Raw genomic sequence first — 52,708 nt, 5'->3', positions numbered from 1 at the left:
GAGTAGCTGGGGGCACCACTTGTTTCGGAGACGAGGGAGGCAGGCTGCTGCCTGGCACCACCGCTGGACTCCGTTGCGGCATCGCCTGAGGCGTAGAACCGATGGGTTGATGAGCCACAACGGCCTTTTGGCTGGCGATCGCGGACGGCAACAGTCCAATCAGCGTTACTTCTAACCACAGGCGCGGCTGAGTGGTGTTTTTCACTTGTGCTTCGCTTTCCCGCAGGTGTTGCTGACCCACTAAAATTGCGGCTAGATCAAAGGCTTGGGCAAAGTCGCATAGCTCTGTCCAGGTCGGTGGTGTCAGTGCCACCAGATCGTTGCGATCGGGACTGGCTTTGGCAATGAGCAAGTCGCGGTAGAAACTGGCCAAATTTTGCAGCACAATCAGCGGTTCTCGTCCCCGGTTCATCAAATGACGCGCCTGATCGAGTACGGCGGCGGCGTTGTCCTGAGCGATCGCCCGCAGCAGCAGCAGCAAATCGCGTTCGGGCACCGCACCCACCAGATCCCACACCCGTTCCACGGTAATTTCTCCATCCAGCAGGCTAAGCTGGTCGAGCAAGCTTTCCGCATCGCGCAGTCCCCCCTGGGAGATTTGCGCCACTAGCTGAATTGCGTCGCCCGTAATACTGATGGCTTCTTTGGCGGCGATCGTCCCCAGATGATCCACCATATCGTCCAGCGGAATCCGGCGAAAATCGAACCGTTGACAGCGCGAAATAATTGTGGGCAATACTTTTTGCGGATCGGTTGTAGCTAACACAAACACAACGCGATCGGGCGGTTCTTCCAGCGTTTTAAGCAGCGCATTAAACGCCGCCACGCTCAGCATATGCACTTCATCGATCACATAGACCTTGAAGCGGCACTGCACGGGCGCAAACTGTGCCCGTTCAATTAGCTCTCGAATGTTATCGACCCCTGTATTGCTGGCCGCGTCGATTTCGATCACGTCGAGAGCCGAACCGTTAGTAATAGCGCGACAGGTGGCACAGACACCGCAGGGGCTAGAGGTGGGCACCTCTGAGGCAACGCAATTGAGCGACTTCGATAAAATTCGAGCGCTAGAGGTTTTGCCCGTGCCGCGTGGTCCTGTGAACAGATACGCCGGGGCAATGCGCTGCTGGTGAAGCGCATTGCTTAATGTGGCAGCGATCGCGTGCTGTCCCACCAGTTCAGCAAAGCGCTGGGGACGATATTTGTGATGAAGCGGTTCGTAGGGCATAGGTGCAGGCTCGTTCCCTACAATTTTAAGCCGAAGTATCTCTAGGTCTGGCAATCCCAGTAAAATGAAGGTCTCAGACCCATGAAGCACTTCCGCAAGGGCAGGAAGCTCAATCGTGACATGAGAGCGATTTTAGACCAAATAATCTTATTGTTTCACCACTGAATTTACTACCGAATAGGGGTACGACATGACTCTCCCCGATGATGCTATTACGCTACAAGCTTTCTCACTGGCACGGTTACAGCTAAACGGCACCTTGCCCGCCGAGCTTCAGCAGGCGATCCATCAGCTTGGAGACGCGATCGCCAACCACGAACCCGGAGTAGCCGAACGGGTGCGAACCCTGGTGGAGCAAAACCCCTGTTTTCGCGGACGCTATGAAGAAGCCTACAAGCGGTTGCAACAGCATTATCAAAACCAAAGCCAGGGACGGGTCAATACCCTGTCGCTGGTTACGCGCTCGGAGTCCATTCGAGTCAGTTGGGAAGGCTTGGTGGTGAAGCTGTTAACGGCAGACGATCCCCAGACGATCGCCCAGCAGGTGTTTAAAGTCAGGCGATCGCGTCCAGATCTGCGTCAACTATCGGATATTCCACCTGCTTTTTTAACCTCGCTCCAGCAAGAACTAGCCGACCTCGATTGCAAAGAGTTGACGGTGTTAAAGGCGCTAGAACGGCAACTGTTAACGGTCGAAGATTTAGCCTATGGTGTTGATATGCCGATTGATGATGCGCGAATTGTCTTACAATCACTCTGGAATAAAGGCTACATTGACGTGAAGCGCAATGGCTTGCTCGACCGCATTGCCTCGTTGTTCAAATCCAACACCGACCATCAGCCCGTGACGGACTCAACTTCATTTAATCTCACTGCAAAAGGGCACTACCGCCTTCATCCCCTGGTGACGGCAAGGCGGAGAGAGGGCAATTTTGAGTGAATTGGTTTGGAGAGTGGTTACCCTGGTTCGCTGTCACTATCATTCCAGGCGGCTTGAATACCTTTATTGCCTATGGCGAACTGGCGGAACGGTGCAAAATTTTTCCCTTCTTTCAGCCCTATAAGATTCCGGGCGTTTGGCTATGGGGGGTGATTCAAGTCTTTTTTCCGGCGGGGTTGTTTTGGCTGGTTGCCTCGTTGGCTGCTCGACCGCAGATCAGCTCGTCTTTAATCATCGAGGCGATCGCCTTTGGCATTGGCTTCACCGCATTGCTCAACGCCAGCATCACCATTCGGGCGCATACCTACAGCGTTAAACCGATTTACGATCGCTTTATTCAAATTGCTTATATTGCTATTCGGAACAGTCGGCAGGGCGATCGCGCCCTCGAGTTTTGGGGCGAGGTTGAGGTGGCTCTGCATCAAAGTCCAGATTTGACGGAAGGCTTACGATATCTCGAAGACTACTTTGCTGTGGAAGCATCGTTTGCGCTGCGCCCAGACGACTACGAAGCCAGGTTGACCGAGGTGAGAGCAGAAACCGATCGCAGCAAGCAAGCCAAGCTCATTAAAAGCCTGCTGCAAAAAGTGCGGCGAGAGCGGCTGTGCAGCATGTTGTGGCGTTTTCAGATTGGCGATGGGCTGCTGCTAAAATACTTCCCCAACCGAGTTTCTAAAACAAGAATTAGGCGCAGGCCGTAACGCCAATTTTGTGTGATAGGCTAAAGTGCCTCAATCGTTCAACTGCCGATGAATTCCTCAAAAACGATTCGGAGTATTTATACTGACGGTGCCTGTTCCGGTAATCCTGGGCCTGGCGGATGGGCAACGGTGGTTTATTTTACCGATGATTCTGTCCATGAAATTGGTGGAGCCGATGTGCGAACGACCAATAACCGCATGGAATTGCAGGGGGCGATCGGGGCACTAAAGTATGTGTTGGACGCTAAACAAACCGCACCCGTTTCTGTGTACACCGACAGCGAGTACGTCAAAAATGGTATTACTAAATGGCTCAATGGCTGGAAAAAGAAAGGGTGGAAAACCTCCGCCGGCAAGCCAGTCCTCAATCAGGAACTGTGGGAAACGTTAGACCGTCTGCGCTCTCAGGTCGAGGCTCAGTTAAACGCGCCGATTCAGTGGAAATATGTGAAAGGGCATTCGGGCGATCGCGGTAACGATCGCTGTGACGAAATTGCTCGCGCTTTCTCCCTGGGAAAAATCCCGGTTTTGACGACGATTGCTGCCAATAGCACTGAAGCAACCGACGCAGAGGAGATACAATCCAGTGAATCAATTGGCGTCCCCGCTTCTGAGCCAGCTATGGTAGATTCTACAAACCCCCTCACGGCTGATGGTTCAGAGTTGCCCCGCGAAGTCAGGGTGACTCAGCTTCGTTACATGGTTGAGACGCTACATATGGCGGATGAGGTGGCTAGCCGTGGCTATTTGATCACCAGTTCAGAACTTGCCGACTTGATGGATGTCAACGCCAGTGCGGTGACGAGTCGTGGCGACAACTGGGTGTGGCGCAATTGGGTCGTGTCGCGGGTGCGTCGGGAAGGAAACCAGATTCTTTGGCAGCTTGAACGAATCGATTGAGTTAAACTGCGGTTTTGAGCCAACCATTCCTTTGCTTTCGTTCGCTCCAAGGTTTGCTCTAAGGTTTATCTAATCAGTTAGCCTGCTCAGTTCATGATCTCTAATCACTATATCTAGAATTTTTATAGCATTCTTTACGCCATATCTAGTAGCCTAGTAACTCCAGAGCGATCGAGTTTTGCACCCGGAACAGCCCTTAAAACACCTGTATTTTTAGAAATGTGAACAATTGATTTTTTTCTGTCTAACGATTGATACCGTTCCTAGACGTATCAGCAACTCTTTGGTGATTAGGTTTCATTTCTCGGCAGTTAGCGGTAGGGGTAGACAGTGGAGATCGTCCTAGACCAATTCTGGAATCAAGTCCTAGAACGCTTACAGCTACAGCTAAGCCGTCCTACCTTTGAAACCTGGATCAAATCTGCTACGGCAGAACAGCTTGATGACACGTGCCTGGTGATTTGTACCCCCAACCCGTTTGCGCGGAATTGGCTGCAAAAGTATTACGTCAAGACGATCGCCGAAGTGGTGCAAGACCTGTTGGGGCATCCGGTCGAGATTCAAATTGTGGTGCGGCAGGGTGCTGAAACCGAAGGTGTAGTAGATGCGGCTGAAGTGTTATGGCCGTTGCCTACCGAAGTGATTCCATCGGAGAACGGGCACGCCAGCCATCGCCCCAAACAGACGGATCTCAACCCGAAGTATGTCTTCTCCCGATTCGTGGTCGGCTCTAATAACCGGATGGCTCATGCCGCCTCTTTAGCCGTAGCAGAGTCGCCCGGACGCGAATTCAATCCGCTGTTTCTCTGTGGTGGCGTTGGATTGGGTAAAACTCACCTGATGCAGGCGATCGGGCATTACCGCCTTGAAATCGATGCCAATTCCAGAATTTTCTACGTCTCCACAGAGCAGTTTACCAACGACCTGATTGCTGCTATCCGCAAAGACAGTATGCAAAGCTTTCGGGAACATTACCGTGCGGTAGACGTGCTGCTGGTGGACGATATCCAGTTCATTGAGGGTAAAGAATACACCCAGGAAGAGTTCTTTCACACCTTCAACACGTTGCACGAAGCGGGTAAGCAGGTGGTACTGGCCTCCGATCGCCCACCCAACCAGATCCCACGACTGCAAGAGCGGCTGTGTTCGCGCTTCTCTATGGGCTTAATTGCAGACATTCAGCCCCCCGACCTGGAAACCAGGATGGCTATTCTGCAAAAGAAAGCCGAATACGAAAACATGCGGTTGCCCCGCGGTGTCATTGAATACATTGCCGCCAGCTACACCTCCAACATTCGAGAACTGGAAGGCGCACTGATTCGAGCCGTCGCCTATGTTTCAATTTCGGGTCTGCCGATGACGGTCGAAAATATTGCCCCCGTTTTGAATCCACCCAGTGAGCAGGTCGCTGCGTCTCCAGATGCTGTAATCACAGCCGTTTCAGAGACGTTTAACGTTGCCGTAGAAGACCTGAAGGGCAATTCTCGCCGTCGGGAAATTAGCGTTGCCCGTCAAATTGGCATGTATTTGATGCGACAACACACAGACTTGAGCTTGCCCAAAATTGGCGAAGTGTTTGGCGGAAAAGACCACACTACCGTTATGTATAGCTGCGAGAAAATCGCCCAACTGAAGGGCACCGACGCAGACATGGCTCGTAATCTACGCCAGTTGAGCGAACGGATTAACCTTGCCAGCCAGGCCAAAAACCAACAACCCCGACGGTATTAGCAGCGAATGTGTGGCGGATCTCTGCACTGCGTTTAACGGGTTCATATTAATTCTGCGGATGTCGTCTGGGGTTGCTCCACCAGTTGCAATTGTCGATTAGCGAACGAAATCGCGCTGCAACCGGATGCTGAGGTCGGTTTCGGGGTTGACCACTACGACTTCTACTTCGTCGCTACCGCGCAACAACACTTCAGCCAGGGCACCAACTCCAGCACCCGCCAGCACCTGGATGACATTAATGCGGCCAAAGATTTCGGACAGAACGGCAGCGGCGGCAGCTCCGATCGCGGCTCCTCTCAAAATATTGGGATTGCTGCGGCGAGAAATCGTTTCGGTTTGGGTAATCGCGTTGGATGTGGCATCGATCGGGTAGCGCTGATTATTGCTAGCCAGGATCACTTCTTGGGCAAAGAATTGAGTGCCACCGTTGGCGGGTCTTAATTCTCCTTCGATGACGCTGCCTTGAGGAATCAGAACGGTACCGGCTGACGATCGAATATCGGCGGACACCACAAACTTCACTTCAGCCGTTTCGTCGGGAGTGACAATAATTCGTTCGGCTTCTTCATAGCGAATTGGAATTACCGTACCTGCCGGAACGACCAACCGCGCGTTTTGCTGCGGGAAAAGCTGGCTAACCGAATAAGGCCGGGAATTGGCGCTGGCGGGTACTGCGGTCAACAGGGGAAGGGTAGCGGCGGAGGTAAGCCCCACTGCCAACATCAGGGCAGTGTTGGACTGCCAGCGTTTAGAAATAAGCATTTATCCATCCTCTCTACAATGATGAGTCCTAGACTTAGACTGACCTGAAAAGGTATAAAAATGTTCCAATTTGCAGCATTAATCCCGATGAGTCCTGGTATCAGTAGAAATACAGCAGCATCTTGCACGATCGCTCCGTTTCCTCCAGCGATCGCCCTATTCCGTCATCCTGCCACTCCAAACCACTGCTCTACCTGGCCGATCTCTATCTCAGCGATCGCCAGTTTACTGAGGCTGATTCCATGTCAGTCCATATGGTTATGGCAGGACTGTAGAAACGGTTGGCGGGTGCTGGCTGATGATCTTGCCGATTTGGTCTACCTGACGCGCATATTCGTCATCCGACCATACGGGAACGCTAGCCGCTGTTGATAACGGCTCCTGGAGGTCAATCCACGACTTGCACCCTCCATACTCTTCCCGGTAAGAAAGGGTATGAGTGGTGTGGAGCCGATGCACTCGCAGCAGCAAGGCGTAAAGCGGTTGCCGGGGTTTCCACTTCAGCCGTTCTGTGGCAAACTGCTCGTTCCAGATGTGAAAGGGCAGCAGCGCCGAGACTGTCGCCGCCTCACCGAATTGAAAAACGTGGGTAATCTCTGCCCATGCCGGAATAGCAACCGTGGACGGATGCCAACCGGAAGCGACGGGTTGAACGCGATCGGCATAGGCTGGCTTGAGCAGATGCGGCTTTTGATGTTCGTAGGTGGGGTATAGCCAAACGCGATGTTGGGCGACGCTAAATCGGCCTCCCTGCTCTCGAATGCCGCCTTTTCGCAGCAGGAGAATGGTATCACCCTGGGTCAGGGCGGACACGGCGATCGCCCATTCCTTCAAAGCCGGGGTCAATCGGTCATCCATTAAGCCGCCCTCTACGCGTGTGGGTCTATAACTCCAATTCTAAGAGTCCTAACGGCTCACTGATTGGCGATCGGAGGTTCAGGATTCACTCTCGGTCGAGACTGGCGTTTGAGTTTAATCAACAGGAAGGCGGCGATCGCCAGCAGCAACCAATAAGGGCTATACACCATTAGCCAAATTCCAAGCTGAAGCAAATCAACCGTGACTTTGCCAAGAGAGCGGGTGGCGCTTTTCCAGGTGCCTTGCAATTGGGTATCTGTCGCGCGTTGGGGCGGTGGTGCCGCGATCGCCTCTTGCAAAATTAAACTAATAGTGGAAAATGCAACGCGGTTTTGCAAATTGTTCAACTGAGCGTCAATTTGTTCAATGGAACTGCGGACGTTGCTCAGCTCTTGCGCCACGTTCAGCACATCGCCAACGCTGCCAGAGCGGTTCATAATTTCGAGCAGCATCTCCTCGGTTTTACGCAGGTTTCGTAATCGAGCTTGATAATCTACCAGTTGATTGGAAACGTCTTCGGTCGTTAAGGTTTGACGCTGCACCGTTCCCAGGCTGCTCAGGGCATCCAGACTGGCGTCTAATTTAGCCTGCGGGACTCGAAGCTGTACCTGAGCCGTATGGTGTGCGTTGTAGCGGGTGGGAATTTGGTCGTACAGGCTTAAAATGTCTCCCTGTTGCTGTTGGGCGATCGCCGTCACCCTGTCAAGGCTCGCTTTCACTGAATCGACTGTGACTCCCAGTTCTGCCGATTTAACCAACTGCGGCTGCCTTTTGGGCATATCAGCAACGGATGCAGTATCCTGTCGGGCACTTTCAGCCGTGGTATCGGCATAATTTCCAGCCGCCGGAGCAGATGGTACGGTTCCATCAACCTCAGACGAAGTTGGGGCATTTGGCGTGGCGCATCCCACCACCACTCCCGCCAGCAGGACACTCGCCAAAACAGCAGGTTTGAACTGAAAACAGGTAAAACGGCTCATAGCAGCAACCTTGCAGCAACGTTTGATGAAGATGCTGCTAGTATGACCAGCTTTGATGTTGCAATTGAGACAGTTACATTTTGCGTAACGAACCACATGTGGGTAAATGCAGCGCGATCGCCTACAGCAGGGGCTTAGCGTCGAGCAGAGCCGTCAAGTCTAGCGTCTGCAACTGTTCATAGGCGCGATCGATCCGGCGTTGCCCCCGCAAGAATCCTGTATTTGCGCCAGGGCAAATGGACTGAAGCTGCTCTGCATCGTACCGATCGAGCAATTGCTGGACGCTTTGAAGCTGTCTGCGCCAATGGAAGGTTTTAGCGATGCGTAACGGGGTTGGGTGCCCTTGCTGATTCGGTAACAAATGACGACCCGAAAACAGAATCCCGCCGTGGCGATCGTGATATAAGCAAGCGGAACCCGGCGTATGTCCTGAGGTCCAAACCGCTTCGGTGTGCGGGCTAACTTGCAACTCGCGGTGAAACGGTGTGACCTTCACCTCTGGCAACAGGTACGCTTCCTGTTCCTGAATCACGACCTCACAATCAAACGCTTGCTGAATCGCTTTGGCGTGGGCGATCGCCCCACGATGAGTCAAAAACAGCCAGCGAACACCACCCTGCTCATGCAAAAAGCGTTGAGTGGTATCATCCCAGGCAGGGCAATCCACCAGAATATGGCCTGAATTTTCTAAAATGAAATAGGCGGTTCCTCCCATCGTGTCTCGGTTGGGAGCGAAGGCAAACACCGTATCAAACACCGGGCGCGGTTGCTTCGTGGCCGAGGAGCGCGGACTTTCAGGGGAATCAGGCGAGAACGAGACAGATGGAAGCGTAGAATCAGGTTGCACAGGACTTTCAAAGAAGAAATTCAAACCTGCCTTGTGACAAGGCTATTACGACCCTAACGAAAGCCGTACAAAGACGCAAATGGTTGGATGACGTTTGGCGTTAAGCAGTCAAACCAATTCCCTATGTCAGTAGCCCATGATGCTGAGATGAAGAGGGGAAGCGAAGTTTGTTAGGATTGCTCAAGTTCAGGAACTAAGACGCGATGGGTTGCAACATAAAGCCATGGGTATACCAGGCTACAGTGTTAGTGCTGCACGATGCGCCCACCTGAAGCAAAAGCTTTAGATTCGGTAAATTCTGAGGACTTCTTGAAAGCGGTATCCTGGAGATCAGCCTATCATCAAATTCATTTGAGACCGGGTTCACTGATTGTTTGAGATCCAACGCATGATTTTCTGGTTACTCCTGTTAGGAATCTTTACATATCTGATTGTGCAGCGGAGCGTAGCTAGCATTACCCGAACTCCGGTCTGGATTTTGTGGCTTGTCATGATGATGCCTGCCTTTATCTGGACAGCCTGGATTTTGGTGAATGGTGAAAACGCGCCGCCGCCGTTGCCGCTGCTGATTGCGCCCTTTATCGTGTGTCCGGTCATTTATTGGTTCTTAATTCAGTGGGGTCGTCCCGAGAAGTCTGAACTGCCCGCCGAACAGCAGTCTAAGGAGCCAGGAATCGCTACACCTTCTCCGATGCAAGACAAGCGACCCACTCTACGACCCATTGATAAGGAAGAGGAAGCAGCGCTACAAAATTGCTTCCCCTGGTCAATTTATTACCTGCAAAATATTGAATATCGCCCTCAGGCACTCATTTGTCGGGGGCAGCTTAGAACGTCTCCGGAGGTTGCCTATAAAACCATCCAGGAAAATATTGAGTCTCGCTTTCGCGATCGCTTCCTGGTGGTGTTTCAGGAAGGGTTAAACGGGAAGCCGTTTTTTGCGCTAGTCCCTAATCCACAGGCGCAGACGGCAAAGCCCAATACCGAAAAGCTAGCTCGTCCTGGAATCGCTCTGGGACTGCTGGTGGCTACAATCTTGACGACGACCCTGGCTGGAATTGTCTTCACGGGCATTTCCGATGACGATTTACAGGCCGATCCCTCCCTGTTGCTGACGGGTTTGCCCTATGCACTGGCGCTAATGGCCATTCTGGGTGTGCATGAGTTGGCTCATTACCTGGCGGCTCAGCGGTATCATATTCGCACCACCTTTCCTTACTTCATTCCCGTGCCGCCAGCGGCTATCTTCCCGTTTGGCACGTTTGGGGCATTTATTCAAATGCGATCGCCCGTTCCCAGCCGCAAAGCCCTGTTTGACGTAGGCATTGCTGGGCCACTGGCCGGGTTTGTGATTACAGTACCGCTGCTGATTTGGGGGTTGGCTAACTCAACGACCACTGCCCTTACTGAAGAGTCAAGTATTTTAAACTTTGAATCGTTTCGGCCATCGTCATCGCTGCTGATTGCGGTGCTGAGCCGTCTGGCTTTGGGCAATCAGCTCACCGCAAACAGCGCCCTGCAACTGCACCCGGTGGCGATCGCAGGCTGTTTGGGGTTGGTGGTAACCGCACTCAACCTGATGCCCGTTGGCCAACTGGACGGTGGGCATATCGTTCATGCCATGTTCGGTCAGCGAATTGGAGCGGTGATTGGTCAGGTGGCTCGTTTGTTGGTGTTAGCTCTGTCGTTTGTGCAACGAGAACTGTTACTATGGGCAATTCTGTTGTTCTTTATTCCCGTCGTTGATGAACCTGCTTTAAATGATGTCAGCGAGTTGGATAACCAGCGCGACTTTTGGGGATTAGTGGCTCTCAGTTTACTGGTAATAATAATTTTGCCAGCACCCCAAGCCATTACTCAGGTTTTGTTCTAAACTCTGCAACATGGCTGCATAGGAACCTCGACCATGACTAATGATGTTAGGCAGTGGCTCACCGAAATTAAGACGCTGCAACAAAAGCTAGCAGAAGCCCGTCAAGAGCGAGACGAAGCATATGCGAGTGCTTCAAACTGGCGCAATTTGTATGAAACTGAAGCCAAGCAGCGGCGGGTTGAAGCCAACTTAGCCAGACAAACGATTGACGCGCTAAAAGCCACCGTTCAGCAGCTTCAAGCGCCGTTGTTAGATGACGACGACTCCATGAACCTGTCGGCAGCGGTTCAACAAGACCTGGCTCATGTGCAAACGGTTGAAGAGCTAAAAGAGCGGCTGATTAAAACGGTGATGGAATGCGATCGCCTCACCCAGGCACTCAAGATCGAACAAACCAACCATGCTCAAACGCGGCAAGGGTTGACCACTGCGCTAGGCGATACGATGGACATGCTAACCCACGAACGAAACCTGCGTCAGCAAACCAACACAGCCATCTCTAAAGCGGCCAGCGGCAGCACCGCGCCGCCTAAGAAGTCCTGACGGAGCCAGATCACCACACTTACCGCAGTTCTCAATCGAGTCAGCCACAGTTTCGCCAGGATGGTGTGGGGTGTAGGGTTTGGCGTGTGGTGAATGCAAATAAAAATGGCTGTATTTATTTAGTAGAGAAGGTAGCAGAGACGCGCTCAATTGCGTCTCTGCTGCTCTCGCACGTGATCGATCGCGCCATTGCAGTCGTTGCTTGGTCGTTGCCTAAAATCCCATCATTTGCGCCACCGATTTCAGGGTGGGTTCAATGCCCGATTTGAACTGGTTTTGGCAATGCTTGATTGCCGTGTCGGGATCTTTCAGTCCATTTCCGGTTAGCACACAAACCACCGTTGCCCCAGCCGGCACTTGATCTTTGACCTTCAGCAATCCGGCCACCGATGCGGCGCTGGCTGGTTCGCAAAACACGCCTTCTTCCGAGGCCAGCAGCCGATATGCCGCCAAAATCTCCTCATCGGTGACGGGGTTAAATTCTCCCTGGCTGGCATCTCTTACCGCAACGGCTTTATCCCAACTTGCCGGATTACCAATGCGAATTGCAGTTGCAACGGTTTCAGGATGGGATACGGGATGGCCTGTCACTAGGGGTGATGCTCCGGCTGCCTGAAACCCCATCATTCGAGGCAGGCGATCGCAGCGTCCATGCTGATGATATTCACAAAATCCCATCCAGTAGGCTGTAATGTTGCCCGCATTGCCCACCGGAATACACAACCAATCGGGAGCGGTACCGAGGGTGTCCACTACTTCAAACGCTGCCGTTTTTTGCCCCTCAAGACGGTAGGGATTGACAGAGTTTACCAGCGTTACCGGATAGTGTTCGGCGACGTTTCGCACAATATCTAACGCCTGATCAAAATTGCCTTTGATAGCCAGCACCTCTGCCCCGTAGAGCAACGCCTGTGCCAGCTTACCCAGCGCTACATAACCATCTGGGATGATGACATAGGCTCGCATTCCACCCCGGCGCGCGTAGGCGGCAGCAGCGGCAGAGGTATTGCCTGTGCTGGCGCAAATGACCACTTCTGCTCCGGCTTCCTTGGCTTTGGAAACCGCCATCGTCATTCCCCGGTCTTTGAAGCTGCCCGTTGGGTTGAGTCCGTCATATTTCATCCAAACCTTCACCCCCCGGCCAATGTGAGCGGCGATCGCCGGAGCCGGAATCAGGGGCGTGTTGCCTTCCAGTAGCGTAACGACTGGCGTGCGTTCCGTTACTGGCAAATAGGGACGATACGTTTCAATTAGCCCGGCCCATTGGTTGCCACTGGGCATTGCCATAGCAGCGGGGGAATCAGAAGACAGACTTGCAGTCACAGTAGTGAACCGTTCTCCTCACGACAGGGTCAGTATCCCCAGTTTACCCCGATCGGCTCGCATGGCTGCGGCGATCGAAGGCAGGATCAGTCCGGTGCAATGAAATTACATAGTTCCGTCGCCTGGATCGATCGCAGTTTGGCGATTGGCGTAGGCATTTAGCTCATCCTGCACCAGTTTGGGATAGAGCAGCAGAAAGAAGCCCATCCAAACCAGGAGCGGCACCGCTACCAGCACCGTAATCCAAACGGTCTGAAACACCAACCAGCTACCGCTAATTAAAACGATGCCCGTCAACACAATAGACCAGGGTTGACACCACCAGGGCTTGTAATCCCAGACGCTCAACGATTTTGGCTCAGAAGTCATAGGTGATGATGATAATCCTGCCTACTACCTTAGCTCGACTTTGTCCATCTGAAATCGAGGTCATTCTTGACCCGGCCTGGATCACGCTCAGGCTCTAGAACGGTGCAAACGTCATAGGATACCAGCACTCTGGAATACGTCAGGGGCGTATTCTAGAGCGCTAGAACGACCAGTAACAGCAGTGACAAGGGGTAGCTAGAAATTGGATATCGAGCTTAGAACACCAGACGACGAGCGGTACCATCGTCGGCAAAACGCTGCTCATTGATGCCCACCACTTCTACAATGATTTTGCGTTGGGGTGGTTGCCACTGGCCTTGCCGCTCGCTAATTTCCACGACCGTTTGCGAGCCATCTTGAGAAACACGGTAGGTTGTCGCCGCCCATGCACCTTGCTGATAATCGAAGCTGTGACCATCATCTTCGTAGATGGTGAATTCGCCCGTTCCCGGCCAAACGCGCACGCGCACTTCGTCTAATGGACGCTCATCCACATGCTGCATGACGGGTGCCATTGGAATAACCGCCCCTGCTTTGGCAAACAGCGGCATTTGCTCCAGCGGTGCATGAACGATTTTGTGAGTGGGGCCTTCGATGCGATCGCCGCTCCACCAGTCATACCAGGTGCCCTCTGGGAAATAGACTACCCGGTTCTCGACCCCCGGACGATAAACCGGAGCCGCCATTAATGATGGCCCTAAAAATACCTGATCGTAGAGTTGATAGGTGGTTGAATCGTTGGGGTAGTGATACAGCAACGGTCGCATAATCGGTGCTCCGGTTTGAGCCGCTTCCCAGAACAGGGTATAGATGTAAGGCAACAATCGGTAGCGCAGCTCAATGTATTCACGGCAGATTGCTTCAACCTCTTCCCCAAATACCCAGGGTTCGTGGCGCTCGGTTTCCATCATGGAGTGGGCACGCATCATGGGATAAAGCACTCCTGCCTGCATCCAACGGGCAAACAGTTCTCCCGTTGCATTGCCTGCAAAGCCGCCAATATCAGCACCCACAAAGGCAACCCCCGATAGCCCCAGATTGCAGAGCATTGGTAAAGACATCTCCAGATATTCCCAGCGGGAGTGGTTGTCTCCTGTCCAAACGGCAGACCAGCGCTGAATGCCAGCATAGCCCGATCGCGTTAATACAAACGATCGCTCCTTAGAGCGTAGATGATCCAACCCTTCCCTGGCGGCACGCGCCATCATCATGCCGTACAGGTTATGGGTTTCGGTGTGGGTCACCCGTTCATCAAACGGACCTTCTGGTGTATCCAGGGGAAACGTGATTTTTGCTCCATTGTCTCCAAAGGGGCGATCGGCGATCGACGGCTCATTCATGTCATTCCAGATACCAGCCACGCCCACATCGGTCAGGGTTTTGTGGCAATGCCCCCACCATTTCCGCACCTCTGGACGCATGAAATCTGGAAAGACGGCTTTATCTGGCCAAACATAGCCATAGAAGGTCTTGCCATCGATCTTTCGCACAAAATAGTTGTGTTTAATCCCTTCGTCGTAGGTAGCATAGTCGGCTTCTGGTTCATATTTAACGCCCGGATCAACGATCGTAACGACCCTGAAACCATCCTCAGATAAATCCTTTAAGAGCGTTTTGGGTTCGGGAAACCGTTTGGGTGCCCAGGTAAAGACGCGATAGCCGCGCATGTAATCAATATCGAGATGAATCACATCACAGGGAATGCGGCGCTTGCGGAACTCCTCTGCCAGCATCCTCACCTCCAGCTCAGAATCGTAGCTCCAGCGGCACTGTTGATATCCCAGCGCCCACCTGGGCGGCATTGGCATTCGTCCCGTTAGCTGAGTATAGGTGTGAATGATTTGGGCAGGTTCAGGGCCGTAGATGATGTAGTAGTCCAACTCACTACCCTGGGTTTCCATTCGCAACGCGTCTGGCTGGTCGGCACCGATGTCAAAATGGCTACGAAAGGTGGTGTTAAAGAACAGGCCATACCCCACTTCTGGCCGTAACGCCATGAAGAAGGGAATGGTCTGGTACATTTCATTGGTCAGCGCTGTGTAGTCTACACTGTCTACGTTCCAGTAGGTTTGGCGATCGGCTAGTTTGTCGAGTAAGCCAGTCGGTTCACCGAAGCCGTAGAAGTGTTCATCTGCCTCAATGCGTTTCCAGCCTGCGATCGCACCCATATGCCAGCCCATATGTAATCCTGTATCGGCCGCAAAGGGGCGATCGGCGCGATCGAAACATTCAATGCGACACGGGTTACGATGAATACAAATGCGAACCTGCTCAGTGGTTAAAACAATGGTGTCGTCTGTTTCGTTGACATCGAACGGAACAGAATTCCATTCCTCATCAGCAGGCGTTACAGCCCATGAACGGCGTGGCATGAATTCACCCGCTGGTGCAAACCGCACTCGCACTAAGTTGGGTGCCAGAACGCTCAGGCTTAACCGGGGGCCGTCACAGTCGCACAGAATGCCTCGCTCCACTCGTTCCACAGAAACGATCTGCTCAACCCCTGACCAGGATTGCTCGGCGGCTGGCTGTTGTCCGAAAAATTCTGGCATTGGCATGAGTTGTATGTCCTTCTAAGTAGCACTAAGTAGCAACAAAAGATAGATGTAGGGATTAGGAGTCGCCGTCTGCGTTGGCTCCCAGGGCTTGCTCGATCGCCGCTAACGTTTCGGCAGAGAGCTTTCTGCCAGAAGCAACCACGTTTTCCTCAATTTGGGATGGCTTAGAAGCGCCGATGATCACGCTACTCAACCCAGGATGGCGTAAACACCAGGCCAGCGCTAATTGAGACAGACTTAAGCCTTCTTGTTGGGCGATCGGCATTAGCGTTTGAATTCGAGCCAGTAACTCTTGATCGGAAACACCGCTGAGAAAGGCATTTTGACGTGGATCGCTGGCGCGAGAGCCTTCTGGCAACGGTTTCCCCGGTTTGTATTTCCCAGTGAGCAGTCCTTGAGCCAGGGGTGAAAAGTTGATGGTACCGATACCTTCTCGCTGGCACAGCGGCAAAATTTCAGACTCGATTTTGCGCTCCAGCATATTGTATTGCGGTTGGTTAGAAGCGATCGAGGCTAAGTTACCTAAACGAGTGATGTCTGCTGCGTGGGCAATTTGCGCCGCACTCCATTCTGAAACGCCATAGTAAAGAATTTTGCCCTGCCGCACCAGATGGTCGAACGCCAGTAAGGTTTCGGATAAAGGAACGCTAGTATCATAGCGATGCGCCTGATACAGGTCGATGTAATCCACTCCTAACCGCTTTAAGCTGGCATCGCACTGTTCCAAAATATGCTTGCGAGACAGGCCGCGATCGTTTGGCCCATCGCCCATCGGAAAGTAAACCTTCGTTGCCAGCACATAGGAATCACGAGGATATTGGTTCAATACCTTACCCACCAGCGTTTCTGCTCCGCCTCGGGCATAGACGTTAGCAGTATCAAAAAAATTGATACCTAAATCGTAGGCACGCTCAATACACTGACGGGCAACATCTTCCTCCGTGGCTCCTCCATAGGTGAGCCATGATCCCAGGCACACTTCCGAAACCCGAACACCCTGTTTGCCTAACTGCCGATATTCCACAACCCACCTCTCTTAACAGTTACTCTCGTAATTAGTTCAGCAATCGATCACTACTGGACGGTAAACACTAGAATGGGGGCGATCGCACAACCGCCCCTCACGCATGACGAGGATCGAATCATTGGTTGTCAGCTTGTCCCAGGTCTCCTTTCTAGTAATCTTTAGCAATCAGCTCTGGTCATCAGCCTTTCTAGCAACCAAATAACTGTAGGCTGCCTCTCTATCTTTCGGAATGCCTAAAATGCTGTAGGCAACTTTGAGGCTCAGTCCAAAACGTAGACGTACGAACCTTTGCAGATCGTTGTACCACCTGCCATACCTACAACTTCGTTTAGCCGTTCAGTCATTTAACAGTCATTCAAAGTCATTGCTGCTTTCAACTTCCTCTAACCAGCGTGGGTGAGGATCATGACGGCTGCCTCTGTCTATGGTCAGGTGATCGATTTATCTCCTCAGTGGGGTAACTCTCTGCTGTGCGTTTGGTATTGTGCAGTTTGTATTCAGTATTAAAGAGCATCGTAAAACAACTTATGACTTACACCACTTCTAATCCTTCTAGCGAATTGGTACAGGCGTTTCGTAGCCTTGATGTTGACCAGCAGCTAGCATTATTCTGGTTTGTATATAAGGAGATGGGTGATTCTATTACCCCAGCGGCACCCGGAGCCAGCACCGTCTCACCTGAGATTGCAGAAGGTCTATTCAATCAGGTGAAAGAGATGTCGCACGATGAACAGCTCCAGGTTCAGCGCGATCTCGTTTCTAACAAGAACACAATGATCACACGGGAATATGGCGCGCTAAGCGATACAACCAAGCTGCTGTTCTGGTATCGTCTGGCTCAGGGCATGGATAGCAATACGATTATCCCCATGCCGCCTGGCTACGAATTGAATGAGCAAGCCAACAATCTGTTGGAGCAAATCAAAGGATTAGAATTCGAGAATCAAATTACTCTATTCCGTGACGTTGTTGGACCAATGGGCGTTGACCCAACCACCGAATCGCACGACGAATCGACCGGAATTTAAGGGTTTTCAGTCTCCTAACTCCTTGAAGCACTAGTAATGTAATCGGGTTTTTCGCGGGTGTGGTTTATGCCACACTCGTTTTTTAATTCAAGGGCAAGATGAAAAAGAGAGGTACGGGAAGATCGCACTTCCATACCTCTCTTTAATGAACATGTAATTGAATCCAGTAGCGGCTTACAAACGACGACGACCTGACGCAGTACGGCGAACTTTGTGGCGATCGCCCTTACGTCTGGTACGGCGAGAGGCCACTGCACCCCCACCCATCATGCCAAGCAGCGCCAGAGGCTGAAAGCGATGGGTAGGTGCGGACTTTGGTACTTCTGTGGTCATGCTGACTGGAGATGATTCGTTGCGGTTTTGATAGTGCGAGTAGACTGAGTCTGCCACAAACGAAGCCGCACTGGTCAGAATTAACAGGCTGAGAACGATAGGGTTTTTGGCGCTCGAATGCCCTTTATTCAAGGTAAAGGTGAAATAGATGAAATAAATAAACATCAAGGCAGAGACAAACACCAGAATCCCAATGATGGCTGGATTGTTTGCAAAGGTATAAATAGGGCCTTCCGCCTCGTAATAGTCTTGATAGCTACTAAACGGACTGGTCATGGTCTGCTCTCCTTAAGGTTGGCATTGCAGAAAGGGCAATCATTACTTAATAACGGTGCCAATGGGGGCTTCCTCACCGACAACAATGGAGTACTCTGGATAGCCCTGAACCCCAAATTCACCCAGATCTAATCCTTCAATTTCTTCAATTTCAGAGACTCGCAGCACATTCAGTTTCTTCAGTACCCAACTGCACCCGTAGCCTGGAATGAAGCCTAATATCACTGTGCAGATAAACGTACCAAGGAGCTGCCCAAAAAAGCTGATGGCTGGATAGGTTTCACCCTGGATATAGCCAGTTGCCATTACACCAACAGTCATTGCGCCCAACATACCGCAATAGCCATGTACGGCAAAGGCTCCAACTGCGTCATCAATTCCAATCTTTTCAATGAACATGCCGACCCAGGGCATCGTAAGTGCCCCAATGAAGGCAATCAAGATCACTAACGGCGGTGCATACAGATCCAGCCCTGCCCCAACTGAGATGATGCCAGCCAGCCCACCGGAGATCGTGTAAAACGGATCGGCTTTCGAACCAATGTAAGCCCCAATGATTCCTGCACAGAGCGCCAACGTTGTATTGACGGCAACCGATGCCAGAGTCATGGGCGTATCGTAAATGGTGGTTTCGCGGGTGTATTCCGGGCTAATAATGACGCAAGCTGCCAGGAAGGCATAAAAGCCAACGAAGATCAGCATTAAGCCCACCATTGTTAGCGGCAGGTTGTGGGGCAAAATGGCTCTTGGATTGCCGTTCGCATCGTATTTGCCGATCCGGGGGCCAAGGTTAAGCAGCACTCCTAAAGCAAAGAATCCCGATACACCGTGAACCACCGCAGAACAGCCAAAATCGTGGTAGCCAAAGTTAGTGGTAAACCAACCCCAATAGTTCCAGCCCCACGCCGCTGCGACCACCCAAACAAATCCACCCAAAATTGTTGCCAGGATGAGGTAAGAACCCAGCCGGATGCGCTCGATCACGGCTCCAGACAAAATGGAGGCGGTTGTCATGGCGAACAGTGAGAAAGCAAACCAAAATACTCCAGTCAGGTTATCAGACATGTTCGGCCCCATTGCTTCCGACCAGGGATAAGAGGCTTGAACATAACCCAATAGAGTTTCATCTACTCCACTGCTGGCACTCGTCCAGGGGCCAATGATGCCGCCGTTCAGTGGGAATAGGGGAAATGCCCAATAGGTCCACCAACCAAAGAAATAGAACGCTAGACCAACGGTTGATAACGTCAGCAGATTTTTTAACATCGTTGCCAACACATTTTTGGCTCGCGATGCCCCCCCTTCGTAGGCCAGAAAACCAACATGGATGATCAGCATGAAAACAGAAGCCCAGTAGTAGTAGGACTCTGCTACAAACGTTTCTAAAAACCGAGTCGATTCTGGTAAATCCTCATAGGCAACTTGTGCCAGCAAAACTATGTCAAGAACCATTAGTGACTTGCTCCTCGAAGAGATGCGGTAGTTCTAGATGAGATCGGCAACGAACTACGATAAGAATTCTTTGAGGATTAGTCTGCCGTTATTGTTATGACAAGTTTGTAGCTGCCACTACGAAATTTAGAGAAGCTACTCAGCGATCGCCCTAAATACTGACCCGTACCAAAAGACCCTGTGGAGATGAGCGGAACGGCAAACCGGATGAAGATGGGCGGCATGGAGAATCTAGCCCTGATTGCCCGGTTGAAGCTGAAGCCCCTCGGTTAGCAATGGCTCAGTGGTCAATAGTAGTGGATCTGAAATGTTGGTGTTTTAAGCTATTGACTCAATCAAGCGCAGCGGGCGATCGCCATTTAGCGAAAGCCAGCCTGAAAGTTGGTGCTTTTAATAATCACCCGCGACACGTTTTTGCTGCCGAGGGCACGAATCAAATAACTGATATAAAGTTGAGGATCGGACGGAGTAGAGGCCAACCTGCCCTGCCATTGCACAAAATTGATTCGACAAAACGGCCCTGATACCACCTGATAACAATAGTCCCAACCCGGTGCATAAATTACTTCTCCGGGTTCAAGTAATGGCTTGGTGGGTGTCTCTGGTGTTTTCATGAATGGAACCTAGTGTGTGCGACCTCTTCTTTAGTTTAAATCTTTCTCTAGAAAAAGTAGCTTCTAATACAGAAATTGCAAAAAACTTGATATAAGCGATGACTTATGAGCATCAATCGATCGTAGGATGCCCCACGTTACGGGATGTCTTGACTCATGAAATGCTTGACTCACGGGTTCCAACGTTATGGGGTTCTGGTGGATGGGGGTGCTTATAGCCCGGTCTTGCGCCAGTTCAACCCGTAGCGGCTGAAGTCATGCAACTTCTTAGTTCTATCGTGAAGCAGTTTGGAGATTCGCAAAACTGGCTCTAGGTACAGATGGTTATAGCTTTTTATGTCCCCAGAGCGATCGTGTTGGTCGCCAGTGGGTGCCAGTCTGCCCGTCTTGAAAGCGCTAATCGTGGTGTTCTCGTCCCTGGTTCCTTATTGACCGATTACCTTGCCCGATTGCCATAAATCTACAAGTTCAAAGATTTGTAGCTAATATGAGACGTTCCCAGTCGAAACCAGGAATTCTTGAAACACTAGAAGTTATGAGACTCTAGGTAGCTGACAGAGTTAGCCCCACCCTGTTGATCACAGTAGAACGCCTTCAACCGCTCCTCGCTTCGTCTACGCAACGGACAACAGCACAACTGGATACGATCGCCAGGAGCTAAAAACAATCTGTAGTTGTTCTACATCGACCAATCCTGTGTAGCTACCCTGGTTGAATTGAACAGGAGAAAAAGCGATGGCTATCGCAACAATTAATCCGGCGACGGGGGAAACAATCAAAACCTTCGAACCGCTGACCGATGAGGCGATCGCGCTCAAACTAGACCTGGCACAGCAAGCATTTGAGCAGTATCGCCATACCTCGTTTGAACAACGAGCCACCTGGCTCCAGGCGGCGGCCAAAATTTTGCTAGATGAGCGAGAGCAGTTTGGCAAAACGATGACTCTGGAAATGGGAAAACCAATTGCTGCCGCGATCGCTGAAGTCGAGAAATGTGCCTCAGTCTGTCAGTATTACGCTGAAAATGGCGCTCGGTTTTTGGCAGATGTTCCCGCTCAAACGGATGCCTCTCAAAGCTTTATTCGCTTTCAGCCGTTGGGTATTGTGCTGGCTGTGATGCCGTGGAACTTTCCTTTCTGGCAAGTCTTTCGGTTTGCGGCTCCAGCCCTGATGGCGGGAAATATGGGTATCTTAAAACATGCCTCCAATGTGCCCCAGTGTGCGTTGGCGATCGAAGACATTCTGCAACGAGCCGGGTTTCCCAGAGGAGCCTTCCAAACGCTTTTGGTGGGAGCCGATAAAGTGGCCTCCATCATTGCCGATCACCGAGTTAAAGCGGCAACGCTGACCGGGAGTGAAGCCGCTGGAGCGAGTTTGGCCAGTTTAGCTGGCAAACACATTAAGAAAACCGTCCTGGAATTGGGCGGCAGTGATCCGTTTGTGGTGATGGAAAGTGCTGACCTGGATGCAGCGGTGTCCACGGCTGTAACGGCTCGAATGATTAACAACGGTCAATCTTGCATTGCCGCTAAGCGGTTTATTGTGCAGGAGTCGATTGCCGATCGGTTTACTCAAAAGCTGGTGGAAAAATATGCATCGCTTAAACTGGGCGATCCGTTCGACCCAGAAACGGATATTGGCCCCCTGGCGACGCGGGGCATTCTCGACGATTTAGAGCATCAGGTGCAAACTTGCATTGAACAGGGGGGAAAAGTGTTGATTGGGGGCGATTCACATTCGGTGCCAACCCGGTCGGTTGTGTCGCTGCAAAAGGGAAATTTCTATCCACCCACGATCGTGGCAGAGCTTTCTCTAGATTCGCCCATTGTGCAGGAAGAGTTCTTTGGCCCGGTGGCGTTGCTGTTTCGGGTACCTGACCTGGATGCCGCCATCCAGTTAGCCAACGGCACTCCGTTTGGCCTGGGCGCTAGCGCCTGGACAACCGATGAAACAGAGCGCGATCGCCTGATTAACGAGATCGAATCGGGGTGTGTCTTCATCAACGGCATGGTCAAATCCGATCCACGCCTGCCCTTTGGGGGCACTAAGCACTCTGGGTATGGACGAGAACTTGGAGTGGAAGGTATTCACGAATTCGTCAACATCAAAACTGTTTGGGTGAAGTAAATCAATCAGGTGTTGGGTGTGAACGGTTGGATTCATGCGGAGAAAACAGCCCATGCGGAGTGGGGCTGTCCTCTCGGCTTGGGAAATGGGCGTATAACTCGCTTCGCCGCGACGGCTCAACACCTTGATCGCGTCAGACACAGTTCAATCACGAAAAGGTAAAAGACCCATGAGCGAATTAAACACGGCTGAATTGTTAGTGCGATGTCTGGAAAATGAAGGCGTTGAATATATCTTTGGCTTACCCGGTGAAGAGAATCTGCAAATTTTGGAAGCCTTGAAAGAGTCGTCGATCCGCTTTATCACCACCCGACATGAGCAAGGTGCGGCTTTCATGGCGGATGTTTATGGTCGCCTAACGGGAAAAGCCGGAGTGTGTCTCTCTACGTTGGGGCCAGGAGCCACTAATTTGATGACGGGTGTGGCAGATGCCAATCTCGATCGCGCTCCCCTGGTGGCAATTACCGGGCAAGTCGGCACCGATCGGATGCACATTGAGTCGCACCAATACTTAGACCTGGTGGCGATGTTTTCACCCGTCACCAAGTGGAACACCCAGATTGTGCGTCCCAGCAATACGCCGGAAATTGTGCGTAAAGCGTTCAAGATTGCTCAGACGGAGAAGCCGGGTGCTGTTCATATTGATCTGCCCGAAAACATTGCGGCGATGCCAGTGGTGGGCAAGCCTCTGGCGATCGATGCTCGTGAGAAAGTGTATGCCTCGTTTCAGAGCATTGAGCGGGCAGCTTCTGCGATATCAGCGGCAAAAAATCCACTGATCTTGGTGGGGAATGGCGCGATTCGAGCCAATGCCAGTGAAGTGCTCAATATCTTTGCCACCAAGTTACGCATCCCGGTTGCCAATACATTTATGGGTAAAGGGGTGATTCCTTACACGCATCCGCTGGCTTTGTGGTGTGTGGGTCTGCAACAACGAGACTATATCAACTGCGGTCTGGATAACACCGACCTTGTAATCGCGGTTGGATACGATTTGATTGAATATTCGCCGAAGCGGTGGAATCCAGACGGTGTTATTCCCATCATTCATATTGGGCAAACGCCAGCCGAAATTGACAGCAGCTACATTCCACACGCCGAGGTGGTGGGTGATATTTCTGATTCGTTATATGAAATTTTGAAGCGAGCCGATCGCACCAGTAAGCCCGATCCCTATGCGGTGGAGCTTCGCTCTGAGATTGTGGCTGACTACGAAGAATACGCCAACGACGAAGCCTTCCCGATTAAGCCGCAAAAGCTGGTTTATGATTTGCGTCAAGTGATGGGGCCAGATGACATTGTCATTTCTGATGTGGGTGCCCACAAGATGTGGATGGCGCGTCATTATCACTGCGAGCGTCCTAATACTTGCATCATCTCTAATGGATTTGCGGCAATGGGCATTGCCATTCCAGGGGCGATCGCCGCTAAGTTGGTGGCTCCCAGTCGCAAGGTTGTCGCCGTTACAGGGGACGGTGGCTTCATGATGAATTCCCAAGAGCTAGAAACAGCTCTGCGAGTTGGTACCCCATTTGTCACTATTATCTTCAACGACGGTGGATATGGGCTGATTGAGTGGAAGCAACTCAACCAATTTGGATCATCGTCGTTCGTGCATTTCAGCAATCCAGACTTCGTTAAACTCGCAGAAAGTATGGGCTTAAAAGGCTATCGCATCGAATCGAGTGCTGACCTTATTCCCACACTTAAAGAAGCGCTAGAGGCTGATGTCCCGGTTGTCATTGACTGCCCGGTAGACTATCGGGAAAATCTGCGCTTTAGCAAGCGATCGGGTGATTTGAGTTGCGCCATTTAGCCCCTCAAAGGATGCTTTAACCATGCTGAATGCAACGCGATCGCCATACCGGATCGACTAGCTCATCTGTTGTAAAGTCCCCCAGCATTGGGGGATTGAGGGCAAATGCAGCACGTGTGCTACGGTTCAAACGACCTCTAAAATGGAGTATTTCATTACTCATAGGAAAAGAGGTTTCCCGGCATCTCTTTTTCTATAGACGCAGCAATTTTAGTGCCACAAAAATCATTTTAGAAAGTTTAATCCTGTGGATTGAACGGTTTAGCCGATCCCACTTACAGCCATTTTCATTTGCATTCACCACGCCTTAAACCCTACACCCGACACCATCCTGGCGAGACTGCGGCTGACTCGATTGAGAACTGCTGTAAATGAGCCTTTATATGGATAAAACCCAGGCTTCAAGTCGATAGCTTTTTAATAAGAGCAGGAATTTTCGACCCCACTCAGTTCATCCTGCCGTTAGTAAAAATGCAGCTACGAGTTGAACGAAAAGTTGTTCGGCGCAAAGTAAAGCTGAACCTGATTACCGATCCGGCGCAGTCCGCTCAGCGGGCAGGATTGCATTACGTCTGTGATGATAGTGTTGGCGTTCGGCGCAAACGGTCGGGTCGGGGGTTTAGCTACATCCATGCAGACGGCACACGAATTCGCGATCGCGCTGAACTCGATCGCATTAAAGCGCTAGCTATTCCACCCGCCTGGGAGAACGTATGGATTTGTCCGTCTCCAACCGGGCACATTCAAGCCACAGGTTACGACGCGAAAGGGCGAAAACAATACCGCTATCATCTCGATTGGCGCAAGGTGCGCGACCAGACCAAATTCAACCGCATTATCACCTTTGGGCTGGCGCTGCCGCAGATTCGCGAAGCCACAGACAACGATTTGAAGCGACAGGGGATGCCGCGCGAAAAAATTTTGGCAACCGTCGTGCGGTTACTGGAAACCACACGAATTCGCATTGGTAATGCTGAATACGCCGAGCAGAACCGCTCGTTTGGGTTGACGACCATGCGAACTCGTCATGTCACTGTGGTTTCTAATAGCAAAGTAAAGTTCAAGTTTCGGGGCAAGAGTGGAGTAGAACATGATATTGAGTTGAGCGATCGCCGTCTCACCAGAATCATCCAGCGCTGCCAGGAACTGCCTGGTTACGAGCTATTTCAATATCTAGACGAAGACGGCAAACGCTGTGCGATCGACTCCAGTGATGTAAATGACTATTTGGGAGACATCACCGGAGAAGATTTTACGGCTAAAGACTTTCGAACATGGGCAGGCACCGTAGAAGCGGCTTTGGCCCTGGAAGATATGGGCGAGGCCACCTCTAAAACAGCCGCAACGCGCAACGTTAGCCAGGCCATTAAAATCGTTGCCAGCAAACTTGGCAACCGTCCCGCCACCTGCCGTAAATATTACGTTCATCCCACCATTATTGATGCCTACACCGAAGGATGGCTCTTGCCAACCCTGGCCAGGCGGCATCAGTGGAACACCGACCAAACCTCGCCTCACGATCTCCTACCCGAAGAACGCGCTGTCCTGGCTGTTTTGGAAGAACAGTTGGTGCGCGACAAACAAAAGAACACCCCCTGAGCCAGAGCAGTCATTTACTGCATCAAGCGGTGTTAAGGCTTGCGATGCCGATTTGAGTGTTTCATCCACCGTTGTACGTTCGTTGGACGGCGATAGGTGCGGCGATCGCCCCTATTTCCCGAACGGCCTGGCTCTACATCCCCACTGCCACCCGTTGGCGGTTGCTCGGTACTGTCATCGGCGTAGACGGCATGTTCATCCGGCACGATTTGCGACCCATAGTGTCTGGCATACACCTGAGTAAATTCAGCCCCAAAAAACAGAATTTGCGCCGAATAATACACCCAGGCCAAAACCACCACCAGCGAACCTGCCGCACCATAGGCCGAACCAAAGCTGCTGTTGCCTAAATACAGCCCAATCAACGATTTACCGATCGTAAACAGCAGCGCTGTCATACTCGCACCGATCAACACATCGTTCCAGGTAATCTTGACATCGGGCAAGTACTTATAAATCAAAGCAAACAGCAGAGCAATTACCCCAAACGAAATCACAAAGTTGAGTAGCTGCCAAAGGAAATCAAACCCCGGCATTAAGCCATTCATAAGAGTGGTGAGAGCCGTTAGGGCGGCACTGACCACCAGCGACACCAACAGCAAAAAGCCGATGGTTAGAACCATTGTGAAAGACAGCAATCGCTTCCGGACAAATCCACCTACGGCGTTCTTGGGTTTGGCCTTTACATTCCAGATCGCGTTAAGCGAGTCTTGCAGTTCGGCGAATACGCCCGATGCTCCAAAAAGTAGAACACCAATGCTGATCAGCGAGGCGATCGCCCCAGTTCCGGTTCCCGGTTGATTGGCATTATCGATCGCCGTTTGAATAATTTCGGCTCCGTCTTGTCCTACCAGACCTTGAATTTGTCCTACAATTTGACCTCTAGCGGCTTCTTCGCCAAAAAAGAAGCCAGCCACCGCAATCACGATAATCAGCAATGGTGCCAGTGAAAATACTGTGTAGTAGGCCAACGCCGCTGCTAACCGCGATGCATTATCTTCACTCCATTCCGTAACAGTCTCTTTCAGCAACCGCCAGATTTGTTTCGGACTCACGGATGCATCTCCTCATGGGTAAGGTTTAGGTGACGGCAACGGGTAGCAGGCTTAACCTTCCAGCTTCGACCGATCGCACAACTTTAAAGCTATGCATTTTGTTATACCAGCGCATCTACCAGCTTGTAGATTTCCTGGCCTAGCAACGAAAAAGGAGCCAGACAGAAATCTGACTCCTTGCCCTTGTTGGTATAAAATGCAAAATCGAAATAAGGCTAAACCTTAGAAACCCGCATCAGAGACATCCAGCACCGCAGCCTCTGCCCCAATACCTGCGGGCTGAACCAGTGCTGTTGGCTGTTTTGAGTTCAACAACGATGCCTGTAGCATTGGCGTGCGGGCTACCGAGCCATTAGCCAGCGCAAACAAGGGATTAGAGAGAATGCCAGCCAGCGATGTGGCAACCAGTGTTAGCACCAGGCTAACCTGCAAGGGTCGCATTCCAAGCAAATTCCAGCTAATTTCGGGGTAATTAATCACCGACTCGGACATCTCATCCGGTTCCTTCACCACCATCATCTTGACGACGCGGATGTAGTAGTAAATTGAGACAACGCTCGTCACCAAGCCAATTAGCACCAGCCAGTAAGCCCCGGCCTGCCAACCCGCCCAGAACAGATAGAGTTTGCCAAAAAAGCCAGCTAATGGCGGGATGCCGCCCAAAGATAGCAGGCAGACACTCAAACACAGCGTAAGCAGCGGATCTTTTTGGTACAGGCCGCTGTACTCTGCGATTTCGTCAGTGCCAGTTCGCAAGCTAAACAGAATAATGCAGGCAAACCCACCCAGGTTCATAAACAGATACACCAACAGATAAAACACCATGCTGGCGTATCCGGCTTCAGTGCCGATGACCAATCCAATCATCAGGAAGCCTGCCTGACCAATCGACGAATAGGCCAGCATTCGCTTCATGCTGGTTTGAGCCAAGGCCACCACGTTGCCAAGAATCATGCTCAGCAGCGCTAGCGCCGTCAACACAAAATGCCACTGCTCGGAAACTAAGGGAAACGCTGTAATCAGCAGGCGAATGGCTAACGCAAACCCAGCGGCTTTTGAACCCACTGATAGAAAAGCAACCACGGGAGTTGGAGAGCCTTCATATACATCTGGAGTCCATTGGTGAAAGGGCACCGCCGCAATTTTGAAAGCAATCCCGGCAATCACAAACACCAGCGCAATGACCAACCCAAGCGACGGGTCGTCTGTGCTGCTGGCGATGTTTGCTGTGATGACGCTAAGTCGGGTTTCCCCACCTGACAGACCGTACAGGAGAGACACACCATAAAGAAAGATAGCGGAGCTTGCAGCCCCAATTAATAGATACTTGAGTGCTGCCTCATTGGAGCGCGGGTCACGTTTCATGTAACCCGTTAGCAAATAAGACGAAATACTGAGCGTTTCTAACGCCACAAAGATGGTAACGAGTTCGTCGGCTCCCGACAGGAACATGCCCCCCAGGGTTGCCGTAAGCAAGATCACCAGGAATTCTGCAAGAGCCGTACCCGATTGCTCGACGTAACGAACCGACATGAGAACGGTAATCGCTGCCGATGTTGCAATGATGCCTCGAAAGACAACGCTCAAGGCATCGCCGTTGAACTCACCCAAAAAACCAATTGGATTCGTGGTGTCCCACTGATAGTAAAGCGATCCAACCGCTGCTACAAGACCTGCGATCGCCACATAGGGTGTCCAGCGGGAAGAGGATCGTCCAACGATTAAGTCACCCGTAAGAATCACCAGCAAGGCTGCTAGCACAATTCCTTCTGGGATAATGGTTCCAGCGTTTAACTGGGCTGCAAGGTTGGCAAAGTCCATAAATTTCTGGCAAGTTGAGTAGTACCAACAAAAAGGATTCCGCTCAGTTTGACAGCATAACCTACCTTGGGTTGCCAGGTGCGCCTTCGATAAGTGTTAAGAATCCTATATGGAGATCATACCGTGTGAATCTACTTGAACACTTGGAGAAGTTGAAATCTGTGCTTGTATTTCCCCGCATCTGGGTTGATGTTAGTTATTAGTTATAAGTAGAGGGTTATAAGTAGAGGTGGAATGGATTGGGTACTATTGCATCAACGCACGTCTCCCGCTAGGTTGAAACTTCATAGATCCATGATTTGTGCTGAAGGGCACCGATAGATTAGTGTTAGTGTCTGCATTATTCTCTCAGCCTTAACTATTCCGGTTACGTCAGTCTTCTCGGAACGCGATTGATCCCATGTCAACACTTGTCATTGTTGAATCTCCAACCAAAGCCCGCACTATTCGCAACTACCTGCCCTCTGGGTACCAGGTAGAAGCATCGATGGGGCACATCCGTGACCTGCCTCAGTCTGCGAGCGAAATCCCTGCCTCCGTCAAAGGGGAGGATTGGGCAAAAATCGGCGTGAACGTAGAGGCTGATTTTGAGCCGCTGTACGTGGTTCCGCAGGATAAGAAAAAGGTGGTTAAAGCGTTAAAGGATGCTTTAAAAGATGCGGACGAACTGGTTCTGGCAACAGACGAAGACCGAGAAGGTGAAAGCATTAGCTGGCATCTGCTTCAGGTGCTGAAACCCAAGGTGCCGATCAAGCGGATGGTGTTTCATGAAATCACCGAAGACGCAATTCAAGAGGCGATCGCCAACTGCCGAACCATTGATGAGCAGCTAGTACGCGCCCAAGAAACGCGGCGCATTCTCGATCGTCTGGTGGGCTACACCCTGTCGCCGCTGCTGTGGAAGAAAATTGCCTGGGGGTTGTCGGCGGGTCGAGTGCAGTCGGTTGCTGTCCGGGTCTTGGTTACCCGCGAGCGGCAACGGCGTGCGTTTCGCCAGGGAAGCTATTGGGATTTGAAAGCCACTCTGGCTAAAGACAAAACTCCGTTTGAAGCCCGGTTAACGACGCTAGGCGGCACTCGCTTAGCATCGGGCAGCGATTTTGACGAGGCCACAGGGCAGATCATAGCGGGTCGCAACGTGCTGCTGTTGAACGAAGCAGAGGCTCGCACGCTGCAAGAGCGGCTCCACGATAAAACCTGGTCGGTATCGAACCTGGAAGAGCGGACATCAACCCGCAAACCCTACGCGCCGTTTACGACCTCCACCTTGCAGCAGGAAGCGAACCGAAAGCTGCGGCTCTCGGCGCGAGACACCATGCGGGTGGCGCAAAGCCTGTATGAGCAAGGCTACATCACCTACATGCGTACCGACTCGGTGAACCTGTCGCAACAGGCGATCGCCGCTGCCCGTACCTGTGTAGAGCAGATGTATGGCAAGGACTACCTCAGCCCCGAACCGCGCCGCTACACCACCAAGAGCAAGGGGGCGCAGGAAGCGCACGAAGCCATTCGTCCGGCAGGCAGCAGCTTCCGCCGACCGCAGGAAACCGGGCTAAGTGGGCGAGATCTCCAGGTGTATGACCTGATCTGGAAACGAACCGTTGCCACGCAAATGGCAGAAGCCCGACAAACGCACATCACGGTGCAATTGCGGGTAGAAGAGGCGGAGTTTAAAGCAACCGGTAAGCGAATCGACTTCCCCGGGTTCTTTCGCGCCTATGTTGAGGGTTCAGACGATCCAGAAGCCGCACTGGAAGATCGGGAAGTGATTTTGCCAGTGTTACGGATGGGCGATACCCCTGAATGCACCGAGTTAGAGGCGATCGGTCACGAAACTCAGCCGCCCGCTCGCTATACCGAAGCATCGCTGGTTAAAACCCTTGAAAGTGAAGGCATTGGCCGTCCCAGCACCTATGCCACCATCATCGGCACTATCATCGATCGCGGTTATGCCCAGATGGTGAACAACAGTCTGATCCCCACCTTCACCGCATTTGCGGTGACGGCACTGCTCGAAAAGAACTTTCCCGATCTGGTCGATACCAGCTTTACCGCTCGGATGGAGCAAACGTTAGACGAAATTTCGACGGGTGAAGCAGAGTGGCTCCCTTACCTGCGCCAGTTCTACTCCGGAGAAACCGGGCTAGAAAATCAAGTTAAGCAACGCGAAGATCTAATTGATCCCAACGATGCGCGGGCGATCGAACTGGAAGGAATCGCAGCCAAAGTTCGAATTGGTCGCTATGGAGCGTATCTGGAAGCGGAGAACGGGGATGGCCCCGTGAAGGCCACCATTCCCCAGGACTTAACGCCATCCGACCTCGATCCTGAACAGGTCGAGTTTCTGCTAAGGCAAAAGACCGAAGGGCCAGACAAGGTAGGCTTCCATCCAGAGACAGGGGAACCCATCTACATGCTGATTGGGCCATATGGGCCGTATGTGCAGCTCGGAGAAGAGTCTGAGGCGAACCCCAAACCCAAGCGAGCCTCCCTGCCCAAGGGAGTCAACATTCAGGATGTAACGCTAGAAATGGCCGTGGGGCTGCTGGCGCTACCCCGGTTACTGGGGGTTCATCCCGATACCGGTGCCAAGATTCAAGCTAATTTGGGGCGGTTTGGCCCCTACGTGGTGCACGATCAGGGCAAAGACGGTAAAGACTATCGCTCCCTCAAGGGCAGTGATGACGTACTGACCGTTACCCTGGAACGAGCGCTGGAACTGTTAGCCGAACCGAAGTCGGGACGTGGCAGACGCGGCAAAGCGGCAGCGACGCCGTTGCGGGAACTGGGTGCCCACCCTGAAGATGAAGACCCCATTAATATCTACGACGGGCCCTATGGCCCGTATGTTAAACACGGCAAAACCAACGCCTCGTTGCCCGAGGGTGAGACGGTGGAGTCGATGACGTTGGAAAAAGCCCTGGCGGCTCTGGCCGCTAAAGGTGGCTCTAAATCGGGTCGTAAATCGGCGAAGTCCTCTACCGCTAAATCATCTAAGGCGGCAAAATCGGCTTCGGGTGGCGCAAAATCGGCCTCGACGAAATCCACTAAAGCAGCAAAATCCACTGCCTCTACGTCCAAGTCGTCTGGAACTCGCAAGTCCACCAAGGCCAGTTCGAAAAAGTCAAGCTCAAACTCCAGCTCGAAAACGACCTCTAACCGCAAGACTACCAAGCCGGATGAGTCGGGCATGGGTTAGAAAGGTAACGTGACGCGAAGGGGGCGATCTGCCCCCTTTTTCTCTGTCTGTTTGATTTATTGAAGCTGCCGTAATTTGTTCTGCGCCGATTGCAGCAACGACTGAGCCTCTTCATAGGCAGTTGTGCCGGGTTGAACGACCGAAAGCTGATTAATAATGCGCTGAAGCTGGCTGGCGTTGGCCCGGTCGCTGGCTGACGTGCTGACCTCCAACAACTGTGGAATATCATTCTTGGCATTGGTCAACGCCTGGACAGAGTCTTTCTCCGCCTGCCAGCGCATTTGAACGGTTCCCATCTGCGTTTGATAGCTCACCAGTAGCCGTTGCGCTTCTACATAACCTGGATCGTCCAGCGGAATTTGGTCGAGCCGTGCGATCGCCTCCTGCCATAAACCGGCCATTTGTTCCCAGCGTTCGGCTGGGTGAGGGGGATTTTGGCTGGCATTAGCAGCGGCGATCGCAAATTCTTTAGCGACTTCGATTAGCGTATTAGACCGCTTACTGCCTGCATCTAGACCGGCCACCAGTTGAAAATCGCGCGTGTGGGCAATGAGCTTAGTTTGGGCTGACCGCCCTGCCAGGGTTTGTTCTGGAACCTGTTGCAGTGAATCTAGCGCCACCTGCCATGCCGCGATCGCCTCGGTGCGGGCGGGTTGAGTGGTTGCCTCTCGATACTGCTGTTTGGCCGTATTTAGTGCGGTTTCACCATCGTCTAACGCCGTTTGGGCATTCTTCTCCTGAAAAATTTTGGCTTCCATCCGCCCAATGCTGGCTCGAGCTGCCCGGAATTCATCAATCGTAAACAAAAAGCTGCACGAGAAAAAGCTGCAATAGCGTTGGGGTTCATACCCCAAAAACCAGACGGGTAGCGCATCTAAATGCTTCTGCGCTTGCTTCACCTTTTCGTCTCCCAGCACAAAATCGTTGAGACTGCTGGCCTGGTTCACCAGTTGATCGGCCTGTTCGACCAGTGAAATGGCCTGACGGTAGTTGTAATCCATGCTGAGGTAGCTGGGCAGTAACACAATAGGAGCTACACGAGCCACAGGCCGCCGAATCATGGGATAGGGAAGATTGAGAATGTACAGCCCTCCCGTGAGGCCAACAATGGCGATCGCAGCCAGCTTGATCTGCCACCATGCCGGAGCAGAAGAACCATTGGCACGGGCAGCAGCATCGAGTACCTGTTGGTCAAAATCGGGAAAGATATCGCTGAGCGCATCCCGCAACTCGTCTACGGAGGCAGGTTGCCCCTGTTGTGTCCGCAGCCTTTCCAATCGTCTGATTACAATATCCCGGCGCACCTGATTGGCTGCATTGTCACCCGTTAAGCGTTGAATTTCTGCGCTGAGAAGGTCAAACGCTCGATCGTTGAGTCGTGGCATGGAGGAGATACACTAAATCGCTAATTTGAGTATTCCCAGTCTAAAAAAGCGGGCTGCGAATCACTGTACTTTTCTCTGGCCTTTATGAAATCCTCAACGCTCCTTTGCCTGAGCTAAATCTGGCGTTGCTGAATGATGCCTTGGCAAATTCATCCCACAGTTCAGCAAGGTTTTGAATCGTGAGGTTGGTTTCAATTTTGTAAACTTCACGTAACATTACTGACTTTTAACAGTAGATGTGTTTGTCTGTATCCTGGTGAACACCATTCTAGGCAACACGTCAGCGTTGCCTGCTTATCACGGAGGGTATGGATGGCGACTATTCAGGGCGATGCTCGTGCCAATGTGCTGAGAGGAACATCGGGTGATGATGTCCTGGAAGGATTGGGTGGAAATGATACGCTCTTAGGACTGGGCGGCAACGATCTGCTGGATGGAGGGAATGGTGACGATCGCCTCGATGGCGGCTCTGGCCGAGACAACATGATAGGTGGCCTGGGAAACGACACCTATGTGACCGATGACCAGAACGATCGCATCACCGAGCGAACCAACGAAGGCATTGATACGATTGAATCGACCTACGGGCGATCGCTGCCAGCGAACATCGAAAACCTGACGCTGCTGGGCAACCGTTCCATCAACGGCAGCGGCAACTCCCTTAACAACGTCATTGTGGGCAACGCCGGGAACAATGTGCTGAACGGCGCGGGCGGGAGCGATCGCCTGGCAGGTCAGGGGGGGAACGATCGCCTGGATGGTGGCAGCGGCAGCGACTTTCTGGCTGGCGGAACGGGCAACGATACCTATATTGTGGATACCCGAGCCGATCGCGTCTTGGAAGCCCCGGCTCAGGGGATTGATACGGTCATTTCCTCGGTGAACTACAGTTTAGGTGCCCATCTGGAACACCTGGAATTGGTGGGCAATGCCGTGATTGGTCGAGGCAATAACTTAAACAACAAAATTACGGGCAATGCGGCTAACAACGTCCTCAGGGGCGGTGCTGGGGTTGACGACATTACGGGGGCAGGCGGAGACGATGTATTGACCGGGGGGAAAGGCTTTGACCTGTTCCTTTACAAAACGGGCAGAGGATTTCAAACGGCTGATATCGGCAGAGATACCATCACCGACTTTAAGCAGGGGATTGATGCGATCATGCTCTCTCGACAAACCTTTGGACTCAGCAGTTCCATTGGCATTGGCTTTAGCCTTGCGTCAGAATTTCGTTCGGTGAACACGGATGCGACGGCCGAGAGCAGCCCCGCACGATTGGTCTTCAGCCGCGCGACCCAAACGCTGTTTTACAACCCAAACGGCGCAGAGAGCGGCTTTGGTTCAGCCAACAGCAGCGGCGCGTTTGCAGTTTTAAACGGAGTGCGATCGCTATCGGCAATCGATTTCATCATCGAAGGGTAGCCGCTATTTGTGAATTTATGTTAAGCCTCAAGAGAGAGACAGAAGTCTTCCCAGTAGATGATTTCTCTCAGTGGCGATCGTTGGACACTATTAGCGACAGGGCTATCATAGTAAGAACGTGACATTTCTTAACGATTGCAGTTAATGACCGTATCTTTTCCAGGCTTAACCAAATTCAAGGATTCCCTGATCGAGAAGATACTCTTTGGCAACGAACCCAGTCCCGAATTGATGGCAATTCTGCTGGTGTACGGCGTTCAGGGTGTATTAGGGCTGGCGAGATTAGCCGTTAGCTTTTTTCTCAAGGATGAACTGGGCCTGAGTCCAGCTCAGGTTTCGGCTCTGATGGGTATTGCGGCTATTCCCTGGATGATTAAGCCTGTCTTTGGCTTTCTCTCCGATGGATTGCCCATCTTTGGTTACCGTCGCCGTCCTTATCTTATTTTGTCGGGGTTACTGGGTGCAGGCTCCTGGGTGGCACTGGCGACTGTCGTGCATACGGCATGGGCTGCGACACTGGCGATCGCCCTTAGCTCTCTTTCCGTTGCGCTGAGCGATGTCATTGTCGATTCCCTGGTGGTCGAACGTGCCCGGCAAGAGTCGGTGCGTGATGCGGGTTCTCTGCAATCGTTGTGCTGGGGGGCATCGGCCTTTGGTGGACTGATCACTGCCTACTTCAGCGGCTTGCTGCTGGAGCATTTCAGTACCCATACCGTGTTTGCCATTACGGCCACGTTTCCGCTGATTGTCTCACTGGTGGCCGGGTTAATTAATGAGTCCCGTGTTGCTCTGTCTAACGATTGGGAGATTGTTAAGACGCAGGTGAAGCAGCTTCGCACTGCCGTTACCCAGAAGTCGATCTGGTTGCCAACGGCTTTCTTGTTTATCTGGCAGGCAACTCCAACGGCTGACTCTGCTTTCTTTTTCTTCACCACCAATGAGCTAGGGTTTCAGCCAGAGTTTTTGGGACGGGTGCGCCTGGTAACGAGCATCGCCTCCTTGCTGGGAGTCTGGATGTTTCAACGCTTCTTTAAGAGCGTTCCTTTTCGCACCTTTTTTGGCTGGACGACGGTAATCTCCGCCGTGCTAGGAATGACGGCTCTGTTGCTGGTAACCCATGCGAATCGGGCGATCGGCATTGACGATCACTGGTTTAGCCTGGGAGACAGCCTCATTTTGACTGTGATGGGTCAAATTGCCTATATGCCAGTGTTGGTGTTGGCAGCGCGGCTGTGCCCCCCCGGAGTGGAAGCCACCTTGTTTGCCCTACTTATGTCGGTAACGAACCTGGCAGGGTTACTGTCCTACGAGTTGGGTGCTGTGTTGATGCACCTGTTGGGTGTAACGGAGAGCAATTTTGAACGTCTGTGGCTGTTGGTCGTGATCACCAACGTCAGCACTTTATTACCTTTGCCGTTTCTAGGGTGGTTGCCGAGCAGGCCGGCCGGAGAGGTGACAGAGTCGGTTCCGATCGCCACTCCAGCGGTGTTGCCTGCCTCTGCGGTACCAACGCTGGAGGCAGAAATGGGTCATCAACAGCCTGTTAACCAAGTCCTGTTGCCAGACTTCGTTGCCCCATCCGGGCAGCCCCTGGAAGAACTAGTCGATTAAGCTCAATCCAATTTTTCAATTCTGTTTTTTCTGCCTCTAGTCCAGAGGCTTACTTACTATGCAAAGCTTTCAACTTCACGAACGTGCCACCTCTCGCGTGGCAGATTCAGACACTCAACAATACAACGTTAAAGATTGGCAAAAAGGGTATCAGTCCTTAAACGAGGAGTTTGAATACTTCATCGAATCGGTTGAGGGCGAGATTCCCGTGGATCTGGAGGGAACGCTGTTTCGCAACGGCCCTGGTCGGCTGGACGTGAACGGACAGCGGGTTCACCATCCGTTTGATGGGGATGGCATGATCAGCGCGATCGCCTTTTCGCAGGGACGCGCCCATTTTCGTAACCGATTCGTTCGCACCGATGGCTTTCTGGCCGAGCAAAAGGCTGGCCGTATTCTGCATCGGGGTGTGTTTGGCACGCAAAAGCCGGGAGGCTGGCTTGCCAATGCCTTTGATTTTCAACTGAAGAATATTGCCAATACCCAGGTGATTTACTGGGGCGGCAAACTGTTGGCGCTTTGGGAAGCCGCCGAACCTCATCGCCTTGACCCGCATACCCTGGAGACGATCGGCAGAGAGTATTTAGACGGTGTGTTGCAGCCCGGTTCAGCCTTTGCAGCCCACCCCTGGGTCGATCCAGCGTGCCAGATGGACGGCGGCGCTCCTTGTCTGGTTAACTTTGCCATCAAGCCGGGGTTGTCCACCACTATTACCCTTTACGAACTCAACCCGGCAGGCCAGGTTCTGCGGCAACATGCCCACGCCGTTCCGGGGTTTGCCTTCATTCACGACTTTGCCATTACGCCAAACTACGGCATCTTCTTTCAAAATCCCGTTAGCTTCAACCCGCTGCCCTTTGTGTTGGGCTTGCGCGGTGCGGCTGAATGTATCTCCTTCCGGCCTGGACATCCGACGCAAATTGTTATAATTCCGCGTCACGGCTCGGAACCCGTCCAGATTATTCCGGCGGACTCTGGGTTTGTGTTTCATCATGCCAACGCGTTTGAGCAGGATGGACAGCTTTTTGTAGATTCCATTTGCTACCCTGCCTTTCCTGCGGTTGAGCCGAATCAAGACTATCAGGAGGTCAAGTTTTCAGCCTTGCCGCCGGGGCAGCTCTGGCGCTTCCAGCTTAATTTGCAGACCAGGCAGGTGCAGAGCCGCATGTTAGAAGGTCGCTGCTGCGAGTTTCCGGCAATTCATTCCAGCCATGTGGGTCGCCCCTACCGTTACCTGTATTTGGGAGCCGCTGCTGCTGCCGAGGGCAATGCGCCGCTGCAGGCAATTCTTAAGGTTGATTTAGAAACGGGCGATCGCCAGATTTGGAGTGCTGCACCCAGAGGGTATGTAAGCGAACCCGTTTTTGTGCCGCGATCGCCCTCTGCCTATCGAGAGGGGTTGCCCAGCGAAACCTACGACGGCGCCGAAGACAATGGCTGGCTGCTGACGCTCGTATATGATGCGGCGCAGGAACAAACCAATGTGGTGATTTTGGATGCCGCTGATTTGAATCGAGGGGCGATCGCAACGCTGCACCTCAAGCATCACATTCCCTACGGACTGCACGGCACCTTTACCCCTGAGTATTTCGGCAAAGCTTAAAGCGCTGAAGCGCCGAAGCCGTAAATCACCATAGCCCTGGTTGAGCCTGTAAACGGTTTGGCTGGGGCTTCAAAGATCTGATGAAGCTTGCTGCGTTTACTGGCTACAACGCGGTTCAATTCGTTAGGGTGGCACGCAACGGTAGAGTTATCGGCGCTATTGCTGGGTAGAGGTGCCGGATTCAGTAGCCGCACGGTTGTATTAGCAACTTAGGGGTGCCGATCGATCGCTCTACAACATCCCCGTCGGGTTTCAGTAAATGCCCCGATTAGCAACATAGTTTACTGCGTTGGGATGGCCAAGAGGAGAAGTGCCGATGCGCGTCCTGAGTGTACATAACACGTACAAAATTCGAGGTGGAGAAGACGAATCTCGCGAAGCCGAAGAACGGTTACTGCGCGAGAACGGTCATCACGTTGATGTGTATGAAGAAGACAACAGCAAACTTGAGGCGAGCAGTGCCCTGTCTATGGCTGTGCGAACGGTCTGGTCTGCCGAGTCTCACAAATTGGTGCAGCGGATTCTGAAAGAGTCGGGCTGTCATCTGATGCATGTCCAAAACTTCTTTCCGCAAATTTCGCCCTCGGTTTACTATGCTGCCAGAGCCGAGGGGGTTGCCGTCGTTCAGACGTTGCGAAACTACCGTCTGCTTTGTCCAAACGCGCTGTTTTTCCGGGATGGCAAAGTGTGTGAAGACTGCCTGGGTAAAGCGGTGCCGTATCCCGGCATTGTCCACAGTTGCTATCGCGAAAATCGGGCAGCCAGCACCGTCACCGCAGCAATGATTACCGTTCACCGGGCGCTTAAAACCTGGACACAGAACGTGGATGTTTACATTGCCCTGACTGAATTTGCGCGTCAGAAGTTTATTGAAGGCGGATTGCCTGCCGACAAAATTGTGGTAAAGCCCAACTTTGTCTCTCCCGATCCGGGGGTAGGGGAAGGTCTGGGGGGCTATGCGTTGTTTGTCGGTCGCTTGTCGGTTGAAAAGGGCTTAGATACTCTGCTGGCAGCCTGGGAGCAGCTTGAGCACCCCATTCCTCTCAAAATTGTTGGTGAAGGGCCGCTGGCTGAGCAGGTGGAAGCGGCAACCAAACGCCTGCCCAAGGTGGAATGGCTAGGACGACGACCGATGTCAGAGGTTCATGAACTGATGGGCAACGCTATGGCTGTTGTCTTTCCATCGAAATGGTACGAAACCTTCGGCCGGGTAGCGGTAGAGGCATTTGCCAAAGGAACACCTGTGATTGCGGCTAACATCGGGGCGATCGCCGAGCTAGTAGAGCATGGCCGCACCGGGCTGCATTTTCGACCAGGAGATGCGACCGATTTAGCGGCTACAGTGGACTGGCTATTAGCCCATCCTGAGCAACTTCAACCGATGCGTCAGGCGGCCAGAGCCGAATTTGAGCAAAAATACACCGCCGAGGAAAACTACCGTCGGTTAATGCACATCTATAAATTGGCGCTAAACGGGCGTTGAAGGAGGGTTCAATGAAAACGGCGATCGACCAACCAAAACGCTCAGCCACCTATCTCAGCACCTCAACGTTAATTTTGTTAGCCTTTGGCAGTGCCTTTTTTCCCCGAATTCTAGATGCATTGGGCGCGCCATCGGTGGTCAACTTTGTGCATTTGTTTGTTGTCCCTGTCGCCTGTGGATTTGCCCTGTTTCAAACCCGTACAAAAGACCGAAGACAGATTCGCATGACGCAGACCTTGTTGACGGGGCTGTGCATTTTCTTTGCCGTTATTTTAGCCAGCGCCATCGTGAACAATGCTGGCATCATCAATGCGTTTCTAGAATTCCTCTTGTTTACTGAACCGTTTATTTTACTGTTGGCGATCGTTTGCATTCCCATGTCTGCTGCCAGTAGTGAACGAGTAACCAAATGGTTGATTTACTTCGGTTTTGCTAATCTGGCGCTGGGGTTAGGGCAGTATGTGCTGCAAGTGGCTGGCATCATTGGCGATAACCCAGACTTTATTAAAGGCGTTTTTCTGGGGCAGGGGGCTGGACATGTAGTGGGCGCGTCTGTAGCGCTGACGTTTGGGGCTTATTATTTGCTCTCTGCCCACACCGTTCCGATCTGGCTGCGGCTTGTGGTCTTCCTGGCGAACTTTTGGCAAATGCTGGTTGCCGATGCCAAGCAGGTGATTCTGGTGTTTCTGGTCGCAGGGGTGCTGTTGCTGTTCACCAAGTTTAAGGACATTGGCGAAGCGATTAAGTATTTAGCGATCGCCGTTGTGGTTGGCTTTATCTTTTACTGGTGTACGCAAAACGTACCCGCTTTTGCAGCCTTCAACACCTGGGCACGACCCGAAATTTATGGCTCGGATGGGGAAGCGACCCTGCTTAAAACGGCTGCTTTTCGGGTGGTGCCGTCTTACTTTGAGTCTCCGCTGAACTGGGTGGTGGGGCTAGGCCCCGGCCACACGGTGGGTCGGTTGGGTGGCTGGTTTCTGCGGGAGTACAGCGATCTGTTGATGCCATTGGGGGCGACTGTGCATCCGGCTAGCCAGGCGGTTTGGAGCGCTACGGCAGCCAGTTGGTTAGGCGATCAATCCAGCATGTTCTCGCCGTTTTTTGGTTGGGCGGCCATCTGGGGCGATCTGGGCTATGCCGGGCTGATTGCTTACACCTATCTCTGGGTGATTGTTTGGCGCTATCTTTGCCCTACCGACTTCTCGAAGTTCCTGGTGTTAACGGTTTGGGTGTTTGGCCTTATCTTTACGCAGATGGAAGAGCCGGGATACATGCTATTCCTGGTGGTTGTGCTTGGCATGGAATGGCAGTCGCGCCACGCCCGCTCATTGAACCGCGTCCCAGATGCAGTCGCTGTAAACGGTTATCAACCCGACCTACCCCCTGCTGCGGCTCAGCGCAACGGCAAGCGCCCCACGTTTGACAGCTATGGACGACGATCGCAGTCTCATCCCAATCGATTCCGCTAGTGATGCGGCTGTATTATGGCTCAAGGGCTAGCGATCGCTCAAGGATTGGTCAACTACACGGTTGATATACATGCCGCAGCGAACGGCAACCAGCCATAGCACCACATAAACGATCGCCAGAAACCAGTTGCCGCTGGAGAAGGCACGAAATAACCCCAGTCCCAGAACGCCTAGACTGAGCAAAAAGGCAAATCCCAGTACGATCGCCAGCATTCCTCGGATGTAATCGTCCATCGTGTGTGGGTTCCACGATAAGGGTAACGAGAAATAAGCGTAACTCAGGTTTGACCTACTTTTTAGACAAGCTGACAGGGGTAGCGGAACTTGTAATGTCCGGTGTCTTGAACGTATCGGGTCGCTTACGATAGGGCTGGCAGTACTTTTTCGCCAAATACCTCAATGAATCGCTCCTGCTCTCGGTTAACGTTATGGAGCAACAGCCGACTAAAGCCGAGTTCTATGTCCTTTTCTAACCAGGCAATATGTTGCTGTGGATCGGCAGAGATGCGAACAAAGCCATCGAGTTCTTCTGGCTTCACAAACTGTCCGGCGGCATCAAACTGAGCAGGCGATCGCAACTCAGTCATCAAACTATTCTCAAAAATGTTGTTGCGCCACTGCTCATGTGCGCCGTGGCGAGCAGTGATGTCATCCTGTGCGTAAGAAAGCTGCACCTTAAGATACATGGGCTTACCTTCGCCCCCACCCCGACGAAAGGCATCCACGACTTCCTGAAGTTGTTCGGGGGGACGCGAGATCGTGATCAGTCCATCCACCCATCCGGCCAACCATTCTGCCGTTTTAGCCGTGACCGCTGCGCCGATCAACTGCGGGGGGCGTTCAGGTCGAGTATACAGCTTGGCTCCTTCCACGCAAACACGCCCGTGATGGGTAACGGTTTCTCCGGCCCAGAGTGCCCGCATCACCTCAACGCACTCTTTCAACCGGGCATTTCGTTCTGATTTAATCGGCCATACATCTCCTGTAATACACTCATTCAGAGCCTGACCGCTACCCACCGAAACCCAAAACCGATCGGGAAACATTTCTTGCAGCGTGGCGGCAGCCTGGGCAATGATGGCAGGATTGTATCGCTGTCCGGGAGCGCAAACGACGCCATAGGGAAAGGACGTGGCCTGCATAGCGGCTCCCAACCAAGACCAGGCAAATCCGCTTTGTCCTTGTTCTTCTCCCCATGGATGAAAGTGTTCTGAGGAATGGCCTGCTGTGAATCCGGCTTGCTCAGCAAGTTGTACCCATCGCAGCAACGAACTGGGTTTGAACTGTTCGTGGGACGCGTGATATCCAATTTTAACCATGACCATTTAACCAGTTGTGGGTAGGTGTCTTAAAACCATTCATGGCGTTATCGCCTGACGGATGCAAAATGTGGGTTTATTCCTGCTGTAGGGCGTTTTGCAAACGCCCACCCGCATGGTGACACCACAGCAGCAATGCCCAAGTCACTATTGCCCTCGCTGCTGTCTGCGTTTGATTACCCAGACCACGAAAGCCGTCATCAACGAAAGCAAAATAATGGCCGATATAGGGCCAATGAACCGTTCAACGACCGGGTAATTTCGCCCAAGACTGTAGCCCAAGTACGTTAGCAACGTTACCCAAACGGCACTGCCCAGGGTGGTGTACACCAGAAACGGCAGTAAATGCATTCGGCTGATGCCAGCAGGGACAGAAATAAACGTGCGAATTCCTGGAATGATTCGACCCACAAAAACGGCAAAGCTACCTCGTCGTTCAAACCAACCGGACGCTTTGTCGATGTCCTGACTGGAGACGGTGAGCCATTTGCCGTACTGGTCAGCAATTTGCTTCAGGCGTGCTTCACCAACCCAGTCGCCAATAAAATACCACAGCAGTGCGCCCAGCACAGACCCAACAATACCCGCCACCACTGCCAGTGCGGTGTTTAGTTCCCCCTGGGAAGCCGTAAAGCCCGCCAGTGGCATAATTAACTCTGAAGGAATGGGTGGAAACAGGTTTTCTAGAAACATCAGCAAAGTGATGCCCAGATAACCCAGCGAGCTAACGGTACTTACAATCCATTCCAACATAGCCTCTGTCCAGATATTAAGTCTCTCGGTCTAGACTGGAAGTCGTTTGCTTGATTGAGTCAGGTTATGTGCCGTAAGCAGGACTCTGCCCTTCAGCGATCGCCCCATCCACTCGATGCGCTGGTTCGGTGGATTTGTTCATCGCACCTCCGCCGTTGTGAAGTCTCAGTTGTAGGGGCAACCGAGCTTTCGTTACTGCTTACATCGCCGCAACGTTGACCATTGCAATAGGTCTTCCAATTGCAGCAATCGTTGCCTGATATCCATTCGCACTAAAAATGGCTGACGCACGTAGGCGCGGAATCCGTCTTTAAAAGCATGAAGGGGAAGCCGCCAACCTTCACCTATCCTACGGGAGAGATTCTGGCAACAACCCTCGTAAGAACGACGTACAGGCATAGGGAAGGGAATATTCGCGTCTCTATGCCTGTAAATCGCCGTAAAGCGGGATTTGCCAAACCAATGTCCAGCTTAGGGCGATCGCTCTGGTTTCATGCTGGCAATGTGCTGCTTCACCTCAATGACGCTGTCTGGATTAAGCGAGATTGAGTCAATGCCCTGTTCTACCAGAAACGCGGCAAATTCAGGATAGTCGCTAGGGGCTTGACCGCAAATGCCTACTTTGCGGCCAGCGGCATGGGCGGCAGCAATAACGCTGGCGATCGCCATTTTGACCGCTTCGTTGCGCTCATCAAACAGGTGAGACAGTTCCCCAGAGTCGCGATCGACTCCCAAAATGAGTTGAGTCAGGTCGTTGCTGCCAATGGAGAAGCCGTCAAACCGCTCGGCAAACTGTTTTGCTAAAAATACGTTAGAAGGAATTTCACACATGACATAGAGCTGAAGGCCGTTTTCGCCCTGCTTTAACCCGTTTTCTGCCAGCACGCCAATGACGCGGTCGGCTTCTTCGAGGGTGCGACAAAACGGAATCATCAGGATGACATTATCAAATCCAATGGTTTCGCGTACCCGCTTCATGGCCAGACATTCCAGCGCAAAACCATCTCGGTAGCGATCGCTGTAGTAGCGAGAGGCTCCCCGAAAGCCCAACATGGGGTTTTCTTCCTCTGGCTCAAACTGTTGCCCACCCAGCAGATTAGCGTATTCGTTGGTTTTGAAGTCGCTCATTCGCACAATCACCGGGTCAGGGTATTGCGATGCGGCAATTTTGGCGATGCCTTCTGCTAGCTTTTCAACAAAGTACTGCCGTTTGTCGTCATATCCTCGCGTCAGGTCACGAATTTGCTTCCAGGCATCTTTGTCGTGGAGTTCGTCATAGTGAACAAGCGCCATCGGGTGAATTTTAACGATGTTGTTGATGGCAAACTCCATTCGCGCCAGCCCAATCCCTGCTGCTGGCAGCCGCCACCAGCGAAACGCTGCCGCCGGACTGGCAATGTTCATCATGATTTTGGTGTCAATGTCGGGGACATCATCCAGGTTGATATCCGTTACTTCAAAGTCGAGGAGGCCATTGTAGACATTGCCCTGGTCGCCCTCGGCACAGGAAACTGTGACCTCATGCCCGTTGCGAAGTACCCGTGTGGCATCGCCTGTGCCCACGATCGCCGGAATTCCCAACTCTCGGCTAACGATCGCTGCATGGCAGGTGCGCCCACCATAGTCGGTGACGATCGCCGCCACTCGCTTCATAATTGGCACCCAGTCGGGATCGGTCATCTCAGTTACCAGGACGCTGTTATCTTCTACTTTGTCGATGTCCTTAGCGCTGAGAACGCGGCACACTTTACCAGAGGCGATCGCATCGCCAATGCTGAGTCCGGTGACGAGGCGATCGCCCCGTTGTTTCAATTTGTAGGTTTGGAAGGAACCTGCCACTTGCTGGGAATGCACGGTTTCGGGTCGCGCCTGCACGATCGACAGCTCGCCCGTTTTGCCATCCTTAGCCCACTCCATATCCATCGGGCAACCGTAATGGGCTTCAATGGTGCAGGCCCATCGCGCCAGTTGCAAAATCTCGTCATCCTGTAGCACAAACGATTGACGCTCTGTGCGGGAGGTATTCACGTTTTTGATCGTCTTGCTACCTTCGGTGGAGTAAACCATCTTCTTCGACTTGCTGCCCTTCGTTTTTTCAAGAATGGGCTGAAGTTGGTCATTGGGTAATAGTGGCTTAAACACAGTGTATTGATCGGGCGTTACTGTACCCTGCACCACATTTTCACCCAGTCCCCACGCGGCACTAATAATGACCACGTTGGGAAACCCGGTTTCGGTGTCAATGGAAAACATCACCCCTGCACCTGCCAGATCAGAGCGCACCATTTTTTGAACGCCAATCGATAAAGCGACCTGCATGTGTTCAAAGCCACGCTCCTGGCGGTAGCTAATGGCGCGGTTGGTAAACAGTGAGGCGTAGCATTCACGGCAAGCATGTAACAGTTCTTCTTCACCGCTAACGTTAAGGAACGTCTCTTGTTGTCCGGCAAAGCTGGCATTGGGTAAATCTTCGGCGGTGGCACTACTGCGAACGGCAACATCCACATCGTCTACGCTGTAGTTGCGGCTCAAGGTTCGGTAAGCGTCACGGATGGCATGTTCAACATCCTCTGGAAACGGCAAATTGGTAAACAGTTTGCGAATGGCCTTGCCGACCTGCGCCAGGTTCTTTTTGCCAATTTCTAGTTCATGTAAGTGGGTTTGAATTTTTTCTTTTAAGTGATTGGTTTCCAGGAAGCTCCAGTAGGCATCAGACGTGGTGGCGAATCCGTCGGGCACGTGAACCCCTTCTGCTTTGAGCGATCGAATCATTTCACCGAGAGACGCATTTTTGCCGCCCACTATCTCGACATCCTGAGCATTTAAAGTCTCAAACCAGCGCACAAATGGATTACTACCGTTTGCCGTTCCCATCGTTTTTCCTCTGTCGTTCGAATACAGGTTTAAAGCAAGGGTTCGATCTTCCCTATCTTTATCCTTACGAATGAACCGTACGACGTGCAGCCCTCTATCCTGATGGGGGCAATCGCTACAAGCCTTCTCTTTGTTGTGTTGGAGCGATCGCAGCACCGATTAACAGTCGATCGTTGAGTAAAGAATATTAATAATGAGTCGGTTTATTCACGCAGGGTTCAGACGTTCGGCGGAACTTGCTTCCAGGAGAGGCCAACGGTTCGACCTGACCGTTCTCTGTCCCAGGGTTGAGGTCAGCCGTTTAGCAGAATGGTTTAGTTGAGAAATACAATTGTGCAACTTGGTTTCGACAGCTTCTACAGTGGGGGTGAGGCTGTCTTTTTATTGAGCCCCTCAGATAACCTCTCCGACAGTGAAGAAGTATCGATACTTGCTGTTTAGTGTTTTAGTTATTTCACTTTGCCTACTGGCTGTGGGTCTTCATATGGGATTGAGGTCTGACCCAACCCAAAAGGAAATTTATGATACTCTCCCCAGGCCAGCACAGTAGCAGTTGAAGCAATCTCGATCGCTGTTCCAAAATTCAGATTTTGTTGCTTTTTGTAAAGATCTGCGTGAAACAACGGACAAACCGTTTCATCGGCAGTAGGGTCTTATAAGAGAATTAGACGTTTCGGGCAGCCATCGTTTATGATGGCTGCTTTTTATTTAAGAAATGCCCTGAATGGCTTAAACCAGTCAGGTTGCTCGGCAATCGACACAGAAATTCCCTACCCTTTGATAGAATCCGCAGGCGACAGATTCCACAATCTTCCGTTGGATTGATGGTGCAACAAAAGCAGTCTGTTGAACTAGTAACTGGAGTCAAGATTTGGACAGCCTATAACAATGCGTAAGATCAACATTGGTTTATCAGAAGAAGCCCGTAATGGCGTTTGTGACTTGCTAAATCATGATTTGGCAGACGCTTATCTACTGCTAATCAAAACTAAAAAATACCACTGGGATGTGGTTGGCCCCCAATTCCGTTCCCTTCATGAACTGTGGGAAGAGCATTATCAAGCTCTAACCGAGACGATTGACAGCCTTGCCGAGAGAATCCGGGCGTTGGGTGGTTACCCTATCGGTACTGCTAGTGGCTTTCTGAAGTATGCCACCATCCAAGAGCATCAAGATGATGTTCCCGGCGCAAACGAGATGGTTGCTCGTCTAGCTGATGATCATGAGCAAGTGATCCGTAACTTGCGAGAGCACGTTGATGCTTGCGACGAAAAGTATAACGACCAGGGTACTGCTGACTTCTTGACCGGCTTGATGGAAGGTCACGAAGAGATGGCCTGGATGCTGCGTTCCTTTATTGAAGGCGAGTCCCTCAAAGGCGACAATAGCACTACCGGCAAGCAAGCCGTTAGCGTCAATTAATTTTTTTAGAATGAGACTTCCCAACTTCCACTAACAACACTCATAGCTCAACAACCGGCAGCCTGTAGGGGCTGCTTTTTTGTGGCGTTGCAGCATGAAAGTACAGCAGGACGCTACAACACTTCAACGGTGCCTTGCTGTCCATCAATCCTGACTGTCTGCCCGTCTCGAAGCTGCTGGGTAGCCTGATGAACATCCAGGACGGCTGGAATGCCGTACTCGCGGGCAATGATGGCACCGTGCGACAGCCGTCCCCCTGCCTCTGCAATGAAGCCGCCTGCCTGAGCTAACAGCGGTGCCCATCCCGAATCAGTATAGGGAACGACCAAAATGGTGTTGCGATCGACCGCAGGCACCGTTTGCAAATTCTGCAAAATCAAGACTCGCCCTTCTGCCTTGCCAGGGCTGGCTCCAATGCCGCTGAGTTGATTGACCGAGTTTCTCTCGCTTAAGCGCCATTGCCCTTCGGTGACAGCAGGCGGCTCGTTGCCGTAGACCAGAACAGGAATAGGGTTAATTTGGCGATCGCTCTCTAACTGCAATCGCCGTGCCGCAATCATTTTAGTCATGCGTTGCCCTAAATCGAGATCGGTCTGGTTGAGCAACTGTTGAATCTCATCGAATTTTAAGAAAAAGATATCTCCAGGTTGCTTAAGTACGCCAGCACTGAGCCAACGATGTTCTAGCGCCACAAAACTCCAGCGCAGTTCGGCTAACAACTGGCTATAGACGGTCGTTACCTTGCCCTTTAAGCTCAAGCGTTGCTGAACTTGCCGTACCTTCCAGGTCTGTGACGATGGCGGTTGGGCTGCGTTCGCCTTGGCTCCATTGGTAGGTGGATTAAATAAAAACCGGGTGAACAGTTCCCGTACGGGGCGCGGGTCGTCTTTCCAGGTGGGAACGGCAATATCGGTTGCCACATCGCTTAAATAGCCGTAGCGATCGAAAAACTGATCCAGCCGTTGCAAGATCAGCCGTCCCTCTGGATGTTCGGCCAACGCCGCAAACACCACCGAACTTTGGGGGCTAAGCTGGTTCAGGTTAAGCAAACCACGGGCGTTGACCGCAATGGCTTGCAGCGATCGCAGCGAGTCCACTTCAGGTGCGTGGCTATTGTCCAACAGTGGATCGTCCACCTTAAGAGCCGCCTGCCGCACGGCGAAACTGAGTGGAGCCAAAATGCTGTAATAGGTAGCCCGTTTGAGCAGCTCCAAAATTTGCTCAATGCGGCTAAATAGTGCGTTGGGTGCAAGGCGATCGACCGACTGCCGCGCTAAGTCTGCTAAACCGGGCGTAAAGTGAGCCTGGTCATCCTGTTTAAAGTCGCTTTCCAGTTTTAGTTCGCGGTTGAGCAACCGCAACAAACCAGGTACGTTTCGTATCGTTGATTGCACAGGAGGCTTGCTAAAGGCTGCACCCCGAGTCAAGAATTCCAGGCTTTCAGGTGGCAAGCCCATCCGTTGAAAGAGTTGCCCTAGCAAAGAGGCGTTAAAGTACGCCGCAGAATGATGTAGCGTTGCGGTTTCGTTGAAGTCTAGCCCCGTGGCTCGTGGCCCCAATACCACTGTAAAAATTTCACCCCAAACGCCGCAGGTCAATGGACGGTTAATGGACCAGGTCAGCGGATGAATAAACCCCGGTATCACTTCTGCGGCAATTTTTCGCGTCCAAATCGGCAGCAGCGTAGTGATGGGTCGAGACTGCAATAGCCAGAGGTGCTGACCGTCATAGCTCCACTCAATATCCTGGGGCGTGCCATGAAACCGCGCTTCGATATGACGTGCTAAATACGCCACCTGTTGAATTAAGCGCAGCGGCACATCGCCTTCGCCTTCTGTTGCCAGGGTCAGGGAATCGGGCAACATCCAGTCGGGCGGCGGGTCTGGGGTGCCTGGGTGAGCTGGTTGCACATCACCGTCGCCAATCCACACCCGATACTGTTCTGGGGTGGCTTGCCCAGAGACAATTTGTTTAGCCGAGCCGGGTAAGGCTTCAATCGTCACCGCATTGCCCTGGCGGGTAATAGGGTCGCGGCTAAAGGCTACTCCAGAAAAAACGCCTGCAACTTGATCTTGAATCAGCACGGCCATTCCGGTATCAGCCATGCCTTTGGTTTGGCGGTACTGTATGGCGGCAGGTAGGGTATACGACATCTGGCACTGAGCGATCGCCTGCTCTAAAGCGGGTTGGCTCGTAACATTGCCAATCGATTCGTACTGTCCGGCGGCTGAGGCAACGTCGCTATCTTCCCCAATGGCAGACGATCGTACAATCAACGGGCGATCGGTTGAGGGTTGCAATGCTTCAATTAACGGTTTTGGATCATCACCGGGCGGTAGCACCCAGCCCATCGGTACGGGATATCCCCACCGGTTTAATTGCCCGAGGGTGGCGGCTTTAGCACCAACTTTGGTGGCAGAAAGCGGTTGATCCAGTGAGAGGGTGGCGCGATCGCCGCGAAAAAAACGAAACATGCGTTGGGCTTGTCCCCGTGTTGGGTTAGCAGGTAAATCTAAATCATCTGGAATTTTTTGATAGATCCAGGCGAGGAAAAGGCTAAGTGTCACCGTAGCACCAATCCGCGCCCCATCGGTTGGGTGCCGCAATGCGGTGATCAGCGGCAGCAACACCAGCACGCTCAGTTTCCCCAACTGCCGTTCCCGCAAAATGGTGAAGCCAATGCTGCTGATTAAAAAAAGTAGCCCTGCGGCGATCGGATCATGGACAATATATCCCCACACCACATTGGTGGTTCCTGCCCCACGGCTCATCCAGAATCGCCCCATCACCAGGGCAACCAGGGCGATCACTTCCCACACCGGATCAGACGGAAAAAAGAAACGAGCCAGCAAAACCGCTGCAATTCCCTTAAAAGCTTCAGAGAGAACGGCTAACGTTCCTGCCAGTCGTCCACCGTGGTAAAACGCTGCCGATACGCTGATATTTCCGGTGCCCAAGCGAGCCAGCCGTCGCCCCGTCAAACCATAGGTGATCCAGGCAACGAGCGGCAAACCGCCCAACAGTGGACAAACCACAAAGATGATCAGCGAACCCCAAACCTGCGTAAGTGTCATGCGTCTAAACAGCGTTTAACCTTCAGCACAGATCGTCTCATGGCAGGAGCCTGTGGCGGGTGCCCCAACCTAAATCCTAAAACGCCATTGCTCAGGCTGAACCGGCTCCCTCCATTTTTTGCCGGACGGATCTCGTCCAATAGCGGGTTAATTTCTACCTTGAGCGAGAAGTATCACCAGGAATGAACAATCACAATATGGGCGTTGCTGAATGGATAGGTGAATCGTTGAGCGAGCATGGCTCAGATCGCCTCCTGGTATTCCCTCATTCTGAGGGGCTTTGAAGGTTCAGACGTTCTCCATAGTGGGGCAGTAGGGGAAATTCAACCACGATTCAGCAACGCTACGGAACGATTTTGTAAATGAGTAGGGTCGTTACTGCAAGCCATTGTCAAACCAAACTGTGGTTATAATCCTTGCTCCATGCTTGCAGACTCAGTTCGCTGTTCGTCTAAGTCCAACCCTATGAGTTGCTTCCATGTTAGACCTCTGGTACAAAAACGCTGTCTTCTACTGCATTGATGTTGAAACCTATATGGATGCCAATGGTGATGGCATCGGTGATTTTGAAGGACTGACGCAGCGAATCAACTACATCGCCGGATTGGGTATCACCTGCATTTGGCTGATGCCGTTTTATCCGACGCCCAACAAAGATAATGGATACGACGTAAAGGATTATTACAACGTCGATCCTCGGTTAGGTACATTGGGCGATTTTGTTCAGTTCACGCGTCGGGCGCAAGAACGTGGCCTTCGCATCATCGTCGATTTGGTTGTCAATCACACATCCGACCAACATCCCTGGTTTCAGGCTGCCTGCAAAGACAAGAATTCTAAGTATCGTGATTTTTACGTGTGGGCAGATGAAAAGCCTGAAGACGCGGAAGAAGGAATTATTTTTCCAGGAGTACAAAAAAGCACCTGGACGTATAACGAGGAGGCAGGAGCCTACTACGCTCATCGCTTTTACGACCACCAGGCCGACCTCAACATTGTTAATCCAGAGGTGCGTCAGGAAATCCAGAAAATTATGGGGTTCTGGTTAGCGCTGGGCGTATCTGGCTTCCGGGTTGATGCGGCTCCCTTCCTGATTGAAATTATGAGAGAAGGGGTCGAACCCGATGTCGAAGATCCATTTCTCTATTTGAAGGAGATGCGAAACTTTCTCTCCTGGCGGCGAGGAGATGCCATTATCCTGGCAGAAGCTAATGTCTCTACAGACGATCTCCCGAACTATTTTGGGGATGGGGATATGCTGCAAATGCTGTTTAGCTTTTATGGCAATCAGTATATGTTTCTGGCTCTGGCCAGGGAGAGTGCTGAGACACTGCTGCAAGGACTGAACATGCTGCCTGAGATCCCTCATACAGGACAGTGGGCGAACTTTGTCCGCAACCACGATGAATTGTCTCTAGACAAGCTTTCCGATTCTGAGCAGGATGAAGTTGCGGCTCAGTTTGCCCCCGACAAAGAACTGATGTGGATTTATGACCGGGGGGTTCGTCGCCGCTTTGCGCCGATGGTGAATGGCAATCAGCGACGTATTCGATTGGCCTACAGCTTGATGCTGACTCTTCCGGGTAGCCCAGTGCTGAACTTTGGTGAAGAAATCGGCATGGGCGATGACCTATCTTTGCAGGAACGAAATTCGGCTCGAACGCCAATGCAGTGGTCGAACGAACCTAATGCTGGTTTCTCTAAAGCGTCTGCCGATCAGCTCATCCTGCCGGTTGTGTCTGAAGGCGAGTTTAGCTACAAGCATGTGAACGTCATCGATCAGCGGCGAGATCCAGAGTCTCTGCTGAACTGGATGGAACGCGCGATTCGGATGCGAAAGGAATGCCCGGAGTATGGCTGGGGAGACTTTACGGCGATCGCCACTGAAAATCCTTGCGTTTTTGCTCATCGCTGCGATTGGCAAAACCGAGCTGTGATCGCCGTCCACAATTTGGGCAAAGAGCCTTGCACCGTGTCACTGAAGATTGATGATGATGCTTGTCACTTGATTGAGTTGCTTGGAGATAAGCCGTACGAACCGATCAAGGGATCTTCTTATGAACTAGACCTGGAGGGCTACGGTTATCGCTGGTTCCGTTTGGGAAACCATTATATATAAGTCTCATCATGCAAAAAGCGCCCCATGTGGGGCGCTTTCAATCTAGTTAACTATGAGAAACATCTAATTCAATTAGATGACTGCTTAGCCAACGATGCTGGGTGCTTCGCTAGAAGCCAGGTCAAGCGGGAAGTTGTGAGCGTTGCGCTCGTGCATCACTTCCATCCCCAGGTTCGCACGGTTGAGTACGTCTGCCCAGGTGCCAATCACT

41 protein-coding genes and 1 pseudogene are annotated in these 52,708 nt (G+C 52.1%); 20 read left to right on the top strand and 22 right to left on the bottom strand.

What is annotated here, in order from left to right:
- Positions 1–1,228 (bottom strand): DNA polymerase III subunit gamma/tau (locus IQ268_RS24255; protein WP_193884595.1); only part of this gene is annotated, 1,228 nt, incomplete at its 3' end.
- A 190-nt stretch (positions 1,229–1,418) separates the two neighbouring features.
- On the opposite strand from IQ268_RS24255, the gene IQ268_RS24250 reads away from it, so the two are divergent.
- The 4 genes from IQ268_RS24250 to dnaA all read left to right on the top strand — a co-directional run bounded on the left by IQ268_RS24250 (position 1,419) and on the right by dnaA (position 5,500).
- Positions 1,419–2,168 carry a hypothetical protein gene (locus IQ268_RS24250; RefSeq protein WP_193884593.1) on the top strand — a complete coding sequence of 250 codons (750 nt, stop codon included), beginning with the start codon at positions 1,419–1,421 and terminating at the stop codon, positions 2,166–2,168.
- Positions 2,165–2,869, top strand: coding sequence for a hypothetical protein (locus tag IQ268_RS24245; RefSeq protein WP_193884591.1), 705 nt, complete (start codon positions 2,165–2,167; stop codon positions 2,867–2,869). Before IQ268_RS24250 ends, IQ268_RS24245 begins: the two co-directional genes overlap by 4 nt.
- A gap of 48 nt (positions 2,870–2,917) precedes the next feature.
- Complete coding sequence (gene rnhA, locus IQ268_RS24240; protein WP_193884589.1) at positions 2,918–3,769, top strand: ribonuclease HI; 852 nt, start codon at positions 2,918–2,920, stop codon at positions 3,767–3,769.
- 330 nt (positions 3,770–4,099) lie between these two features.
- Positions 4,100–5,500 (top strand): chromosomal replication initiator protein DnaA, encoded by a 1,401-nt coding sequence (gene dnaA, locus IQ268_RS24235; protein ID WP_193884587.1) that lies wholly within the window; start codon positions 4,100–4,102, stop codon positions 5,498–5,500.
- Positions 5,501–5,596: 96 nt separating this feature from the next.
- Here the strand turns inward: dnaA and IQ268_RS24230 are convergent, their stop codons facing one another.
- Positions 5,597–6,262, bottom strand: coding sequence for a hypothetical protein (locus IQ268_RS24230; protein ID WP_193884585.1), 666 nt, complete (start codon positions 6,260–6,262; stop codon positions 5,597–5,599).
- A 122-nt stretch (positions 6,263–6,384) separates the two neighbouring features.
- Between IQ268_RS24230 and IQ268_RS24225 the strand changes: the two genes are divergently transcribed.
- Positions 6,385–6,537 (top strand): hypothetical protein, encoded by a 153-nt coding sequence (locus IQ268_RS24225; RefSeq protein ID WP_193884583.1) that lies wholly within the window; start codon positions 6,385–6,387, stop codon positions 6,535–6,537.
- Here IQ268_RS24225 and IQ268_RS24220 read toward each other — a convergent pair.
- The 3 genes from IQ268_RS24220 to IQ268_RS24210 all read right to left on the bottom strand — a co-directional run bounded on the left by IQ268_RS24220 (position 6,521) and on the right by IQ268_RS24210 (position 8,947).
- Positions 6,521–7,120: a DUF1802 family protein gene (locus IQ268_RS24220; RefSeq protein ID WP_193884581.1), complete on the bottom strand. Its 600-nt coding sequence runs from the start codon at positions 7,118–7,120 to the stop codon at positions 6,521–6,523. The genes IQ268_RS24225 and IQ268_RS24220 overlap by 17 nt on opposite strands.
- A gap of 56 nt (positions 7,121–7,176) precedes the next feature.
- A complete protein-coding gene (locus IQ268_RS24215; protein ID WP_193884579.1) occupies positions 7,177–8,100 on the bottom strand; it encodes a DUF4349 domain-containing protein in 924 nt (307 codons plus the stop codon).
- 121 nt (positions 8,101–8,221) lie between these two features.
- Positions 8,222–8,947, bottom strand: a complete 726-nt coding sequence (locus IQ268_RS24210; protein ID WP_339383531.1) for an MBL fold metallo-hydrolase — start codon at positions 8,945–8,947, stop codon at positions 8,222–8,224.
- A gap of 388 nt (positions 8,948–9,335) precedes the next feature.
- On the opposite strand from IQ268_RS24210, the gene IQ268_RS24205 reads away from it, so the two are divergent.
- Both IQ268_RS24205 and IQ268_RS24200 read left to right on the top strand, forming a co-directional pair.
- The gene (locus IQ268_RS24205) at positions 9,336–10,820 is read left to right on the top strand and encodes a site-2 protease family protein (RefSeq protein ID WP_193884577.1); all 1,485 of its coding nucleotides are present in this window, start codon (positions 9,336–9,338) and stop codon (positions 10,818–10,820) included.
- Positions 10,821–10,853: 33 nt separating this feature from the next.
- Positions 10,854–11,363 (top strand): hypothetical protein, encoded by a 510-nt coding sequence (locus tag IQ268_RS24200; protein WP_193884575.1) that lies wholly within the window; start codon positions 10,854–10,856, stop codon positions 11,361–11,363.
- Positions 11,364–11,576: 213 nt separating this feature from the next.
- Here IQ268_RS24200 and thrC read toward each other — a convergent pair whose 3' ends face one another.
- The 4 genes from thrC to IQ268_RS24180 form a co-directional block, all read right to left on the bottom strand.
- Complete coding sequence (gene thrC / locus IQ268_RS24195) at positions 11,577–12,686, bottom strand: threonine synthase (RefSeq protein ID WP_370584697.1); 1,110 nt, start codon at positions 12,684–12,686, stop codon at positions 11,577–11,579.
- Positions 12,687–12,791: 105 nt separating this feature from the next.
- A complete protein-coding gene (locus IQ268_RS24190) occupies positions 12,792–13,055 on the bottom strand; it encodes a DUF6737 family protein (RefSeq protein ID WP_193884571.1) in 264 nt (87 codons plus the stop codon).
- 215 nt (positions 13,056–13,270) lie between these two features.
- Positions 13,271–15,607 carry a glycoside hydrolase family 31 protein gene (locus IQ268_RS24185; RefSeq protein ID WP_193884569.1) on the bottom strand — a complete coding sequence of 779 codons (2,337 nt, stop codon included), beginning with the start codon at positions 15,605–15,607 and terminating at the stop codon, positions 13,271–13,273.
- 61 nt (positions 15,608–15,668) lie between these two features.
- The gene (locus tag IQ268_RS24180; protein ID WP_193884567.1) at positions 15,669–16,637 is read right to left on the bottom strand and encodes an aldo/keto reductase family protein; all 969 of its coding nucleotides are present in this window, start codon (positions 16,635–16,637) and stop codon (positions 15,669–15,671) included.
- Positions 16,638–17,167: 530 nt separating this feature from the next.
- Between IQ268_RS24180 and IQ268_RS24175 the strand changes: the two genes are divergently transcribed.
- Positions 17,168–17,668 carry an orange carotenoid protein N-terminal domain-containing protein gene (locus tag IQ268_RS24175; protein WP_193884565.1) on the top strand — a complete coding sequence of 167 codons (501 nt, stop codon included), beginning with the start codon at positions 17,168–17,170 and terminating at the stop codon, positions 17,666–17,668.
- Positions 17,669–17,842: 174 nt separating this feature from the next.
- Here IQ268_RS24175 and IQ268_RS24170 read toward each other — a convergent pair whose 3' ends face one another.
- The 3 genes from IQ268_RS24170 to IQ268_RS24160 form a co-directional block, all read right to left on the bottom strand.
- On the bottom strand, positions 17,843–18,277 hold the full coding sequence (locus tag IQ268_RS24170) for a hypothetical protein (RefSeq protein ID WP_193884563.1): 435 nt from the start codon (positions 18,275–18,277) through the stop codon (positions 17,843–17,845).
- A gap of 42 nt (positions 18,278–18,319) precedes the next feature.
- Positions 18,320–19,729, bottom strand: coding sequence for an ammonium transporter (locus IQ268_RS24165; RefSeq protein ID WP_193884561.1), 1,410 nt, complete (start codon positions 19,727–19,729; stop codon positions 18,320–18,322).
- A gap of 359 nt (positions 19,730–20,088) precedes the next feature.
- Positions 20,089–20,343 (bottom strand): hypothetical protein, encoded by a 255-nt coding sequence (locus tag IQ268_RS24160; protein ID WP_193884559.1) that lies wholly within the window; start codon positions 20,341–20,343, stop codon positions 20,089–20,091.
- 320 nt (positions 20,344–20,663) lie between these two features.
- Between IQ268_RS24160 and IQ268_RS24155 the strand changes: the two genes are divergently transcribed.
- The 4 genes from IQ268_RS24155 (at position 20,664) to IQ268_RS24140 (ending at position 25,885) form a co-directional block, all read left to right on the top strand.
- Positions 20,664–20,801 carry a hypothetical protein gene (locus IQ268_RS24155; protein WP_193884557.1) on the top strand — a complete coding sequence of 46 codons (138 nt, stop codon included), beginning with the start codon at positions 20,664–20,666 and terminating at the stop codon, positions 20,799–20,801.
- A 277-nt stretch (positions 20,802–21,078) separates the two neighbouring features.
- The gene (locus IQ268_RS24150; RefSeq protein ID WP_193884555.1) at positions 21,079–22,470 is read left to right on the top strand and encodes an NAD-dependent succinate-semialdehyde dehydrogenase; all 1,392 of its coding nucleotides are present in this window, start codon (positions 21,079–21,081) and stop codon (positions 22,468–22,470) included.
- A 169-nt stretch (positions 22,471–22,639) separates the two neighbouring features.
- Entirely contained in the window at positions 22,640–24,286 is a 1,647-nt protein-coding gene (locus IQ268_RS24145; RefSeq protein WP_193884553.1) for an acetolactate synthase large subunit, read from the top strand.
- Between the two features lie 471 nt (positions 24,287–24,757).
- Positions 24,758–25,885 (top strand): DNA topoisomerase IB, encoded by a 1,128-nt coding sequence (locus tag IQ268_RS24140; RefSeq protein ID WP_193884551.1) that lies wholly within the window; start codon positions 24,758–24,760, stop codon positions 25,883–25,885.
- A gap of 32 nt (positions 25,886–25,917) precedes the next feature.
- Here IQ268_RS24140 and IQ268_RS24135 read toward each other — a convergent pair whose 3' ends face one another.
- On the bottom strand, positions 25,918–26,940 hold the full coding sequence (locus IQ268_RS24135) for a YihY/virulence factor BrkB family protein (protein ID WP_193884549.1): 1,023 nt from the start codon (positions 26,938–26,940) through the stop codon (positions 25,918–25,920).
- A 222-nt stretch (positions 26,941–27,162) separates the two neighbouring features.
- Positions 27,163–28,761 (bottom strand): NAD(P)H-quinone oxidoreductase subunit N, encoded by a 1,599-nt coding sequence (locus IQ268_RS24130; protein WP_193884547.1) that lies wholly within the window; start codon positions 28,759–28,761, stop codon positions 27,163–27,165.
- A gap of 400 nt (positions 28,762–29,161) precedes the next feature.
- Between IQ268_RS24130 and topA the strand changes: the two genes are divergently transcribed.
- Positions 29,162–31,960: a type I DNA topoisomerase gene (topA, locus tag IQ268_RS24125; protein ID WP_193884545.1), complete on the top strand. Its 2,799-nt coding sequence runs from the start codon at positions 29,162–29,164 to the stop codon at positions 31,958–31,960.
- Positions 31,961–32,016: 56 nt separating this feature from the next.
- On the opposite strand, the gene IQ268_RS24120 is transcribed toward topA, so the two are convergent.
- Positions 32,017–33,345: a hypothetical protein gene (locus IQ268_RS24120; RefSeq protein ID WP_193884543.1), complete on the bottom strand. Its 1,329-nt coding sequence runs from the start codon at positions 33,343–33,345 to the stop codon at positions 32,017–32,019.
- A gap of 82 nt (positions 33,346–33,427) precedes the next feature.
- Positions 33,428–33,562: a hypothetical protein gene (locus tag IQ268_RS33085; RefSeq protein ID WP_255527260.1), complete on the bottom strand. Its 135-nt coding sequence runs from the start codon at positions 33,560–33,562 to the stop codon at positions 33,428–33,430.
- A gap of 95 nt (positions 33,563–33,657) precedes the next feature.
- Here IQ268_RS33085 and IQ268_RS24115 point away from each other — a divergent pair, with 95 nt between their 5' ends.
- The 5 genes from IQ268_RS24115 to IQ268_RS24095 all read left to right on the top strand — a co-directional run bounded on the left by IQ268_RS24115 (position 33,658) and on the right by IQ268_RS24095 (position 40,936).
- The gene (locus tag IQ268_RS24115; protein WP_193884540.1) at positions 33,658–34,767 is read left to right on the top strand and encodes a calcium-binding protein; all 1,110 of its coding nucleotides are present in this window, start codon (positions 33,658–33,660) and stop codon (positions 34,765–34,767) included.
- A gap of 144 nt (positions 34,768–34,911) precedes the next feature.
- Positions 34,912–36,378, top strand: coding sequence for a folate/biopterin family MFS transporter (locus IQ268_RS24110; RefSeq protein ID WP_193884538.1), 1,467 nt, complete (start codon positions 34,912–34,914; stop codon positions 36,376–36,378).
- Between the two features lie 58 nt (positions 36,379–36,436).
- Positions 36,437–37,981, top strand: a complete 1,545-nt coding sequence (locus IQ268_RS24105; RefSeq protein ID WP_193884536.1) for a carotenoid oxygenase family protein — start codon at positions 36,437–36,439, stop codon at positions 37,979–37,981.
- 316 nt (positions 37,982–38,297) lie between these two features.
- Positions 38,298–39,464: a glycosyltransferase gene (locus IQ268_RS24100; RefSeq protein ID WP_193884534.1), complete on the top strand. Its 1,167-nt coding sequence runs from the start codon at positions 38,298–38,300 to the stop codon at positions 39,462–39,464.
- A gap of 11 nt (positions 39,465–39,475) precedes the next feature.
- On the top strand, positions 39,476–40,936 hold the full coding sequence (locus IQ268_RS24095) for a hypothetical protein (protein WP_193884532.1): 1,461 nt from the start codon (positions 39,476–39,478) through the stop codon (positions 40,934–40,936).
- A gap of 27 nt (positions 40,937–40,963) precedes the next feature.
- Here the strand turns inward: IQ268_RS24095 and IQ268_RS24090 are convergent, their stop codons facing one another.
- The 4 genes from IQ268_RS24090 to ppsA form a co-directional block, all read right to left on the bottom strand.
- A complete protein-coding gene (locus IQ268_RS24090) occupies positions 40,964–41,170 on the bottom strand; it encodes a hypothetical protein (protein ID WP_193884530.1) in 207 nt (68 codons plus the stop codon).
- Positions 41,171–41,295: 125 nt separating this feature from the next.
- Entirely contained in the window at positions 41,296–42,255 is a 960-nt protein-coding gene (locus tag IQ268_RS24085; RefSeq protein WP_193884528.1) for a TIGR03885 family FMN-dependent LLM class oxidoreductase, read from the bottom strand.
- A gap of 147 nt (positions 42,256–42,402) precedes the next feature.
- The gene (locus IQ268_RS24080) at positions 42,403–43,008 is read right to left on the bottom strand and encodes a DedA family protein (protein ID WP_193884526.1); all 606 of its coding nucleotides are present in this window, start codon (positions 43,006–43,008) and stop codon (positions 42,403–42,405) included.
- 471 nt (positions 43,009–43,479) lie between these two features.
- Entirely contained in the window at positions 43,480–45,882 is a 2,403-nt protein-coding gene (gene ppsA, locus IQ268_RS24075; RefSeq protein ID WP_193884524.1) for a phosphoenolpyruvate synthase, read from the bottom strand.
- An 888-nt stretch (positions 45,883–46,770) separates the two neighbouring features.
- On the opposite strand from ppsA, the gene IQ268_RS24070 reads away from it, so the two are divergent.
- Positions 46,771–47,304, top strand: a complete 534-nt coding sequence (locus IQ268_RS24070; RefSeq protein ID WP_193884522.1) for a Dps family protein — start codon at positions 46,771–46,773, stop codon at positions 47,302–47,304.
- Positions 47,305–47,417: 113 nt separating this feature from the next.
- On the opposite strand, the gene IQ268_RS24065 is transcribed toward IQ268_RS24070, so the two are convergent.
- Positions 47,418–50,378, bottom strand: coding sequence for a glycerol-3-phosphate acyltransferase (locus tag IQ268_RS24065; protein ID WP_193884520.1), 2,961 nt, complete (start codon positions 50,376–50,378; stop codon positions 47,418–47,420).
- Between the two features lie 478 nt (positions 50,379–50,856).
- Between IQ268_RS24065 and IQ268_RS24060 the strand changes: the two genes are divergently transcribed.
- A complete protein-coding gene (locus IQ268_RS24060; RefSeq protein WP_193884518.1) occupies positions 50,857–52,497 on the top strand; it encodes an alpha-amylase family protein in 1,641 nt (546 codons plus the stop codon).
- Positions 52,498–52,581: 84 nt separating this feature from the next.
- Here the strand turns inward: IQ268_RS24060 and IQ268_RS24055 are convergent.
- Positions 52,582–52,708 (bottom strand): annotated as a pseudogene (locus tag IQ268_RS24055) (photosystem II q(b) protein); the annotation flags it as partial.

The organism is Oculatella sp. LEGE 06141 (assembly GCF_015207605.1).
Classification (GTDB): Bacteria; Cyanobacteriota; Cyanobacteriia; order Elainellales; family Elainellaceae; genus Oculatella.
Note: the sequence above shows the minus strand (reverse complement) of the source record. Positions and strands in the feature narration are given on the sequence as shown.

Excerpts from the sequence above, each read along its gene's own strand:
- IQ268_RS24250 (WP_193884593.1), top strand. The coding sequence starts at position 1,419 with ATGACTCTCCCCGATGATGCTATTACGCTACAAGCTTTCTCACTGGCA.
- rnhA (WP_193884589.1), top strand. The coding sequence starts at position 2,918 with ATGAATTCCTCAAAAACGATTCGGAGTATTTATACTGACGGTGCCTGT.
- IQ268_RS24230 (WP_193884585.1), bottom strand. The coding sequence starts at position 6,262 with ATGCTTATTTCTAAACGCTGGCAGTCCAACACTGCCCTGATGTTGGCA.
- IQ268_RS24220 (WP_193884581.1), bottom strand. The coding sequence starts at position 7,120 with ATGGATGACCGATTGACCCCGGCTTTGAAGGAATGGGCGATCGCCGTG.
- IQ268_RS24215 (WP_193884579.1), bottom strand. The coding sequence starts at position 8,100 with ATGAGCCGTTTTACCTGTTTTCAGTTCAAACCTGCTGTTTTGGCGAGT.
- IQ268_RS24205 (WP_193884577.1), top strand. The coding sequence starts at position 9,336 with ATGATTTTCTGGTTACTCCTGTTAGGAATCTTTACATATCTGATTGTG.
- IQ268_RS24200 (WP_193884575.1), top strand. The coding sequence starts at position 10,854 with ATGACTAATGATGTTAGGCAGTGGCTCACCGAAATTAAGACGCTGCAA.
- IQ268_RS24190 (WP_193884571.1), bottom strand. The coding sequence starts at position 13,055 with ATGACTTCTGAGCCAAAATCGTTGAGCGTCTGGGATTACAAGCCCTGG.
- IQ268_RS24185 (WP_193884569.1), bottom strand. The coding sequence starts at position 15,607 with ATGCCAGAATTTTTCGGACAACAGCCAGCCGCCGAGCAATCCTGGTCA.
- IQ268_RS24175 (WP_193884565.1), top strand. The coding sequence starts at position 17,168 with ATGACTTACACCACTTCTAATCCTTCTAGCGAATTGGTACAGGCGTTT.
- IQ268_RS24170 (WP_193884563.1), bottom strand. The coding sequence starts at position 18,277 with ATGACCAGTCCGTTTAGTAGCTATCAAGACTATTACGAGGCGGAAGGC.
- IQ268_RS24165 (WP_193884561.1), bottom strand. The coding sequence starts at position 19,729 with ATGGTTCTTGACATAGTTTTGCTGGCACAAGTTGCCTATGAGGATTTA.
- IQ268_RS24160 (WP_193884559.1), bottom strand. The coding sequence starts at position 20,343 with ATGAAAACACCAGAGACACCCACCAAGCCATTACTTGAACCCGGAGAA.
- IQ268_RS24155 (WP_193884557.1), top strand. The coding sequence starts at position 20,664 with ATGGTTATAGCTTTTTATGTCCCCAGAGCGATCGTGTTGGTCGCCAGT.
- IQ268_RS24150 (WP_193884555.1), top strand. The coding sequence starts at position 21,079 with ATGGCTATCGCAACAATTAATCCGGCGACGGGGGAAACAATCAAAACC.
- IQ268_RS24145 (WP_193884553.1), top strand. The coding sequence starts at position 22,640 with ATGAGCGAATTAAACACGGCTGAATTGTTAGTGCGATGTCTGGAAAAT.
- IQ268_RS24140 (WP_193884551.1), top strand. The coding sequence starts at position 24,758 with ATGCAGCTACGAGTTGAACGAAAAGTTGTTCGGCGCAAAGTAAAGCTG.
- IQ268_RS24130 (WP_193884547.1), bottom strand. The coding sequence starts at position 28,761 with ATGGACTTTGCCAACCTTGCAGCCCAGTTAAACGCTGGAACCATTATC.
- topA (WP_193884545.1), top strand. The coding sequence starts at position 29,162 with ATGTCAACACTTGTCATTGTTGAATCTCCAACCAAAGCCCGCACTATT.
- IQ268_RS24120 (WP_193884543.1), bottom strand. The coding sequence starts at position 33,345 with ATGCCACGACTCAACGATCGAGCGTTTGACCTTCTCAGCGCAGAAATT.
- IQ268_RS33085 (WP_255527260.1), bottom strand. The coding sequence starts at position 33,562 with ATGTTACGTGAAGTTTACAAAATTGAAACCAACCTCACGATTCAAAAC.
- IQ268_RS24115 (WP_193884540.1), top strand. The coding sequence starts at position 33,658 with ATGGCGACTATTCAGGGCGATGCTCGTGCCAATGTGCTGAGAGGAACA.
- IQ268_RS24110 (WP_193884538.1), top strand. The coding sequence starts at position 34,912 with ATGACCGTATCTTTTCCAGGCTTAACCAAATTCAAGGATTCCCTGATC.
- IQ268_RS24105 (WP_193884536.1), top strand. The coding sequence starts at position 36,437 with ATGCAAAGCTTTCAACTTCACGAACGTGCCACCTCTCGCGTGGCAGAT.
- IQ268_RS24100 (WP_193884534.1), top strand. The coding sequence starts at position 38,298 with ATGCGCGTCCTGAGTGTACATAACACGTACAAAATTCGAGGTGGAGAA.
- IQ268_RS24095 (WP_193884532.1), top strand. The coding sequence starts at position 39,476 with ATGAAAACGGCGATCGACCAACCAAAACGCTCAGCCACCTATCTCAGC.
- IQ268_RS24090 (WP_193884530.1), bottom strand. The coding sequence starts at position 41,170 with ATGGACGATTACATCCGAGGAATGCTGGCGATCGTACTGGGATTTGCC.
- IQ268_RS24085 (WP_193884528.1), bottom strand. The coding sequence starts at position 42,255 with ATGGTTAAAATTGGATATCACGCGTCCCACGAACAGTTCAAACCCAGT.
- IQ268_RS24080 (WP_193884526.1), bottom strand. The coding sequence starts at position 43,008 with ATGTTGGAATGGATTGTAAGTACCGTTAGCTCGCTGGGTTATCTGGGC.
- ppsA (WP_193884524.1), bottom strand. The coding sequence starts at position 45,882 with ATGGGAACGGCAAACGGTAGTAATCCATTTGTGCGCTGGTTTGAGACT.
- IQ268_RS24070 (WP_193884522.1), top strand. The coding sequence starts at position 46,771 with ATGCGTAAGATCAACATTGGTTTATCAGAAGAAGCCCGTAATGGCGTT.
- IQ268_RS24065 (WP_193884520.1), bottom strand. The coding sequence starts at position 50,378 with ATGACACTTACGCAGGTTTGGGGTTCGCTGATCATCTTTGTGGTTTGT.
- IQ268_RS24060 (WP_193884518.1), top strand. The coding sequence starts at position 50,857 with ATGTTAGACCTCTGGTACAAAAACGCTGTCTTCTACTGCATTGATGTT.